Here is a 55534-nt window from a genome sequence, read left to right as displayed (position 1 = left end):
AGCAGCACCGTGATCCCGGTGATCTTGGTGCGCAGGGAGATCCCGTCCCACCAGTGGTTCATTCGCGTGTGCATGCTGCCCCAACGATAGACAGCGGCCGCCCGGTGAAACCGGACGACCGCCGTGAAGAGGTGATGGTGCTACGAGGCCTTGGACGCCTTCAGCATGTACCCGAAGCCGCGCTTGGTCTGGATGATCGGCTCGGCGGAGTACTGGTCGAGCTTGCGGCGCAGGTACGAGATGTAGCTCTCGACGATGCCCGCGTCACCGTTGAAGTCGTACTCCCACACGTGGTCGAGGATCTGCGCCTTCGACAGCACGCGGTTCGGGTTGAGCATCAGGTAGCGGAGCAGCTTGAACTCGGTGGGCGAGAGCTCGATCTGCGCGTCGCCGATCGTGACCTCGTGCGTGTCCTGGTCCATCGTGAGCTCGCCGGCGCGGATGATCGCGTCTTCCTCGTCGTTCATGGTGCGACGGAGGATGGCCTTGATGCGGGCGACGATCTCGTCGAGCGAGAACGGCTTGGTGACGTAGTCGTCGCCGCCGACGGTGAGGCCGGTGATCTTGTCCTCGGTGTCGTCCTTCGCCGTGAGGAACAGGATCGGCGACGTGTAGCCCGAGGAGCGCAGACGCTTGGTCACGCCGAAGCCGTTCATGTCGGGCAGCATCACGTCGAGGATGATGAGGTCCGGCTCTTCTTCCAGCACGGCGGAGATCGCCTGTGCTCCGTTGCCCACCGCACGCACGGCGAAGCCGGCGAAGCGCAACGAGGTCGTCAGGAGGTCGCGGATGTTCGGCTCGTCGTCGACGATCAGGATCTTGGGGCCATCGCTCATGGTCTTATCTTCTGACTGTTCCCTCGGGGATTCCTGAGAGCGGTTCGTACGTCAGCCCACGGGCGTCTGGACTTGGTCGGCATCCAGGATCGTGTACGAGTACCCCTGCTCCGCCAGGAACCGCTGCCGGTTCTGCGCGAAGTCCTGGTCGACCGTGTCCCGGGCCACGAGCGTGTAGAACGACGCGGGCAGGCCGTCCTTGTTCGGGCGGAGGAGCCGACCGAGCCGCTGTGCTTCTTCCTGCCGGGACCCGAACGAGCCGGAGACCTGGATGGCGACGGTCGCGTCGGGCAGGTCGATCGAGAAGTTCGCGACCTTCGAGACGACGAGCACGTCGACCTCGCCGGACCGGAACGCGTCGTACAACCGCTCCCGTTCGTCGACCGGGGTCGCCCCCGTGATCTCCGCGGCGTCGAGCGACGCAGCCAGTTCGTCGAGCTGGTCGATGTACTGCCCGATCACCAGGATCTGCTCACCACGGTGCTTCTCGATGAGTTCCCGCACCACCGGGGTCTTGGCCGGGGACGTCGCGGCGAGCCGGTAGCGCTCGTCGTCGCTCGACGCCGCGTACTCCAGGCGGTCCTGGTGCGGCAGGTCGATGCGGACCTCGTAGCAGGAGGCCGGCGAGATGTAGCCCTGCGCCTCGATCTCCTTCCACGGGGCGTCGTACCGCTTCGGCCCGATGAGTGAGAAGACGTCGCCCTCGCGGCCGTCCTCGCGAACGAGCGTCGCGGTGAGACCAAGGCGACGGCGGGCCTGCAGGTCGGCGGTCAGCTTGAACACCGGCGCCGGCAGCAGGTGCACCTCGTCGTACACGATGAGGCCCCAGTCGAGGGCGTCGAGGAGCGACAGGTGCGTGTACTCGCCCTTCCGGCGGGCGGTGAGGATCTGGTAGGTCGCGATCGTGACCGGCCGGATCTCCTTGACACTGCCCGAGTACTCGCCGATGTCCTCCGGCGTCAGGGTCGTGCGCTTGAGGAGCTCGGTGCGCCACTGCCGCGCCGAGACGGTGTTCGTCACGAGGATGAGCGTGGTCGCCTTGACGGTCGCCATCGCGCCCGCGCCGACGAGCGTCTTGCCCGCACCACAGGGCAGCACGACGACGCCGGAGCCCTGGGCGAAGAACGTGTCGACGGCCTGCTCCTGGTACGGCCGCATGTGCCACTCGGCCGTGTCCAGGTCGATCGGGTGGGGTTGGCCAGGGGTGTAGCCCGCCAGGTCCTCCGCCGGCCAGCCGAGCTTCACGAGCTCCTGCTTGATCTGTCCCCGCGCCCACGGCTGCAGCTCGACCTCGGTCGAGGACCGCATGTCACCGAGCAGCGGCTTGATGCGCTTCGACCGGATGACCTCGGCCAGCACCGACGGGTCCTCGGCGGTGAGGAGCAGGAGCGGCAGCCGCTCGAGTTCCTCGGCTGGGGAGTTCGCGATCACGGGTGCGTCGGGTCGTTCCTCGCGACGGATCACGAGCCGTCCGTAGCGCGAGACCGTGTCGCGGATGTCGACCGTGACGCTCTGCGGCACGGGGAACTTCGCGAAGCGTTCCAGGGTGTCGATCATCGCCTCGGCGTCGTGGCCCGCGGCGCGCGCGTTCCAGAGTCCGAGGCGGGTGATCCGGTAGGTGTGCACGTGCTCGGGAGCGCGTTCGAGCTCGGCGAAGGCCGCGAGCTCGTGGCGTGCGTCCTCGGCATCGGGGTGCGCGACCTCGAGGAGCACGGTGCGGTCGCTCTGCACGATCAGCGGTCCGTTCATGACCTGCCAGCCTAGCCGTCGGCACCTGCGTGCGGGTGACCGCGCGGCTCAGGCGTCGCTCTCGACCGACACGACGAGCGACAGCGGCAGGGTCCGCTCGACGTCGACGGCCGTGTCCCGCCCGCGGACGCGTCCGGCCGCGACCGAGGTCGGCACGATCGAGAACGGCCGCTCCGAGCCGTCCGGCATCCGGACGGTCACACGGATCGGCGTGCGTCCGCGCACGGCCAGGTCGATCTGCCGACCGAGCCACTCCTGCTCCGGCTCCGCGTCGCCGCGCTGCGTCGTCAGGCGGAGCCGTTCGACGAGTGCGTGCGCCGACTGTTCCGGCGAGCGTCCGGTGGGGCTGCGCCGGCCGGGAGGCCCGTGGTGCGCCTCGGGGCGGGCTGCGGTCGTCAGGACGGCCGGGTAGCGCTGGTCCTCGAGCGCGGTGTGCACGACGTGCGGCGGGTAGCGCGTGGTCAGCGTCGTCAGGTCGGGCCGCTCCCACGCGAGCTGTCGGAGCTCGGCGTCCACCCCGACGAGGTCGAGCTGGTCGGCGGTGCCGCGGACCTCGGTCCCGACGCCACCCGGCCCCCGGTCGACGACGATGCTGCCGTCGCGTCCGGCCACCTGGTCGATCAGGTAGGCGAGGGGCTGCGGGATCCCGGTGGCCGACAGCCGTCCGAGCAGGGACAGCAGGTCGTCGCGGGAGTGTCCGGCCCGGAACGCCGCGCGCAGGGTGTCCTCGGAGATGCGGTAGCGCGCCGCGAGGCCCGGTGCCTCGAGCACGGCGACGGTGCGCAGGGCGTCGTCGTCCACCGGCGCGAGCGGCCCCGGTGCGATGACGGTGAGGTCGTGCTGCAGGTAGACCCGCTCGACGGTGCCCGGCAGGTCGTCGGCGGCCTGCTCGTCGTCGCCGTCGAGGAGCGCCCGACCGGTGCTCGTCACTATGCCGTCGACCGCCAGGCCGAGCGACGCCGCGGTGCCGGCGACGTCGAGCAGCAGGGCGTCGAGCCAGCGGGACCCCGCCGGGTACGCCCAGCGCCCGAGCGGCACGAGGTCGCGCAGGTCCCCGTCGGCCAGGTCGAGCACCTGGTGCACGGCGGGCGGGAGCGTGTCCGACCACGCGGCCACCAGCGACACCCAGCGCTCCGGCCACCCGGCGAGCAACCACACGTGGCCGGCATCGGTGACGATCCAGCGTCCGGTGTCGGGATCGGCGAACCCGATGTCGTCGAGCAGCGCCAGGCGACCGGCGACGAGTTCGGCGTCGGTGCCGATGCGCTCCGCGAGGGTGCGGGCGAGCGGCATGCCGATCCCGCCCTTGACGAGTTCGCGGACCGCGCCGGCGTCGACCGCCCGCAGCAGTTCGGCGAGCACGGTCATCGTCGCGAACGCCTGCTCCGCGCCGGTGGTGCGCGCACGCTCGAGCGCCACGGCGTCGAGGGCGGGAGCAGCGGGGCGGACCTGCTCCGGGCCTCCAGGCTGCTCGTCGAGCGAGGTGAGGTCGGGGTGGGCGGCCACGCGAGCGGCGACCGCGTCGTCGACTGCGCCGTCCTCGTCGGCGAGGCCGAGCTCGATCGCGGGGCCGAGCGCGTCGACGGCGCCGCCGTCACGCAGTGCGAGGATCGTCGCGCGCGGCAGGTGCTCGACGGCGGCGTCCACGGCGTCGTCGCTGCGGAGCGCCTCGGCGAGGTCGAAGAAGTCGGTGATTCGCTGCGGGCCGGTCTCGGCGAGTGCAGCGGTGGGGAGTCGCCTCGCCGCGACGAGGCGCTCGAGCGCATCGTCCGGCATCGCCCGGAGTCGGGCGGCGAGGTCGGCGGTGGTCGTCATCGTCCGGTGCCAGCGTCCGGGGCGGACGTCAGCGAGCCGTCCGGTTCGCTCGTGCGCGACGTGTCCAGGTGATGCCGAGGAGCGTGAAGACCAGCACCATGGCGATCGGGAAGCCGAAGAGCGGGATCGCCATGACCACCGGCCACGGCATCGCACCCTGGGCAGCAGGTGCGGTGAGCCACATGATGATCATCGCGACGAAGCAGAGCAAGCCGAGGATGATGATCCCACCGATCATGAACGCCAGAGCGCGTTCGGTACGATTGAACGTCACCGGGGGTTCTGCGGAGTCCTGCGGGTTCCCGGTTGATCGGGTCGGCTTGGCCATCGACCCAGGATATCCGACGCACCACGGCCGTACCACGACCTCGAGGAGTCCACGCATGCCCACCGGCAAGGTCAAGTTCTACGACGACGACAAGGGCTTCGGCTTCATCACCGGAGACGACGGCGACCAGGTGTTCCTGCACGCGTCCTCGCTGCCCGACGGCGTCGTGACCGTCAAGGCCGGCACGCGGCTGGAGTACGGCGTCGTCCAGGGCAAGAAGGGGTCGCAGGCGTTGTCCGTGCGGCTGCTCGAGCCCCAGCCGTCGCTGTCGCGGATGACCCGTCGCTCCGCGGACGACATGGCCGTGATCGTCGAGGACCTGGTGAAGGAACTCGACCGGATCAGCGGAGACCTCCGCCACGGCCGCTACCCGAAGAACGGCGATCGCATCGCCGCCATCCTGCGGCACGTCGCAGACCAGTTGGAGGCGTGACCCCATGACCGAGTCCGAGACAGCAGGGGCCGAGACGGCTCCCGACGCAGCGTCCACCGACGCAGCGTCCATCGACTACACCGACCTGGCGCGCGAGGCGTTGCTCGAGGTCACCCCGGAGTCGACCGTCGGTGCACCCGTCGGCACCGTGGACGAAGGGGACGGCGTCGTGTCCGTCCTGTTCGCCAACCGGCTGCCCGGCTACCCCGGGTGGCGGTGGACCGTCAGCGTCGCCAAGGTCGGCGACGACGAACCGACCGTGCTCGAGGTCGAGCTGATGCCCGGGGACGGCTCGCTCGTCGCGCCCGAGTGGGTGCCGTGGTCCGAGCGACTGGCCGAGTACCGGGCCGCGCAGGAGCACGAGGGTGAGGACGGCGCCGAGGACGCGTCGGACGATGACTCCGACGACGAGGACTACGACGACGAGTCCGATGACGACGAAGACGACGACGAGTCGGACGACGAGGACTCGGACGAGGACGACGACTACGACGACTCGGATGACGACGAGGACGACGAGGACGACGACGAGTCGGACGACGACGATGACGATGACGACGAGTTCGACACCGACGAGGACGACCTCGACGAGTCGGACGACGACGACATCGAGGGTGTGGACGTCGATGCGCTCGCCGATGTGAGCGACAGCGACACTGACACCTCCGCCAGCTCGGCTGCCGAGGACGAGGCCCCGCAACCGCCCCGTCGCCGCCGTGCCCGCCGCGTGCAGCCGTTCGAGCCCGACGCCGATCTCGAGGTCGACCAGCTCGACGCCGGCGAGGCCGACCCGGGCTTCCACCGCGCCTGACCCGGACCGACGAACGGGCCCGGCATCACCGATCCGGTGGTGCCGGGCCCGTCCTCGTTCCGGCGGGTGTCCCCGAGGTCAGCGCAGGGCGTCGATCGTGAAGTCGATCGCGCGCACGAGCTTCGCGACGTCGTCCGGGTCGATGGCGGTGAACGTCGCGACGCGCAGCTGGTTGCGGCCGAGCTTCCGGTACGGCTCGGTGTCGACGATGCCGTTCGCGCGCAGGGTCGCGGCCACGGCCTTGGCGTCGATCGAGTCGTCGAGGTCGATCGTGGCGACGACCTGGGAGCGAGCGGCGGGGTCGGTGACGAACGGGGTCGCCCAGTCGCTGGCCTCGGCCCAGTCGTAGATGGTCGACGACGAGGTCTTCGTGCGGAGGTCCGCCCACGCCAGGCCACCGGACTCCTTCATCCACCGCACCTGCTCGTCGAGGAGCAGCAGCGTGGAGATCGCCGGGGTGTTCAGGGTCTGGTTCAGACGCGAGTTGTCGACGGCGTTCTTGAGCGACAGGAACTCCGGGATGTACCGGTCGGAGGCGGCGATCCGCTCGATCCGCTCGATCGCGGCGGGGGAGAGCAGCGCGAGCCACAGGCCGCCGTCCGAGGCGAAGTTCTTCTGCGGGGCGAAGTAGTAGACGTCGGTGGCGCTGACGTCGAACAGGGCGCCACCGGCGGCGCTGGTCGCGTCGACGACGGTGAGGGCGCCGGCGTCACCGGTCGCGCGGACCACCGGGGCCATGACACCCGTCGAGGTCTCGTTGTGCGGGTAGGCGTAGACGTCCACGCCCTCGACCGGTTCGAGTGCGGCGAGGGAGCCACCCGGTGCCTCGACGACGTGCGGAGCCTCGAGCCACGGGGTCGCTGCGGCCTTGGCGAACTTCGACCCGAACTCGCCGAAGGACAGGTTCTCGGCACGGCGCTCGATGAGGCCGAACGCGGCGGCGTCCCAGAACGCGGTCGAGCCGCCGTTGCCGAGGACGACCTCGTAGCCCTCGGGGATCTGGAACAGGTCGGCGAGGCCGGAGCGGACGCTGCCGACCAGGTCCTTCACGGGCTTCTGGCGGTGCGAGGTGCCGAGGATCGTGGCACCGCGCGTCACGAGGGACTCGAGCTGGGCGCCGCGGATCTTCGACGGACCGCAGCCGAAGCGACCGTCGGTGGGGAGGAGTTCGGCCGGGATGACGATGTCTGCCATGCACCGATCCTACCGACGACGATCCGCCTGCCCGAGCCCGTGTACCGGCCGGACGGGGAGGGTTCGACCCGCTCGTCCACCGCGTCGGATGACCCTTTCTCACGTGCACCCGGGCGCCGGTCGGTGTTCGTCGGTGCGAACAAGTAGTGTGGTCGGCGCTGGGCCCAGACATGAGAGGCGGACCGTGACCGATCTCGTCGACACCACGGAGATGTACCTTCGCACCATCCTCGACCTCGAGGAAGAGGCGATCGTGCCGCTGCGCGCGCGCATCTCCGAGCGCCTCGGACACTCGGGCCCGACGGTCTCGCAGACCATCGCCCGCATGGAGCGCGACGGCCTGGTCGTCGTCTCCGGTGACCGCCACCTGGAGCTCACCGACGAAGGCCGTTCCCGCGCCACCCACGTGATGCGCAAGCACCGCCTGGCCGAACGCCTGCTCGCCGACGTCATCGGACTCGACTGGGCCTTCGTGCACGATGAGGCCTGCCGGTGGGAGCACGTCATGAGCGAGCAGGTCGAGGTCCGCCTGCTCGAGATGCTCGGCAACCCGACCGAGTCGCCGTACGGCAACCCGATCCCCGGACTGGCCGAGATCGGTGGCCCCGCGGCCGCCGGGTTCCTCGACGGTGTCCAGAACATCGTCGCCGCGACCGAGGGCACCGACGCCGTCACGACCGGGGTGGTCCGACGCCTGGGCGAGCCCGTGCAGTTCGAACCGGAGCTCCTCCACCAGCTCCGCACCGCCGGCGTCATGCCCGGGCGCGTGGCGAGCGTGCAGCGTGCGGGCGCCTACGTCGCGGTCCGCGTCGAGGGCGAGGACTCGGGCATCGAGCTGCCCATCGAGGTCGCGCAGCACGTCTACATCGAGCGGGACTGACCGTTCCTGGTCCTCCCTGAGAGTCTTTACCGTTTCGTTACACACGGGGCGTTTGGTCTCGACACGGTAACGACGCCTCCGTACACTCGTCCGAGTCGCCGCGCTGCCCCTGAGCCGGAGACCCGTGGCAGGACGTCTCGAACCCGTCTCCTGCCTCGATCGGAAACGATGACGAACGGATGGGGTTGCACACTGCCGGACACCCACGGCGGCGTGATGACGAGACGTTGGAGACCCACCTCTTGACGCAGACCGGTACCGCCGCGGACGACCAGACGCCCGCGAACCCGACGAACACCGAGAACGCCACCACCGCCCCGCTCACCCGGCGGGCCGTGCGCGAGACCGAGGGCCGCCCGGTCCGCAAGGTCGTGCCGGTGCGCTCCGCCCCGTTGCCCGGTGGTCGTCGTGCCGCCCAGGCCGCGGCCGCAGCGAACACCGCCAAGGCCACCTCGTCGTCGCGCAAGCGCAAGTTCCTCGCGCCGGTCGTCCTCACCGTGGCCGCCGGCATGTTCGGCACGGTCGCGGTCGCCCCGGCCTTCGCAGCGACGACCTCGAGCAACTCGACCGCCGCCGCCGATGCCCAGCGTCAGGTCCGTGCCACGCAGAGCCAGGAACTGTCGGTCTCCGACGCCGTGGCGCTCGCCGACACGAGCCGTGACGGCTTCGGCGCGACGTCCACCGCGACGCTCGACGCCGAGAAGGCCGCGAAGCAGGCCGCCGCCGACCAGGCTGCCGCAGCGAAGGAAGCCGCCGAGCAGGCCGAGCAGACCCAGTCCGCCCGCGCCGCGACGGCGAAGCAGTACTCCTCGTACACCGGGCCGACCGCCGCCGAGTACGCGGCCAGCTCGTCCGCTGCCGACACCCCGTTCTCGCTGCCGGCCGTGGTCGCCACGGGCAAGCAGTACATCGGCACCCCGTACGTCTTCGGTGGCGCGGACCCGTCGGGCTTCGACTGCTCCGGCTTCATCATGTTCGTGTACGCCCAGTACGGCATCAACCTCGCGCACTCGGTGCCGCTGCAGGACCAGGCCGGCACGACGATCCCCGAGTCCGAGGCGCAGCCCGGCGACGTCGTCATCTTCAACAACGAGGCGCACGACGGCTTCTACATGGGGAACGGCATGATCATGGACGCCCCGAAGCCCGGCGGCACCGTGCAGATCCGTCCGATCTGGACCAGCGACTACCACATCGTCCGCTTCGGCATCTAGCGAACACTGCCCCCGGGGGAGTGTGAACTTCTCCAGAACCGGCCCGCACACCCTCGTGCCGGGCCGGTTTCTGGGTTAACCTGACGCTGCACCGGTCCGCACCGGCGCGAACAGGAGACCCTCATGTCGATGTTCCGCACGACCCGCACCATGGGTCGGCGCGCGCGCGTCGACATATGGTCGAGCACAGCCTGCGTGCACGAGCACGCCCCTGCATGACGAGAGCACTGCCCATCCGGGTGGTGCTCTTCGTGGTTCCAGGGGTGTGAACAGGTCGTCCTCACCCGTTCGCGTCGTCGGTCCGACGCACCCGCAGCGCCTGGAAGCCGTCCAGGCACGTCGGAAGGGAACCCATGCGCACTCTCGTCCTCAACGCCGGTTACGAGCCCCTCGCGGTGATCTCGTTCCGACGAGCCCTCGTGCTGGTCATGAACCAGAAGGCCGCCATCGTCGCCGCCGACGTCGAACACCCGGTCACCGGGTCGACGTCGAGCTACGACCGTCCGTCCGTCATCATCCTCACCCGCTACGTGCGCATCCCGCACTCCAGGCTCGTGCCGGTGTCCCGTCGCGGTGTGCTGCGTCGGGACGGCAACCACTGTGCCTACTGCGGCCGCCACGCCACCACCATCGACCACGTGCAGCCGCGGTCGCGCGGTGGGCAGGACTCGTGGGAGAACCTCGTCGCCTGCTGCCTGGCCTGCAACAACACCAAGGGCGACCGCACCCCGCAGGAGATGGGGTGGCGCCTCCGGTTCCCGCCGAAGGTGCCGCACGGGTCCTCGTGGGTCGTGCGCGGCATCGAGCGCCCGCAGGCGGAGTGGGACGAGTACCTCGTGGCCGCGTAGCGGCTGTCGGTACGCACCAGGAGACGGACTGGAGGCCCGTGGCGACGCCGCCACGGGCCTCCAGTCCGTCCGTCGCGCGTCCATGGCCCCCGGAGCGTTCCGGGCTCGCACTACGCTGACGTGAGGACCATTCACCAGACGCCCCGACGACCGAGACCCGCGAGGACAGCATGGCCGCAGGAACAGAGCGCTCGACCGACACGGCAGCGGGACGGAACCCGTGGCAGCGGTTCTGGAACCGTGGCGGGTGGTGGCGCGCGGTGCTGGCCGTCGTCCTCTACCTGGCGGTCTACGAGGGGCTCGGCTGGCTGAACGCCCACACCCTCGCCAGCGGCATCACCGCGGACGAGCTGTTCGCCTCACCCCGCGGAGTGGTCGTCGGCATCGCCCTGCCGATCATCGTGATGGGGCTGCTCACCCTGGTCTTCGTCCGCACGCTCGGATGGGGGCGCGAGGTCTTCGGTCGCCAGCCACTGCCCGGACGCGGGTGGATGTGGATCGCCGTCGTGCTGCTGCTCGTCCCGATCGTGATCCGGCTCGTCGCGACGAACTGGTCGTCGTACTCGGTCTCCGTGGTCTTCGCGGTGCTCTTCCTCGGTCTCTGCATCGGGTTCGCCGAGGAGCTCATCGCCCGTGGCGTCGCCGTGAACCTCCTCCGACGCGGGCACCACACCGAACGCACCGTCGCGCTGCTGTCGTCGCTGCTGTTCGGGTTGATGCACGCCTCGAACGCCATCGGAGGGACACCGCTCGTCACGGTGGCCGTCACGGTCGTGTACACGTTCGGCGCCGGCATGATGTTCTACCTGTCGATGCGGGTCACGGGCAGCATCGTCCCCGCGATGCTCCTGCACGCGGCGACCGACCCGACCACGATCCTGGCGACCGGTGGCATCGACACCACCGCTGCGGCCGCCGGTGACGCCGGGCTGATCGGCTTCGCGGGGATCTTCAACTTCGCCTACCCGGTGCTCGCACTCCTGGTGCTCTTCTTCATCAAGGGCCGTGTCAGCAGCCCCGAGACCGGGACCTCGACCGAGACCGACCAGCAGGGAGTGGCCGCATGACCGCCCCGGTCGATGGGCGTCGCGAGGTCCCGCGGCTGTTCTGGATCGCCCTCGTCGCCTGTGTGGTCTACGTCCTCATGGCCGCCGGGGTGGGGAACCTGCTCAGCGCCGTCGTCGACGGGGAGAACCACCCGATCGCGGACTGGCTCGCCGGCACCTGGATCCCGGTCGGCATCATGATCGTCGCCGGAGTGTTCTTCGCCCGACGTTCGGGTTGGTGGAGCGACATCTGGCGAGAACCGGCCGTCGCCGTCGGCCGCCCTCGGCGCTGGTGGTGGCTCGCCGCTCCGGTGCTGTCCCTCGTCTCGACAGTGATCCTGTACAGCCTCGTGCCGTGGTCCGAGGCGTCGGTCGGGATCATCGTCGTCGTGCTCATCGGGGCGCTCGGCGTCGGCGTCGGCGAGGAGCTGTTCTTCCGCGGGATCCTCGTCACCGCGCTCCGGGCACACCACTCCGAGTTCGTCGTCCTCATCGTCTCCTCGGTGATGTTCGGCCTCGCCCACGTGGTCGGCTTCGTGATCGCCGGACTCCCGCTCGGCCTGGTCCTGTTCCAGGTTGCGTTCCTCAGCATGGACGGAGCGCTCTTCTACGCGGCCCGCCGCGCCACCGGGAAGCTGTGGGTGCCGATGCTCCTGCACGGGCTCAACGACGCCGCGCTGTTCCTGCAGACCGCGGGCCGCAACCACGAGGGCGCCGAGCCCCCGGCAACCACCGGAGTCATCGAGATCATCCTGATCGCGCTCTCGGTCGCGATCGCGATCAGCGTGGCGCGTGAGACACTCCGCAGCCGCCGGGAACGCCACACCACCACCGGCGGCGGCGAGACCGACGGACCCGCGACACGAGGGATGAGTGGCTGATGCACAGCGAGATCTCCGGAACGACGATGCCCGTCCTGCACATCACCCTCGACGCCGGCGAGCAGGTCGTCGCCGAGGGCGGCGACATCGCCTGGCTCACCACGGGGTTCGAGATGGACACCTCGACCACGCACGCTGGCGGAGGCGGCTTCCTGAACGGGTTGAAGCGGGTGCTCGGCGGTGGACAGCTGTTCCTCACCCGGTACACGGCGCCACCAATCGGTGGGCAGCTCAGCATCGCCGCGCAACTGCCCGGCACGATCCGGGAGATCACTGTCGACCCGGACGACACCTACATGGTGCAGAACGGCTCGTACACCGCCAGCACCCTCGGCGTGGACGTGTCGGTGGGGCTGCAGAAGCGGCTCGGCGCCGGCATCTTCGGCGGTGCCGGTGTCGTGTTCCAGACGCTGAGCGGGACCGGGACCGCCTGGGTGCAGCTCGCCGGGGAACTCACCGAGGTCGAGCTCGCGGCGGGGGAGTCGCTGCTGATCCACCCGGGGCACCTGGCGATGTACCGCGCCGGGATGCCCGTCGAGTTCGCCACGGTGAAGGGCATCAAGAACAAGGTCTTCGGCGACTCGATGTTCCTCGCCGAGGTGCACGGGCCGGGCACGATGTGGCTGCAGTCGATGACTCCCGCGGCCCTCGCGGCGGCCATCCAGCCGTACCTGCCGAAGCCGCAGGGCAGCGACCGCGACTGACGGGCGTCGCCAGGCACGGGACCTCGACGAGGTCACGCTCGGTCTGCGGGCTTCCGTTCGTCGGTGGCGCTGACTAGCGTCGCCGGCATGGGCGAGACACCGCACATCGACGACGCGACCATCGACGACCTACGCGCTCGGCTGCGTGCCACGCGCTGGCCGGACGCGCCCGCGGGGGTCGGCTGGTCGCTCGGCGTGGACCTCGACGTCCTTCGCCCGCTCGTCGAGTACTGGGCCGACGGGTTCGACTTCGACGCACACCGCGCCGAGCTCGCCGCGCTGCCCTCGCGCCGTGTCGTCGTGGACGGCATCGGCATCCACATGCTGCACGCCCGTGCCGAGCGGTCCGACGCACTGCCGGTCCTGCTCGCACACGGCTGGCCGGACTCGGGGTGGCGGTACCGCAAGGTGCTGCCGATGCTCGTCGACGCCGGGTACGACGTCGTCGTGCCGGACATGCCCGGGTACGGATTCTCGGATGCACCGCCGCAGGTGCTCGACGCCCGGCAGGTGGCCGGCATGTGGGCGACGCTGATGACGGACCTGGGGTACGAGCGGTTCGCGGTGTCCGGCGGCGACATCGGCACGCACGTCGCCCGCTACCTGGCGCTCGACCACCCAGACCGGGTCGTCGCCGTGCACCGCATCGACGGCGGGCTCGCCTGGCCGGGCCTCGATGCGTCGACGCTGTCCGCCGCCGAGCGGGAGTTCGTCGCCGCGACCGATCGGTGGCGCACCGCCGAGGGTGCCTACGCGATGCTGCACCGCACGAAGCCGCAGACCGCCGCCGTCGGGCTGAACGACTCGCCCGCGGGGCTGGCCGCCTGGATCCTCGAGAAGCTCCGGGCATGGAGCGACTGCGGCGGGGACCCGTGGTCGGTCTACACGCGCGACGAGGTGCTGGCGCTGCTCACCGAGTACTGGGCCACGGGCACGATCGGCTCGGCGATGCGGATGTACCACGCGAACGCGGCGATCCCGGCGGAGCAGCTGGAACGACGGGTCGAGGTGCCGTCCGGGTTCTCGATCTTCCCGGGCGACATCGTGCGGGCGCCGCGCGAGTGGCTCGAGCGCACCACGAACCTGGTGTTCCACCACGAACTCGACCGCGGCGGGCACTTCGCGCCGTTCGAGCAGCCCGACCTGTTCGTCGACGAACTGCACGCGTTCCTGCAGGACTTCCGCCGCTAGAGTGGACGGGCCAGCCTCTGTAGCTCAATGGAAGAGCAGTTCCGTCCTAAGGAAATGGTTGGGGGTTCGAGTCCCTCCAGGGGCACCAGCAGGTCGAAGGGGTTCGAGTCCCTTCCGCGCGTTGGTATCGCTCAGTGCCTCGGTGTCGCGAGGTTGACGGCGTTCACGAGGAACGAGGTCCTGGTCGCGATCGAGTACTTCACGGCAGCGCTCACCCCGGTCGGATCGTTCGTGAACGCGTCGAGGTCGGACTCCGCGATCCCGGTGAGCGACGCGATGTTCGCGACCGTCAGCCCCGAGGCCTGCGTGAGAGCCTCGAGGATGCCGCGGACGCGGTCGTCGTCGGGCACGCTCGGAGCTGCGGCCAGCATGGCTGCGAGGACGGCGAGCCGCTGCGATTCGTCGGGAGTCAGTCCGGTCCCGAGGGCGGTCAGGCCCTGGTGCTCGGTCCCTGGGCCGTACAGGTACGCGGAGAGAGTCGACTCCGAGATCCCGGTCGTCTGTGCGATCACTTCGAGCGTGGCGGAACGGCGCTCGATCAAAGCGCGGAGCTCCGCCCGGACGTCGAGGGCATCGGCAGTCATCTCGTTCCCTTCCTGGTGTGACGGCGGGTCAGGTTGCAGGGCAGTTCTCCACAACCGTCGCCCCGGACGGTAGCCGAGCCCGCTGGCCCCGTACGATTGACCCCGTGTCCAAGGTCCTGAGCAGTCTCCCCGTCGGCGAACGAGTCGGCATCGCGTTCTCAGGGGGTCTCGACACCTCCTGCGCCGTTGCCTGGATGCGCGAGAAGGGAGCGATCCCCTGCACGTACACGGCCGACATCGGCCAGTACGACGAGCCGGACATCGACGCCGTCCCGAGCCGCGCCCACGAGTACGGCGCCGAGATCGCCCGACTGGTCGACGCGAAGAGCGCCCTGGTCGAAGAAGGCCTGGTCGCCCTGCAGACCGGTGCGTTCCACATCCGCTCCGGTGGCAAGACGTACTTCAACACGACGCCGCTCGGCCGCGCGGTGACGGGCACGATGCTCGTCCGCGCGATGAAGGAAGACGGCGTCGACATCTGGGGCGACGGCTCCACCTACAAGGGCAACGACATCGAGCGGTTCTACCGCTACGGCCTGATGGCCAACCCGCGTCTGCGCGTCTACAAGCCGTGGCTCGACTCCGAGTTCGTCGAGGAGCTCGGCGGCCGCAAGGAGATGAGCGAGTGGCTCGTCGCCCGCGGGTTCCCGTACCGCGACTCCACCGAGAAGGCGTACTCGACGGACGCGAACATCTGGGGCGCGACGCACGAGGCGAAGAGCCTCGAAGAGCTGTCGAGCGGCCTGGACATCGTCGAACCGATCATGGGTGTCGCCGCCTGGCGTGACGACGTCGAGGTCGCGACCGAGATCGTCAGCGTCCGGTTCGAGGCCGGTCGCCCCGTCGCGATCAACGGCGTCGAGTACCCCGACGCGGTCGCCCTGGTCTACGAGGCGAACGTGATCGGTGGCCGCCACGGCCTGGGTGCGTCCGACCAGATCGAGAACCGCATCATCGAGGCGAAGAGCCGTGGCATCTACGAGGCTCCGGGCATGGCGCTGCTGCACATCGCCTACGAGCGCCTGCTCAACGCGATCCACAACGAGGACACGGTCGCCTCGTACCACAACGAGGGTCGCCGTCTCGGTCGCCTGATGTACGAGGGTCGCTGGCTGGACCCGCAGTCCCTCATGCTCCGTGAGTCGCTGCAGCGCTGGGTCGCCTCCGCCGTCACCGGCGAGGTCACGCTGCGCCTGCGTCGCGGTGACGACTACACGATCCTCGACACCACGGGCCCGGCGCTGTCGTACCACCCGGACAAGCTGTCGATGGAGCGCGTCGGCGACGCCGCCTTCGGCCCGGACGACCGCATCGGCCAGCTCACCATGCGCAACCTCGACATCGCGGACTCCCGTTCGCGGCTCGAGCAGTACGCCGCCGCCGGCCTCATCGGTGGCGCGACGGCCGAGCTCGTCGGCGAGCTCGAGGCGGGCGAGGCCGAGGAGATCCTCGGAGGCGCGATCGTCGCCTCCGACGCCGAGGACGCGATGGGTCGTCGCACGGACCTCGCCTCCGAGGGCGCGGCCTTCGACTCCGGCACCGACTGATCGAGCGGACCCGCGCCCTGGGCGCGACCCCCTGATGACGGGAGGCCCGGTGCCAGCTGGCACCGGGCCTCCCGTCCGTCGTCGCGACGTCTCAAGCCGCGGCGCTTCCGAGCAGCAGCTCGAGCTGCTCGACGACCAGGTCGGGCCGGGTGATGAAGGGATGGTGCCCGGTGGGGACGTCGACGCTCCGCGTCGCACGTGCCGCGTGCGCTCGCTGGAGGCCGACGGTGGTGCTCCGGTCCTCGGTGCAGACCAGGTAGGTGGAGTCGACGCCCTGCCAGCCCGCGGCGGTCGTCGGCGTGACGAACGCGGCAGTGGACTGTGCGGTGACGCGGTCCCACGCAGCCCGCTGCACCTCGGGGACGGCGTCCTGCAGGAACCGCGCGCCGAACAACGAGGCGTCGTACCCGACCAGTGCCAGGGCTCCGTCCCCGGCATCACCGATCGCCACCGGGTCGGGCTCGTCCGACATGATCCCGGCCTGGGCCGATCCGACGTCGGGCAGATAGGACGACGCGTGGACCAGGTGCTCGACGGCACCGTGCTGGCCGGCGTCGGCGACGACCGTGCCGCCGTACGAGTGCCCGACGACGATCGCGCCGTCGCTGCGGTCGAGCGCGGCCCGGAGCGCTGCCGCGTCCTCGGCGAGACCGCCTTCGGGGCGGCCGGACGGGCCCTCGCCGCAGGACGGCAGCGCCACCGATCGACTGCGGACACCGGTTCGTTCGAACAGCAGGTCGGCGGTGGGCTGCCACCACCAGTCGCCGTCGCGCACGAGCGCGCCGTGGACGAAGAGGATCTCCATGCGCCGACGCTACAGCGCACCCGCCGCGCCGGTCCGTCGCGTCCGTCAGCCGCGAAGCGCATCCGCCTCGACGGCGATCCGGCCCGACCGTATCGTTGCGGTACCGGGTCAGTCATCAGGGACTCGTCGTCACGATGCTCCTCACGATCTGTGAGGTCTGGCACAGCGGGTCGACCCGGGCGGATCCGAGATGCGCATCATCTCGACGAAGGGCTGGTCGCCATGACCGCCACCATCCAGAACGCGTGGCACCGCCACGGGCTCCGTTCGCCCGAGGACCTCGCCGCCCTCGTCGCCGAACGCCTCGAAGGAACCGGCCACCAGCTCGTCAGCGTCAGCGAAGCGCGCTACGAGCCCACCTACGCGGACTTCCTCGGCGAGCAGCTCTGACCCCCAGCGGGCTGCCGCTCGGCCGTCGGTAGAGTCTGCGCATGCGCACAGCCCGAACCACGGCGGCGGCACTGGCGATCGTCGCGGCGGGACTGCTGACGCTCGTCGGTGTCCAGCCCGCGTCGGCCCACTCGGCCCTGACCAGCAGTACCCCGGCGGACGGGGCGGTCGTCACCGAACCGCTCGAGTCCGTCGACCTGACCTTCTCGGAAGCGCCGCTCGCCGGCCTCGATGCCGGACTCCGGATCCAGGTGACGGATGCCTCCGGTGCCGACGTCGCGAAGGGTGACGTGACGGTCTCCGGGACGACAATGCGCCGCGCGGTCGACCTCGACCAGGGCAGCTACACGGTGCTCTGGCGGTACGTGTCGCCGGACGGCCACCCGATCGAGGGAACGCTCGCGTTCGAGTACCGGGCCGCAGCGCCGACGTCGACCCCGAGCGCGAGTGTCACCCCGACGCCGAGCACCGCTCCGACGCCGAGTGCCACCGCGACGGCCACCGGAGCCTCGGACGGTGCTCCGTCCTCGTCGCCGGGCATCGCGCCGGGCGTGTGGATCGGCCTCGGCGCCGGAGCCGTCCTGGTGGCCGGCGCGGTCGTCGTGCTGCTGCTGCGGCGCGGCCGTAGCGCGTAGCACCCAGCGCGCGCGGCGCACGTCACGCGACCACGCGACGGACGGGAGGCCCGGTGCCGGACCGGCAGCGGGCCTCCCGTCCGCACGTGGTGCGTGACGCCGGGGGCGACGCGCCTCACGCCACGGGGGCGGCCTCCAGTGCGGCGTCGGCGCGTGCCGCGCTGCCCTCGGCCAGGCCTCGCGCGATGCGACCCCGGGTCGCCAGCCAGAGGACGACGGCGGCGACGAACACGATGCCCTCGGTGACGGTGAGTGCCCAGATGATCCCGGCCAGCCCGAACCACACGTTGCCGGCGATCACGATCGGGATGAACAGCACGCCCTGCGCCATCGACAGCACCATCGCGGGCATGACCATCCCGGTCGCCTGGAACAGCGACGTGAGCAGCCCCGTGAACCCGTTGACGACGGCGGCGACGAGCTGTGCCGTCAGGATCGTCATGCCGATCGCGAGTACCGAGTGGTCACCGGAGAAGATCGTGAAGACCTGCTCGCGGAACACGAACACGGTGCCGGAGAAGACGAGCACGATGCCGCCGACGGTCAGGGCCGCGGCGCGCAGGCCGGAGCGGAGTCGATCGGCGTCGCCCGCGCCGAACGCGTAGGCGAGCAGCGGCAGCACGCCGATGGTCACGCCCATCACCAGGAACTCCGGCACCTGGGCGATGCGGACCGCGACGCCCATCGCTGCCAGCGGGTCGTCACCGTAGGCGGCGGCGAGGTTGTTGAGGACGAGTGTCGTGACGATGAGGAACGCGGACTGCAGCAGTTCGCCGACGCCGATGCCGAACACGGGCTTCAGGATGTCCGCACGCAGGGTGAACCACTTCGGTGCGAAGCTGACGTTCTCGCTGTTCCGCTGCAGCCAGGTCACCCAGTAGGCGATCGAGACCACGTTGGCCAAGCCCACCGCGAGTGCGGCGCCGCCGACACCCCAGTGCAGCCCCAGGATGAACAGGACGTCGAACACCAGGTTGCCGACCGTGGACAGGACCAGGCCGATCATCGCCTGCCGCGCGGCACCCTCGGAGCGGACGATCTGCTCGAGCGCGAAGGACGCGGCGAGGACGGGGACGAACGCGAGCATCACGGCGACGTACTCGCTCGTGGCGGGGACCGCTGCCGCGTCGGCACCGAGGACGGCGACGAGCGGGCGGAGCAGCAGGAGTCCGACGACGCCGAGCACGGCGCCGGTCACCACGGCTCCCCACAGGGCGAACGAGGCGACGTGCTTGATGTCCCGCGCCTTGTCGGGATCGTGTTCCGATGCTCCGAGCAACCGGGACATCAAGGCGCTGCCGCCGACGCCGAACACCCCGCCCACGGCCATCACGAGGCCGAGCAGCGGCGTGCCGAAGGTGATCGCGGCGAGCAGGGACGTGTCGTGCTGGGCGCCGATGAAGCCCGCGTTGATGACGTTGTACAGGGCGCTGACGACCATCGCGGCGGCCATCGGCACGCACAGGTGCACCAGGGCTCGGGCGATCGGGGCAGCAGAGAGGTACCAGCGGTTCGTCGCCGCAGCGGTGGTGGAGGACATGACGGTTCCCTTCCGGGCATGACGGTGGGCGCGCCGACGGACGCCGGCACGGCAGGGGGGAGCACGCGACCGATGGGGTCGCGGGGTCGCGGGACCGCGGGATCGCGGGGTCGCGGGATCGCGAGGGCGCGCCGGCGGATCCGGCCGGGAGGCGCGTGGTGCGTGGAGCGGGTCGGTGCGGTGGCGCGGGTGGTGCGCTGGTGCGGTGGTGCGGCTAGCGGGTCGGCGGCGCGAGTTCCGCGGTCACCTTCTGCAGCAGCCGCCGCAGGGTGGCGCGTTCGTCCGCGTCGAGCGGTGCGAGCAGGGAGTCGTCGAGGGCGACCATCGCGTCGGTGAACCCGGCGATGAGGTCGATGCCCGCCTGGGTGGCGTGCACCGTCTTCGTCCGCCCGTTCGTGGCGTCCGGTCGTCGTTCGATCAGGCCACGCCGCTCGAGTCCCTGCAGGAGACTCGAGACGCTGGCCGCGCTGGTCCGGGTGGCCTCGGCGATGTCCCGCTGGATGGCGCCGGGGTGTTCCTGCAGGTACCCGAGCACGAAGGACTGCTCGTGGGTGAGGTCGCGCTCACGGACCCACTCCTCGGCGCCCTTGCGCTGTGCCCATCCGATCCACCGCATGAGCTGGAGCGGTGTCGTGAAGTCCGGTGCCTGCATGATCAGGACTCTAACTGTTAGGCATCGAACTGTCAACGAACCCAGCCTGACCCGTGACCCCACAACGGGGGTGTCGAGTCCTGCCCGGACCCTGATACCTTCCACAGCAAGCGGCCTCACCAGCCGCCTCCGGCCCGTTCGACGGGCCCCACATCCCCTGGCTCACCACCGGGGGCGGATCAGCGGCGGAGACCCCGTCGGAGGAGGGGGCATCGTGCCACACCACGGACCACCCACCGCGATCCCGGCGCGACGAGTTCGTCGCGCCTGACCAGGACGGGCGCCGGCGGGTACCGGCGTCCGCCTCACCGGGTCCGCGACGCGTTCGGGTCGTCGCGGATCCCCGGGGCGGTGGTGATCGGGTCACCGCCGCCCCGGGACCTCCCGGTTGATCCGATGGACGTCTTCGGGAACCTGCCGGTCCACGGAGCCGGATCGGCGTGATACTGGGGTGGTGCGTGAACTCCAAGCCGCCATCGCAGCGGACCTCAACGTCCAGCCGACCATCGACCCGGAGCAGGAGGTCGCCCGTCGTGTCGGGTTCCTGCGCGACTACCTGCTGACGACCGGGGCGAAGGGGTACCTCCTCGCCATCAGCGGCGGACAGGACTCCACCCTGGCCGGCCGCCTGACCCAGCTCGCGGTCGAGTCGCTCCGCGCCGAGGGGCACCCGGCCGAGTTCACGACCGTCCGCATGCCCTACCGGGTGCAGGCCGACGAGGACGACGCCCAGCTCGCCCTGCAGTTCATCGCGGCCGAACCTGGCGTCACCGTGAACATCGAGCACGGGGTCGACGGGGTCATGGAGGACACCGCGGCCTCGGGTATCGAGCTGAGCGACTTCGTGAAGGGCAACGTCAAGGCGCGCATGCGGATGGTCGCCCAGTACGCGATCGCCGGGCAGCGCGGCCTGCTGGTGGTCGGCACGGACCACGCGGCCGAGGCCGTCACGGGCTTCTTCACCAAGTACGGCGACGGCGGCGTCGACCTCACCCCGCTCACCGGGCTGTCGAAGAGCCAGGGGCGGCAGCTGCTCGAGCACCTCGGCGCACCCGCTCGCCTGTACGAGAAGGCGCCCACCGCCGACCTGCTCGACGAGCTGCCCGGGCAGACCGACGAGGCGAACCTCGGACTCACCTACGCCGAGATCGACGCCTACCTGCAGGGACACGACGTGCCGGTCGAGGTCGCCGAGGCGATCGAGTCGCGCTACCGCGCGACGGAGCACAAGCGCCAGGTGCCGGCGACGCCCTTCGACGAGTGGTGGCGTGCGGGCGCGTAGGCGCTGACGCAACCCCGGACGGGAGGCGCGGTGCAGGTGATCCTGCACCGCGCCTCCCGTCTGTTGTCCCCAACCCTCCCCAGCGCGGCCCCGCTGTCCGCGTGCGCTCCTAGGATGGGAGCCAACGGAACAACAGATGCGGAATCCAGGCTGGCGCCTGGTCCTCAAGGGGGAGTCATGGAAGTCCTGTTCGCGCTCGGAGCCGTCCCGCTGATCGTCGTGGGGATCATCGTCCTCGCCGTGATCGCGCTGATCTACGCCAAGGTCGTGTACCGCAACGCCGGTGCCGACGAAGCGCTCATCATCACGGGCAAGCGCTCCCGCAAGGTCAAGAACGCCGACGGCACCGAGACCGTCGAGTCCGGCATCAAGGTCGTGCTCGGCGCCGGCGTGCTCGTCCGCCCCTTCTTCGAGAAGGTCGCGAAGCTGTCGCTCAGCTCGCGTGCGATCGACATCAACGTCAACGCGCAGGACTCCCGCGGTGTCACCATCGACGTCGAGGCCGTCGCGCTCGTCAAGGTCGGCGAGACCGACGCCTCGATCCGGGCGGCCGCACAGCGGTTCCTCGGGCAGGAGAAGAAGATCGACGACTTCGCGCGCGAGGTCCTGTCCGGTTCGCTCCGCGCCTCGATCGGTGCGACCGACGTGTCGACCATCATCCGCAAGCGCGATCAGCTCACCGTCGCTGTGCTCGACGTCGCCAAGGACGCCCTGCACAGCCAGGGGCTCGACGTCGACTCGTTCGAGATCAAGGGCATCTCGGACCGCAACGAGTACATCAGCGACCTTGGCCGTGCCGAGCGTGCACGCGTGCGACTCGAGGCCGAGAACGCCGAGGCCCAGGCCGACCGTGAAGCGCGAGAAGCCCGCGCGACCGCCGACCAGGCGATCGCCGAGGCCGAGAACACCCTGGCCATCCGCCGTGCCGCGCTGCAGCTCGACGCCGACCGTGCGTCCGCCGAAGCCGCTGCCGCCGGCCCGCTCGCCCAGGCGCGCGCGTCCCAGGGTGTCGTCGAGCAGGAGCAGATCACCGCGCAGAAGCGTGCCGAGCTGCGCCGTGCCGAGCTCGAGTCCGAGGTCTCCGCCGTCGCCGAGGCCCAGGCGCGCAAGACCCGCGTCGAGGCCGAAGCCGCCGCCGGGGCCCAGGTCGAGACCGCACGCGCCCAGGCCGAGGCCCGTCGGATCTCCGCGGAGGCCGTCGCGGCCGAGGCGAAGGCCGAGGCGGACGCCCGCAAGCTCGCCGCCGACGCCTCACGCGCCGAGGGTGAAGCCGCCGCCGACGCGATCCGTGCGAAGGGTCAGGCCGAGGCCGATGCGACCAAGGCGCAGGCCGACGCGCTCGCGCAGCACTCCGAGGCCGTCCTGCGGGTCAAGGCGATCGAGACGCTGCCGAGCATCGCCCGCGAGCTCGCCGCGCCGATGAGCAACATCGACACGCTCACCGTGGTGTCCTCCGAGGGCGCCGGTGCCCTGTCGAAGAGCGTCGTCAGTCAGTTCAGCGAGGTCGATGCGTTGCTCGGCGCAACCGCCGGGTTCACCCTGAGCGACATCGTGAAGAGCACCACGACGGGTCAGGCGGCTGCCCGTGCTGTCGTGCGCGAGCAGTCGGTGCCGCAGGTCGAGCCGGCCGAGTAGTCGAGCGGGTGCCTGTAGCGGGCGCGACGGGGGATCAGCCCTCGTCGTGCCCGTTCTCGTTCTGCGGGTCGCGCTGCTGAGCGCCGGCGTCCTCACGCTCGTCGGCGAGCCGCTGCTGCCAGACGACACTGCGGGCCGCGCCCTCGAGCACGTCGTCGACGCTGCGACCGCTCTGGGCGGCGAGGGCACCGCTGAGTCCGGCGGTGAGCGTGCCGCCGGCCGAGGCGAGTCGCTCGACGACCTCCTCCTGCCGCGGGGTCAGGGGCTCGTCGACCAGTTCGTCGATCGTGTCGCGGATGTTCTGCTCGCTCGCGTCCAGTGCCGCCTCGTCGCCGGACTGCAGGGCTGCTGCCTCTCCGACGACGACGAGACCGAGGCGCGCGGCGTCGTCTTCGGGACGCGGGGTGCGGGGCTCGTCAGTCATGCGGTGGACCGTACGCTCCGGTGCGCTGCGCTCCCTGGACAGACGCGTCCCCCGCTCGGGCGGAGGCGCTGTCAGGCGGCCCAGCGGCGGAGCAGCCACTCGGCGGCCGCCACGCCCTCGCGCCGTTGGAAGTCGCGGATGGCGGGCATGTTCGGCGGTGCCGGGGGCAGGGCGTGCTCGAAGAACAGCCCGGCGAGCCCGGCCAGCACGGCGTCGATCGTGGCGGCGGGCACCCCGGCGAAGACCGGGTGCGTGGCGAGGTGGTGTTCGACGGCGTCGTCCTCGCCGCGGACGAGCGTGTCGAGCAGGTAGGTCAGCGGGTCGAGCCAGTGCGCGCCCACGCTCGCCCAGGGCCAGTCCACCACCCAGACGAGCCCGGTGTCGTCGACGAGCAGGTTGTCCGCTCGGCAGTCGGCGTGCACGAGGTGTTCGCCGTCGACGAGGGCAGCTGCCCCCGATGCCGCGTGGGCGATCGCGGGGCCGGCGTCGAGGACGTGCGGCGGGACGACCTCGGCGACGCGGACGGCGTTCGAGTCGTCCGCCAGCATCCGGTCCCAGGCGCCGAACTCACCGCGCAGGTCCTCGGTGATGCGGGGGAGCGTCGCCAGCCCATCGGTCGCGAGCGGCAGTGTGTGGAGTGCGTCGAGCACGGCGGTCGTGTCCGATCCGTCGAGGTGTCTGCCCGGGTGGTGCCCTGCGACGTCCTCGAGCACGAGCGCGACCCAGTCGTCGCCGTCGACCGTGGCGTGCAGCGCGTCGAGCAGCCGCGGTGCCTGCACGGTGGTCGGCAGCTGGGCCATGACCTCGGCCTCGCGGCGGTGCAGGTCGAGGGCGGCCTCGTTGCGCGAGCGCGACACCGTCTTCACGAAGGCTCGTTCCCCCGCCGCGGTCGTCACCCGGTCGGCGCTTCCGGGCGACCACCCGCTCGCCTGGGACTCGGCGGTCACGACCGGACCGCCCAGCACCCCCTCCACCTGCTGCCGCAGCGTCGTCGGTACGTCGGTCCAGGTGGTTCGCCCCATGCGCAGACGCTACCTGAGAACCCGTACACGAACGTGCATGCTCGGCAACTTTGCGTTGGCGGCAAAGGTGCTTGCGGTGTAAAGTTGCAGAGCCTGCAAGGTTGACCCTCGTTTCGGGGTCCCGACGAGGCCGACGACCACCACGCCACATCCCCTGTGAGGAACCCCGCATGTCCACTGCCACCGCACCCGTCGAGGTGTCGCGCGGACGACAGGACTCCCCGGCGAGCACGCCGGGCAAGCCGATCATGTCGCACCGCCAGATCCTGCTCGTCATCTACGGCCTGATGGCCGGCATGTTCCTGTCGTCGCTCGACCAGACCATCGTCGGCACCGCGATCCGCACGATCGGTGACGACCTGCACGGCCTCGACCAGCAGGCCTGGGTCACGACGGCCTACCTGATCGCGTCGACCATCACCACGCCGATCTACGGCAAGCTCTCCGACGTCTTCGGCCGTCGCCCGCTCTACATCTTCGGCATCGCGGTCTTCATCCTCGGCTCGCTGCTCTCGACCCTGTCGACGTCGATGACCATGCTCGCCGCTTTCCGCGCGTTCCAGGGCATCGGTGCCGGTGCGCTGATGTCGCTCCCGCTCGCGATCATGGGCGACATCCTCGCGCCCCGTGAGCGCGCGAAGTACCAGGGCTACTTCCTGGCGGTCTTCGGCATCTCGTCCGTGATCGGCCCGCTCATCGGCGGCCTGTTCGCGGGTGCGAGCTCGATCGTCGGCATCACCGGCTGGCGCTGGGTGTTCCTGATCAACGTGCCGATCGGCGTCGCCGCGCTCCTCATGGTGATCGCGTTCCTGCACCTGCCGAAGTTCGGCGAGGCCAAGGCCAAGCCACGCATCGACTGGTGGGGCGCGACCTCGGTCATCGTCACGCTCGCGCCGCTGCTCCTCGTCGCGGAGCAGGGCCGCACGTGGGGCTGGGGTTCGGCCAACGCGATCGCCTGCTACGTCATCGGTGCGCTCGGCCTCGTCGTCTTCCTGGTGATCGAGACCCGCATGCAGGACGACGCGATCATCCCGCTCAAGCTCTTCCGCTCGAGCACGTTCTCGATGGCGACCATCCTGGGCTTCCTGGTCGGCTTCGCGATGTTCGGCGCGATGCTCACCATCCCGCTGTACCTGCAGATCGTCACCGGCCTGACGCCGACCGAGTCCGGCTTCGCGACGCTGCCGATGATCGGCGGCTTGATGATCGCCTCGATCGCTTCGGGGCAGATCGTGGCCCGCACCGGCCGCTACCGGATCTTCCCGGTGATCGGCACGGCCCTGGTGTCGCTCGGCTACGTCGTCCTGACGTTCATGACGATCGACAAGCCGCTGTGGTTCCTGATGATCGGCATGTTCCTGATCGGCCTCGGGCTCGGCCAGCTCATGCAGAGCATCACCCTGGCCTCCCAGAACTCGGTGCAGCCGCGTGACATGGGTGTGGCGACGTCGTCCGCCACGTTCTTCCGCCAGATCGGTGGCACGCTCGGCACCGCCGTCCTGCTGTCCGTCCTGTTCTCGCTCATGCCGGCGAACATCCTGCACGCCACGGCGGACGAGTCGAACCTCAAGCCCGCCCTCAGTGCGGCGCTCGACCCGGAGGTCGCCAGCGCGAAGGCGAACCAGGGCGTCATGGACCAGATCTGGAACCCGATCGTCACCCCGCTCCAGAAGCAGGTGCAGTCCGGCCTCGACACCGCCACCGACCAGGTGACCCAGGCCACCGCCGGGGCTCCCGACGCCGTGCAGCAGCAGGCGCTCACCGCCGCCGCCGACAAGGCGCACGCCAGCGTGCAGGACGGCCGGCTCGTCGTCGACTGGTCGGACTCGGCGCAGCGCACCTACTGGGTGGACCAGCTCGCACCGGAACTGTCGAAGCAGATCGACAAGGGCGCGAACGACTCGAGCGACTCGAACGCCGAGACGAGCGACACGTCGTACCTCAACGGTGCGGACGCTGCCCTGACCCGGCCGTTCATGTCCGGGTTCAACGCCTCGGCCGTGACCGTCTACTGGGTCGGCTTCGCGGTGATCCTGCTCGCCTTCGTCCTGAGCTTCTTCTTCAAGGCGCCGCCGCTCCGCAAGAGCTCGGCCCTGCAGGAGCAGGCGGACGACGCCGGCACCGCCGACGACCTCGAAGCGCAGGCCGTGCGGGCCGCGGACACGATGGGCTCGCCCACCGCCCCGGTCACCGGTTCGATCCCCGTCCAGGGTGGTCGGGCGCAGGTCTGAGTCACGCCGGGCCTCCTCGTCCGAGGACGCGGGGGCCCGGCGTCGCACCAACCCGAGAACAAGACGGAGCGCAGCACGTGCACCAGCTCACCACCACCGAGGCCACCGCCCTGACCGACTGCGGCCTGCGGGAGCGCAAGAAGCAGCAGACCCGGGCCGCCATCCACCGGTCGGCGCTCGCCCTGGTCACCGACCACGGACTCGCCGGGGTGACCGTCGAGCAGATCTGCGCGGACGCCGGGGTCTCCCCGCGGACGTTCTTCAACTACTTCCCGTCGAAGGCCGAAGCAGCCCTCGGATTGCCGGCCACGACGGTCCCGGACACGGCACGCGCAGCGTTCCTCGGTTCCACGGGGCCGCTCGTGTCGGACCTCTGCGACCTCGTCGCGCACACGGTCACCCTGCCGCAGGACCGCCGGCGCATGAAGGAGCTCGTCCGAGCCCGCCCCGAGATGGTCCCGGCAATGATGCAGTGGATGGCGCACGCGCGGCAGACCGTGCTGGCGGTCGCCGCCGAGCGCGTCGACGAGGACACCGCGCGGACCGCGACCACCCTCGTGATGGCCGCCGTGATCGAGTCCGCCCACCGATCGGCGGACGGCTCCCGCGACGAACTGGCTGCGCGGCTGCGCGCGGTCGTCGGCGAGATGGGGCGGCTCGCCACCGCCTGACCAGCGCGACCATCGCGTCGCCCCCGGCGCAGGGGCGACCACGGCCTGGAGGCGCGGTGCGGGTCGGACCCGCACCGCGCCTCCAGGCCGTTTCGCGTCCACACCGTCGCGCGGTCGCAGCCCGCAGCGCGCAGTCGGCCCGCACACGCAAAGTCACCCCGAACCACGTGGAAACGCGGTTCGGGGTGACTGTGGTTGTTCGCCGGTCAGACCGGCAGCGTCGTGCCTAGCGGCGCGAGCCGCGGCCCGCGACGCGGGTGTAGATGAACAGCACGATGATCGCGCCGATGATCGAACCGATGATGCCGGCCGGCTGGAAGAAGCCGTCCATCGGGTCGTGCTGGAAGATCAGGAACCCGAGGAACCCGCCGACGAACGATCCGACGATGCCCAGGACGATCGTCATGAGGATGCCGATGTTCTGCTTGCCGGGGATGATGAGCCGGGCGAGAGCGCCGGCGATGAGTCCGATGATGATCAAGCTGATGATGAGACCGAGCACGGTGTCCTCCTCGTGGGTGCGGTTGCCGCGGCATGGTTGCCGGAGTCAGGGCCGACATCCGACGAAACTCCGGGGTTCCTGGGAGGACTGTCGGGTTCGCCGATCAGACGATGCCGGAGGCCTCGAGCTCGGCTCGCAGCTCGGCGTCCGACGGCTCGACGAAGTGCTTGCCGTTCGGCAGGACCACGACGGGGATGTTCTTCCGGCCGCTGATGGCCTCGGCACGGTCGGCAGCGGACAGGTCCTGCTCCACGTCGACGTACTCGTAGTCCACGCCGAGGGTGTCGAGCAGCGCCTTGGACCGACGGCAGTCGCGGCACCAGTCGGCACCGAACATGGTCACGCGGTCGGGGGCAGTCGTCGCATCGCTCATGTGCAGAGAGTACGTCGGAGCGCCCCCGGGCATTCCCGGAGCGCCGCCGGACCCGTGCCCCGCTCGCCCTACGATTGGCACATGCCGCCAGCACCCGACCCCGCGACGCTGGCCTGGGCCTCGGCGGCCGTTCGGCGCTTCGCCGCGGCGACCAACCTGCTCGTCGCCGCCCGCCGGTTCCGCATCGTCGGCGGTGACCCCCGGGATGCCGCGGCACTGCGGCACCTGCTGACCGCACTCGGTGCGCGCGAGGTCGAGCAGTCGGACCAGTCGCACCAACAGCACCAGCCGTCCGACCTCGTCGACCAGCTCTGGTGCCTCGGCACGCCCGACGAATCGACCCCCGCGGTCGAGCAGGCCGCCGCCCGCCCGCGCGGCACCACCCTGGTCGTCATCGACGCCGGCCGGTACCTGCCCGCCGTCGACGAGGACGCCTTCGGCCCCGTCGCACCCGCCCGCCCCGGCGTGCTCGCCGTCCCGATGCTGTCCGACGACGTCTTCCTGGTGTCCACCGGCCGCGACCCCGAGGACGACCCCGCGGCGGACGCCCGCCTGCGCTGGGCACGACGGTCGATGCCGGTCGCCCGGTCGGTCGCCGCGGAACTCCGCGACGGCGGGCTCCTGCGCGGCACACGCATCGGTGTCGCGATGTTCCTCGAGCCAAAGACGGCGGTGCTGAGCCTGCTGCTCCGTGACGCCGGTGCCGAGGTCGTCGTCTACGCCCACGCCGACGAGACCGACGACGCCGTCGCCGACGCACTGCGGTCCGCCGGCCTGACGGTGTTCGCGAGCAGCACGGCGACGCTGTCCGAACAGAAGCAGCTGGCCCTCGCGATGCTCGACACCGCGCCGCACATCCTGCTCGACGACGGCTCGCACGTCATCCGGCTCGCCCACCAGGAACGCCCCGACCTGCTGCCGACGATGCTCGGCGCCGCCGAGGAGACCACGAGCGGCCTCCGACCCCTTCGTGTCCTTGCGGCGCGCGGCGAGCTCGGCATCCCCGTGATCGCGGTGAACGACGCCCGCGCCAAGACGTTCTTCGACAACCGGTACGGCACCGGGCAGTCGACGGTGTTCGCGGTGCTCGACCTGGTCGACGGGCTCGCGTCCGGCACGCACCGGGTGATGCCGGGAGGCGCGGCGGTCGTCGCCGGGTTCGGGCACGTCGGCGAGGGGGCCGCCCTGGTGCTCACCGCCCTCGGGTTCCGGGTGACGGTCGCCGAGACCGACCCGGTCCGCGCCCTGCAGGCGCGGTTCGCCGGGTACGCCGTGGCCCCGCTCGTCGAGGCGGTGCGCGCCGCCGACCTCGTGATGAGCGCCACCGGGGTGCCGGACACCATCGACCTCGAGGTGCTCCGTGCCTGCGCGGACGGCGCGGTCCTCGCCGTCGCCGGTGGGGTCGACCAGGAGATCGCCATCGACGACGCGCTCGCCGCCGGGGCCCGGTGCCAGGACGTGGGGCCGAAGGCCGAGCGGTTCGTGTTCCCGGGTACCGACGGCGGGCCGATCGTGCTCGACGACGGCGGCTGCATCAACATCACCGCGGCCGAGGGCAACCCGGTCGAGATCATGGACCTGTCGTTCGCCGTGCAGCTCGGCGCCGTCCGGATGCTCCTGGAACGCGGCGACGAGCTGGAGCGTGCCGTCGTGCCGATCGACCCCGCGGTCGACGACGTGACCGCCCGCGCGGCGCTCGCCGCCTTCGGGAGCCGACGTCTGCCTCCCGGCCTCCCCGCTGAACACCCGGCGGATCGCGAGCCGGACGTCCGGACCCGCCGTTTCGGAGACCCGGCATGAGCGCTCGTCCACGCCCGGTCACCGTGCACTCGGCACGCGTCGTCGTCCCGATGACGGCGCCGCCGATCGCCGACGGCGCGGTGGCCGTGCAGGACGGCCGCATCCTGCACGTCGGCGACCGGTCGTGGGTCATCGACCAGCTCACCGGGTCCGGCGCGACGTTCACCGAGCGGCAGTGGCGCGGCGCGCTCCTGCCCGGACTCGTGAACGCGCACTCGCACCTCCAGTACACCGGCATGTCCGGTGTCGGCCGACGCCAGTACAACGGGTTCGAGGACTGGGCCGCGGCGTTCAACGTCGACTACGCCGAACCGCACGACTGGCGGGCCGAAGCCGCGGACGGTGCACGCGCGTCGATCCTGGCCGGCGTCACGAGCATCGCGGACATCGTCACCGACATCGAGGCCTCGACCGCGCTGCAGGACGCCGGGCTCGGCGGCATCGCGTACTGGGAGGTGATGGACTGGGAGAACGACGCCTGGCAGACGCACGGTCGCGACCAGGTGCTCGACGAACTCGACCGCATCCCCACGACACCCGGTGCCGGCCTGTCGCCGCACGCGCCGTACTCGCTCGAGGTCGCTCCGCTGCTCGAGCTCCCCGACATCGTGCGGCAGCGCGGCCTGCGGCTGCACCTGCACCTCGGTGAGGCGGCGTTCGAAGGGGAGCGCACCGCCCTCGGTCCGGTCCCCGGGCTCGACGGGGTCGACGGCGTCGGCCACGGGAACGACTGGCACCTGGCGAACGTGCCGTCGTTCCGGGCGCTGCGAGCCCTGGGCTTCGGTGCCAGCGCGACCGCGTTCGTCGACCGCCTCGGCGTGCTCGGGCCGGACTGCCACATCGCCCACGGCGTGTACATGACCGCCGCCGACCGGGCGCTCCTGCGTGCCCGTGGCACCGCGGTGGCGCTGTGCCCCCGCTCCAACGCCGTCATCGGCCTCGACCCGCCGCCCGTCGCCGACTACCTGCGCGAGGGCAGCCCGATCGCGATCGGCACCGACTCCCTGTCGTCGTCGCCGTCCCTCGACCTGATGGCCGACGTCACCGCGCTGCACCGCATCGCCCGCGCCCAGGGCTACGGGCACCGTGACCTGCACGAGCGACTGCTCGCAGCGGCGACCCTCGGTGGTGCGCACGCGATGGGGCTCGCCGTCGGACCGGACCGCATCGGGCACCTCGCCGTCGGGGCGCGCGCCGACCTGGCGGTCTTCGACGTCGACGCCCGCACGGTGCCGGACGCGCTCGCCGAGCTCGTCGAGGACGGCGCCGGGCGGGCGGCCGCCACCGTGATCCGCGGGGTCGTGCGCGCCGTGGCGGGCGGGGTCACCGAGCCGGCTTCCCCGCACACGGACACCCCCGCACCGCACCAGGAGGAACGATGACCGAGTCCGCACCCCACCCCGGCATGGCCGCACGCCGAACCGTCACCGGTGAGCTCATCGAGTGGCTCGACGTGCCGAAGCGCGCGATCGCCCTCGGCATGGAACCGCACCCCGAGGGTGGCTGGTACGTCCGCACCTGGACCTCGCCGGCGACGGTCACCACCCCCGCGGGGGAGCGTCCCGCCGCCACCCTGATCCACTTCCTGCTGCCCCCGGGCGAGGCCTCCGCCTGGCACCGGGTCACGAGCGACGAGATCTGGATGTGGCACGGGCCGGACACCGTCGACCTGCAGCTCGGCGGCGACGGCGACGCCCCCGAGCCCGGCGCGACGATCACCCTCGGCCCGGACGCCGGACGCGACCGGGTGAACGACGCGCAGGCCTTCGTGCGCGGTGGCGTGTGGCAGCGGACGATCCCGGGCGACGGCGAGGTGCTGCTGAGCTGCCTGGTGTCGCCGGGCTTCTCGTTCGACGACTTCACGATGGCCGACGACGGGGACCCTGCCGCCGAGTAGCACCGCGACACCGTTTCGCGTTGGTATCCCACCGCGAAGTACACTTCGACCTGCCCCCACCCCCCTCGCACGAAGGCCCGACCGTGACCCGTCACCTCCGCTTCACCCTCGCCGTCGCCACCGCCGCGGTCGCCGCCCTCGCCCTGTCGGCCTGCTCCGCCGGGGGCAGCAGCAACGCCGACGGCACCGTGACCGACGGCAAGCTCACGATCGCCACCGGCGACCCGGCGTACTCGCCCTGGATCGAGGACAACAAGCCCGAGTCCGGCAAGGGCTTCGAGTCCGCCGTGGCGTACGCCGTCGCGAAGGAGATGGGCTACGGCAAGTCCGACGTCGTCTGGAAGCGCAGCACCTTCGACAGCGCCATCGCACCGGGCCCGAAGGACTGGGACCTCAACGTCCAGCAGTTCTCGATCGACGCGAAGCGCAAGAAGGCCGTCGACATGTCGAGCGCCTACTACACGACGACGCAGGCGGTCGTGACGACGTCCGGGTCGAAGGCCGCCGGCGACACCACGATCGCCGCGCTCAAGCAGGACGCCATCGGCGTCGCGACCGGTTCGACGAGCATCGCGAGCGTCAAGGACGTCCTCGGGGTCACGCCGCAGGTGTTCAACTCCAACGACGACGCCGTGCTCGCGCTCAAGTCCGGGCAGATCGACGCGATCGTCACCGACCTGCCGACGGCGTTCTACATGGCCTCGGCGCAGCTCGACGACGGCACCGTGTCCGCGCAGTTCCCGTCCGACGGCAAGGGCGACGAGTTCGGTTTCGTCCTGCCGAAGGACTCGGAGCTCACGAGCAAGGTCGACAAGGCCCTGAAGACCCTCGACGACGACGGCACCCTGCAGGACCTGCAGACCGAGTGGCTCTCGTCGGAGACCGGTACGCCGGTCCTGAAGTAACCGGATGACCCTGCCAGCAGGGGCCGGCACCCCGGTCGCCGCACCCGCGCCGAGCCAGGTCGAGCTCGAGCGTCGGCTCTACCGTCGCCAGCGTGGCCGTCGCTCCGTCGTGGTGTCGGTCGTCTCCACCCTGGTCGTGCTCGCCGTCGTGTACTTCGGTGTCGTGAACACCCCCGGGTGGGCGGCGGTGCAGCAGTCGTTCTTCGACCCGGAGACCGCGGTCGACACGTTCCCGGACATCCTGCTGGGCCTCTGGTTGAACGTCCGGATCCTGTTCTTCAGCGCCATCGGCGTCGCCGTCTTCGGCACGCTGCTCGCGGTCGTCCGCGGCCTGCGCAACCCGGTGTTCTTCCCGCTGCGGATGCTCGCGACCGGCTACACGGACCTGTTCCGTGGCCTGCCGCTCATCATCGTGCTCTACCTGGTCGGCTACGGCATCCCCGGGCTCGGGGTGTTCCCGCGGCTCCCCGCCGAGGTCTGGGGCACGATCGCGATCACCCTGACCTACTCGTCGTACATCGCCGAGGTGCTCCGCGCCGGCATGGAGGCCGTGCACCCCTCCCAGCGCCTGGCCGCCCGGTCGCTCGGACTCTCGCACGCCAAGACCCTGCGGCTCGTGGTGCTGCCCCAGGCGATCCGCAAGGTCACGCCAGCGCTGATGAACGACTTCGTGTCGATGCAGAAGGACGTCGGCCTGGTGTCGATCCTCGGGGCCGTCGACGCGGTCCGCTCCGCCCAGATCGCGCAGGCCGAGACCTACAACTTCACGCCGTACTTCGTCGCCGGGCTGCTGTTCGTCGTGATCAGCCTGCCGCTGATCCGCGTCACGGACGCGATCGCGCGTCGCCAGCAGCGGCGCGAGCAGATCGGAGGGACCGTATGAGCGAGGCCGGCCTGGAGGCCCGTGGTGCGTCCGGTACGGACCGCGCGGTCCTCGAACTGCGCGGGTTGCGCAAGGCCTTCGGTGAGCACGAGGTCCTGCGCGGGATCGACCTGACGGTCCACCGCCACCAGGTCATCTGCGTCATCGGGGCCTCGGGCTCCGGCAAGTCGACGCTGCTCAAGACGGTCAACCTGCTCGAGGGCATCGACGACGGTGAGATCCTGCTGCAGGGCACGGACATCGCCGACCCGCGCATCGCCGTCGACGCCGTGCGGGCGCGCATCGGCGTGGTGTTCCAGCAGTTCAACCTGTTCCCGCACATGAGCGTGCTCGACAACGTCACGCTCGCCTCCCGCCAGGTGCACGGCATCGGACGGGCCCAGGCCGAGGACACCGCGCGCCGCCTGCTCGACCGGATCGGGCTCGCCTCGTTCGCCGATGCCTACCCGGACCGCCTGTCCGGCGGGCAGCAGCAGCGCGTCGCCATCGTCCGGGCGATCGCGTCGGACCCGGAACTCCTGCTGCTCGACGAGGTCACGAGCGCCCTCGACCCGCAGCTCGTCGGTGAGGTGCTCGACCTGGTCACGGAGCTGAAGCGACAGGGTTCGACGATCCTGATGACGACGCACGAGATGCACTTCGCGCGGAACGTCGCCGACCGGATCGTGTTCCTGCACCGCGGCGAGGTCGTCGAGCAGGGTTCCCCCGCCGACGTCCTCGACCACCCGCAGCACCCGGCGCTCGTCGAGTTCCTCGCCCGCGTGCACGCCTAGGGCGTCAGCAGCACCTTGCCGATGACCTCGCCGTCGCGCACGCGGCGGTGGGCTTCCTCGACCTCGGCCATGGGCAGCACCGAGTCGATGACCGGGCGCACCCGGCCGTCGGCGACCAGCGGCCAGACGTTGTAGCGGACCGCCTCGACGATGGCGGCCTTCTCGGCGAGCGGCCGTGCGCGCAGGGTCGTGCCGCTGATCGTCGCGCGCTTCCGCATGAGCACCCCGAAGTCGAGCTCGGCGGTGCGGCCGCTGCCCGAGGCGATGACCGCGACGTGCCCGTTCGGGGCGAGGGCCTGCAGGTTCCGCTCCAGGTAGGACGGCCCGACGACGTCCAGCACGACGTCGACGCCGACACCGTCGGTGAACGCCATGACGCGTTCCACGAAGTCCTCCGTGCGGTGGTCGATGGCCAGGTCGGCGCCGAGGTCACGGGACGCGGCGACCTTGCGGTCGCCGCCGCTCGTCGCGATCACCGTCGCACCGAGGGCCTTCGCCCACAGCACCGCGTGCGACCCCATGCCGCCCGTACCCCCGTGCACCAGGAGCGTCTGCCCGGGGCGGAGTCCGGCGAGCATGCCGATGTTGGAATAGACCGTGCACGCGGCTTCGGGCAGTCCGGCCGCCTCGACCAGGTCGACGCCCTCGGGGACCGGCAGCACCTGGGTGACCGGCGCGACCACGAGTGCCGCGTACCCGCCGCCGGAGAGCAACGCGCACACCCGGTCGCCCACCGCCACGGTCGTGACGCCCGCGCCGACGGCCCGCACCGTGCCGGAGACCTCGAGCCCGAGGATCTCAGACGCCCCGGGCGGTGGCGGGTAGTTCCCGGCGCGCTGCTGCAGGTCGGCGTTGTTGACGCCGGCCGCGGCGACCTCGATCAGGACCTCGTCCGTGCCGGGTTCGGGGTCGGGCAGGTCGGTGACGGACATGGAAGTGTCGTCGAACGTGATGGCTCGCATGCCCTCGACGGTACGCGCCACCCGCCTCCGGCTGGCTGCCGGTCGCCCACGACCACCGCCGGTGTCCCTGTGGAGGTTCCCTGTACGCTCGACGACGGATCTGCACCTCATCCGGGGGAGTGCGGACAGATCGAGGGGGACTCTCCACCATGCCCAAGAAGCTCATCGCGCTGGCCACCGCCGGCCTCGCACTCACGCTGCTCGCCGGTTGCTCGGGCGGCGACTCGGGCTCGTCCAGCGCACCGTCGGCCTCGAAGACCGCCGCCGCAGCACCCGCCCAGACCAAGGAGGAAGCCTGCTCCCTGCTCGAGAACGAACTCGCGTCGTTCCTCAAGGAGCAGGGTTCCAGCTCTGCCCCGGCCGACCCGAAGGCCCGTGCGGCGCTCGTCGACGAGTTCGTCCAGCGCATCGACTCGGCGCTGACGAAGGTCTCGAACGACCAGGTCCACGACACGTTCGAGGACTTCTCCGGCGCGGCGAAGGGCTACAGCTCCGCCATCCGCTCCGGTGCGGCCGAGGACTCCGCCGAGGTCAAGAAGGCCCAGACCGAGGTGCAGACCACCCTCGACCAGGTCTCGGCGGTCTGCCCCGCCAAGAGCTGAGCGGGCGCACGCCCAGCCACACACAGCACGACGCCCCGCCGCTCCTCGACCAGGAGCGGCGGGGCGTCGTGCTTCCCCCGTCGGGGGGAACGGGCGTCAGACGGCCGCGGGCTGCGAGGCGTCGAGGCGTGCGACGTCCTCCGGCCGCAGCCGCACGGTCGGCGCCGTGATCGAGTTCAGGATGGACTGCGGCCGCGACGCACCGGGGATCGGCACGACGACGTCGCTCTTCTGCAGCTCCCACGCCAGGGCGATGACCTGCGGGGTGACCCCGCGGTCGCGGGCGATGTACGCGAAGTCCTCGAACGCGGTCCCGAGGTCCGCCGCGCTCCCGATGCCACCGAGGGGGCTCCACGGCAGGAACGCGATGCCGAGCTCGTCGCACAGTTCGAGCTCCGGCTCACTCGACCGGAACTTGGGTGAGTACTGGTTCTGCACCGACGCCAGGCGTCCGCCGAGCACCTCGTTCGCGGTGCGGATCTGGTCCGGGTCGGCGTTCGAGATGCCCGCCATCCGGATGACGCCCTCGTCGAGCAGCTCGGCGAGCGCCCCGATCGAGTCGGCGTACGGCACCGCCGGGTCGGGCCGGTGGAACTGGTACAGGCCGATCTGCTCGACGCCGAGCCGCTTCGCCGAGGCCTTCGCGGCTTCCTTCAGGTACTCCGGGTGCCCGTTCTGCGCCCAGTTGCCGGCCTCGGGGCGCAGGTGTCCGCCCTTCGTCGCGATGAGCACGTCCGAGGTGTCGTCGTGGAACTCCCGGACGGCCCGCGCGATGAGCTCCTCGTTGTGCCCCACCTCGTCGTGGCCGCCCAGGTGGTAGGCGTCGGCGGTGTCGATGAGCGTGACACCGTTCTCGAGCGCTGCGTGGATCGTGGCGATGGACTGACGCTCGTCCGGCCGGCCCTCGATCGACATGGGCATCCCGCCCAGACCGATGGCACTGACGGACACGTCTCCGATGACTCGTTGCTTCATCGGCCCAGCATGCGCCCGGCCCCGATGCCGACGCCCAGTTCCCGCACGACGAGACGCCCGCACCGACGAGCTCCCGGTCACCGACGAGCCCACGCCGGCGCGTGTTCCGGCAGCGGACCGAACGCGATGCCGCGGGCGTAGAAGCCCCGGACCGGCGGGACCCAGCGCGCGAGCAGCACCGGGAGCAGCGGCGGACCGTCCTGCAGGTGGCCGGCGAAGGCCCGCTCGAACACGACCCGGTGCAGCACGGCCTGGGCGGCCTGCACCAGGGCTGCGGGCGGGGTCCGGCGACGCTGGACGGCCGCGAGCGCCCGGTCGAGGCCGCCACCGCGGAGTCCCCGTCGGAGCGCCGGCACCAGGAACGTCGCGGTCGCCACCGCGTCCTGTACAGCGAGGTTGATGCCGACCCCGCCGGCGGGCGACATCGCGTGTGCGGCGTCCCCGATGCAGAGCAGCCCCGGGCGCCACCACCGGCGCAGGCGGTCCATCCGGACGTCGAGCACGTGCACGTCGTCCATCGAGCCGATCGCGTCGACCCGGTCGGCGAAGTCCGGTCGGAGCCGCGCCACCCGGGCCCGGAAGGCCGCCACCCCCGCGGTGCGCAGGGCCGTGTCCGAGCCCTTCGGCGCGAAGTAGGCGACCTGGTGGTAGTCCGGCCGCGGGAAGCTCAGCAGCACGTCCCGGTCCGAGAACGCGGGGGTGAGGGCGCTCGCCGCGTCCCCGGGGCGCCGGGGCAACCGGAACCACCAGGTGTCGAACGGCACCCGGAACGCCCGTGGCACGAGCCCGGAGGCGCGACGCAGCACCGAGTTCCGCCCGTCGCAGGCGATCACGACGTCGGCACGGAGTTCCTCGGGTTCGCCGGTGCCGTCCCTCGGCCGCAGGTGGACCCCGGTCACGACCCCGTTCTCCTCGATGAGTCCGGTCGCCGCGAGGCCCATCGAGATGCGGAACGACGGTTCACGACGGGCGGCGGTCACGAGCAGGTCGAGCAGGTCCCACTGCGGCACCATTGCCACGTGGTCGTACGGAGGGGCGAGACGCGAGAAGTCACCGAGCAGCAGCCGCGAGCCGTCCGGCATCGGCAGCGAGAAGTCGTCGAGGCGTGACTGCGGCAACGCCCGGAACGGTGCACCGAGTCCGAGTTCGTCGAGCAGCCGGATGGTCGAGGCGTGCACCGTGTCGCCCCGGAAGTCGCGGTTGAAGTCGCCGTGCCGCTCGAGCACGCGCACGTCGACGCCGGCGCGGGCGAGCAGCAGCCCGAGGACGACCCCTGCGGGGCCGCCACCGACCACCGCGACCGTCGTCCGCGACACCGTCACCATGCCCGGGACGCTACCCCGGTCCGGACCGGAGGCGCGTGGCGGCCCCGACCCGCGCCTCCAGGCCGGAACGCACACGCGTTCGCAGGCCCGACACGCGGCGGACGACCGGGTCCGGCCGGAAGGGTGGTGTCGGTGCGCGCCGGTCAGGCGCTGGCGGACACCGACGACGATCCGGACCCGCTGTCGATGGCGTTCACGAAGACGACCCCGCCCCAGGCGATGACGACGATCGCGAGCACGAAGCCGATCGCCGCGATCCACCACGACGGCTTCCGTCGGATCCACGCGCCGATCGACAGCACGATCGTGGCGACCCCGATGACGAAGGCGCCACCGACCGCGATGGCCGCGCCACCGAAGTACCCACCGGGTGTGCACCCGGCCGAGGCGTCGCACTCTGCCGTGGCCGAGGCGATCGCGACGATGCCGACGACCGCCGTGATCGCGGTCATGACGGCACCGAACACCAGGAGCAGCACCGTCGAGATCCGGTCGGCGAGCTTCGCCGGCGGGAACAGCGTGGTGCCACCGCGCTCCCACGCCGCGCGCTGCGCGTCCGTGGGGGCGGAGGAAGACTGCGGCGGAGGGCCGGGGACGTTGGACCAGGTCATGCGTGCAGTCCTACCGCGCCTCGACCCCGAACGCCTGTGCGAGCCGCTGGATCTTCTGCGCCCGACCGAGCCGCGGCAGGTCGGAACCGTCGCGGATGACCCGGCCGCGGGCCTCGAAGTCGTCGAGGAAGTCCTGCGCCCAGGCGACGTCCGTCGGCGTGGGGGAGATGACCTCGTTGATGACGGGGAGCTGCTCGGTGTCCAGGCAGAGCTTGCCGGTGAGGCCGAGCGACACGGCCACCTGCGACTGCTCGCGGAGGATCGGGTGCGACGACCCGACCGTGGGGCCGTCGATCGGACCCGGCAGGTCGCCGACGCGTGAGGCGACGACCAGCTTCGACCGCGGGTACGCCATCGCGAGCGTGTCGGCGCTGGTCCCGGTGTCGCGGCGGTAGTCGCCGGAACCGAAGGCCAGGCGGAACGCGCCCTGCGCCTTGGCGATCGACACCGACTCCTCGATGCCCAGGGCCGACTCGACGAGGGCGATCACCGGTGTCTGGCCGCCGAGCCGGTGCCAGGTGTCGGTGACCTGGGCGGGGGACTCGGTCTTGGCGAGCATGACGCCCTGCAGCCCGGGCAGGCCGCGGAGCTCCTCGACGTCGTCCGCCCAGAAGTCCGTCGTGACGTCGTTGATGCGCACCCAGGCCTCGCCGCCGCCGGCGAGCCAGGCGGCGACGCCCTGCCGGGCCGAGGGCTTCGCGGCGGGGTCGACGGCGTCCTCGATGTCCAGGATGATCTGGTCGGCGCGGGAGCGCTGGGACGTGTCGAACCGGTCGGTGGCGGTGCCGGACACCAGCAGCCACGACCGTGAGATCTCGGCGGGGACCGATCGACGCCGGTTCGGCGTGGGGGCGGACGGAGTGGTGCGGTCGTCGATGGCCATGCCCCGTTGGTACCACACCGGACGGGGCCGCCGTCGGATCGGACGCGCCGCAGGTCGGGTCCGACGCCGGTCAGGTCCTTGCGGAAACCCCGAAACCTCGGTTCATTGCCAGAGAGGCCGTCCGGTTCCGCCTACAGTGTCGGATGTGTGGCGAGCGGACAGGGTGACCGACGGTGAGGACGACGTGAACGACGACGTCCCCGTCGAGGGTGCCCGCGCGCGCCCCGACGACGATCGAGACGAGCAGCAGGACGTGGACCAGGAACGGACCGACGACGAGCCGGACCGCATGCTCCGCCCGGAGCTGCAGATGACGAGCCCGCAGGCGATCAGCCTCGGCGACCCGCGGTTGCAGGCCGGCAACGCGGCGGAACCGACGTGGGACGGCTGGCGGACCCAGCTGACCGGCGTCGGCGGCACGAGCCCGCTCACGCACTTCAGTGACCACCCGCGCGCCCGCATCGAGCTCTCGACCACCCACCCGGGCGGTCTCGCGCAGTTCATCACCGGCAAGACGACCCTGCTGTCCAGCCTGATCCGCGACGAGGTGGCGCTCCGTGCCGCCCGCGTGGCCGCCGGACACGTCGAGGCGAAGGGCACCGAGCTCGCCACCGTGCGCGGCATCGACGCCGTGAAGCTCGGCATCGGCATGGCCGACTGGAAGCACGGCGACGAGCAGTTCCGCGGCCCGGTGCTCCTGCGCCCCCTGGCGATCCGCCGGCACGGACGCGACTTCGAGGTGCGCCTGCTCGGCGAACCGGTGCTCAACCCGGGCCTCGCCGACGCGCTGCACGAGCAGTTCGGGGTCATCCTCGACGCGCAGTCCTTCGTGGCCCTCGCGCAGCAGGACGGCTCCTTCACCCCGAACCCCGTCATCGACCGCCTGCGGGGCCTGACCGCGCACATCCCCGGCTTCTCGGTGCACGCCCGACTCGTGGTGTCCACCTTCGCCGAGGTCGCGACCGGCATGGTCGAGGACACCGGCGACCTGTCGCACCCCGTGCTCGACGCCCTCGCCGGCAACCCGAGCGCGAAGTGGCAGGTCGAGCAGTCCTACCACCCGGTCGAGCAGACCCCGTCGGACGAGCGCAGCCCGGAGACCGACACGCTCCTGCTCGACGCCGACGACGAGCAGGAGAACGTGATCGCGCAGATCACGGCCGGCAACTCCATCGTCGTGAAGACCCTTCCCGGCACCGGTGGCACCCAGACCATCGTGAACGCCCTGGGCGGCCTGGTCGCCGCGAACAAGCGCGTGCTCGTCGTGAGCCCGCGCCGCGCGACCCTGCGGGGCATCGCCGCCCGCTTCGGTGAGGTCCAGCTGCCCGGGGTCGCGGTCACGCCGTCGACCCTGCGCCGCGACGTCGTCCGTGCCATCGCCCGGAACGAGAAGGCCGCGCGTCCGAACCTCCGCGAGGTCGACGACGCATTGGTCCGTCTGCGCAAGGTGCTGAAGGACTACCGCGGGTCGCTCACCCGCAAGGACCCCGACTTCGGCGTCTCGGTGCTCGACTGCCTGGTGGAGCTGTCGCGCCTGTCGCTGCTGCCCGTCGCCCCCTCGACCACCGCGCGCCTGTCGAAGCAGTCCGTCGCCTCGATGGTCGACGGCCGGTCGCGCGTCGCCGAGACGATGGTCAGCGCCGCGAACCTCGGTGAGTTCCGCTACGGCCCCGACGACTCGCCCTGGTACGGCGCGAAGTTCGGTTCGAGCGACGGTGCCCAGCGTGCGCACCGCATCGCGAAGGACCTCGACGCCGACGGCCTGCCGACCCTGCTCCGCCGCGCCCACGACCTGGTGAGCTCGACGCACATGCGCCAGTTCACGACGATCAACGAGCTCGGCATCTACCTGCGCCTGCTCACCGAGATCCGTGACACGCTCGACCGCTTCCTGCCGGTGGTCTTCGACCGCTCGGTGTCCGAGCTCGTGGCCGCCACGGCCCCCCGCGGCGAGGGCGCCCCGATGTCGTCGACGAACCGTCGTCGGCTCAAGAAGCTCGCCCGCGAGTACGTCCGTCCGGGCGTGCACGTGTCCGACCTGCACGAGGCCCTGACCCGCGTCCAGCAGCAGCGGGTGCTCTGGCAGCGCTACGTCGCCGCCGGCGTGAACCCCGAGGTGCCCACGGGCATCGCCGACGTCCAGGTGCTGTTCTCGAACGTCGCCGAGGACCTCGCGCGCCTCGACGAGCCGCTGGGCCGCACCGAGCGCGACCGCCAGCTCGCGAACACCCCGGTCGACCAGCTCGTCCCGACCATCGCCGAGCTCGCCGCCGAGTCCGACGTCCTGCACAACCTGCAGGAGCGCACCGAGCTCATGCAGACCCTGCGCGACCTGCAGCTCGAGCCGCTCATCACCGACCTGGCGAACCGGCACGTGCCGGACGTGCAGGTGCCGGCCGAGCTCGAACTCGCCTGGTGGCAGTCCGCCCTCGAGACCATGCTCGAGTCCGACCGGGCCCTGCTCGGCGCGAACACCGACATGCTCGACCGGGTCGAGGCCGACTTCCGCCTGGTGGACGACGCCCACGCGGCCGGGGTCTCCCAGGGCCTGGCGTGGCAGCTCGCCGAGAACTGGAAGGTCGGTCTCGTCGACTGGCCCGAAGAAGCGACGGCGCTCAAGACCCAGCTCCGCGACGGCGCGATCACCTCGCGCCTGCTGCAGGACTCCGCACCGCACCTGTCCCGGTCGATCGCACCCGTCTGGCTCGCCAGCCCGTACGAGGTGCCGCAGATCGCCGACACGATGCCCTTCGACACCGTGATCCTGGTCGACGCCGGCGCCGTGACGATCGCCGAGACCGTCGGTGCCGTCCGTCGTGCCCGGCAGACCGTCGTGTTCGGTGACCCCGTCACCCAGACGCCGTCGCCGTTCCGCATCGCGGTCGACCCCGAGCACCGGGCGCTGCAGGTCGACGAGGGCACGCTCGACGCGTTCCACGCCGACTCCGCCCTGGCGAAGCTGTCCACCCTGCTGCCGACCCTGTCGCTGTCGCGGTCGTACCGCGCCGGCGGCGAGGACCTCGCCGAGCTCGTGAACCGTCGGTTCTACGGCGGCAAGATCGAGTCCCTGCCGTGGGCCGGCTCGTTCCTCGGCCACGGGTCGATCGCGCTCGACTACGTCAGCGACGGCAAGGCCGTCCCGGACCCCGAGTCCGGTGCCGTCGAGAGCGTCGACGCCGAGGTGGACCGCGTGGTCCGGCTCGTCATCGACCACGCCCGCACCCGCCCGACCGAGTCGCTCATGGTCATCACCGCGTCGGCGAAGCACGCCGTGCGCGTCGAGCAGGCCGTACTGACCGCCGCCCAGGGCCATAAGGACCTGACCGAGTTCGTCATCGGCGACCGTGCCGAGCCGTTCATCGTGGCGACGCTCGAGCAGTCGGTGGCGCAGAGCCGCGACCGCGTCGTGTTCTCCATCGGCTACGGCCGCACCCCGCACGGCCGTGTGCTGCGTGACTTCGGTCCGCTCGGCAAGCCCGGCGGCGAGCGGCTGCTGGCGGTCGCCATGACCCGCGCGCGTCGCTCGATGGTCATCGTCACCTGCTTCCAGCCGTCGGACATCGAGGCCGAGCGCATGGGCCACGGCACCGTCGCCCTCGCCGAGATCCTGGCCGAGGTGCGTGCCCGCACCACCGCCGAGTACGTGCCGGACGACTCCGACCCGCTGCTCGTCGACCTGGCCCGGCGCCTCGAGATGCGTGGCATCCCGGTCGCGCTCGGACACCGCGGCAAGCTCGGCCTCGTCGCCGCGCACGGCGGCGTGTGCGTCACGATCGAGACCGATGCGTCGCTGGTCAAGGGATCGCTGCGCGAGTCCCTGCGCCTGCGTCCCGAGGTGCTCCGCCGACTCGGCTGGCACTACGTGCGCGTGCACGCGTTCCAGCTGTTCTCCGACCCGGACCGCGTCGCCGACACCGTCGCCGCCGTGCTCGGGGTCGACCGCGGCGCCACGCAGGAGATCTCCATCCCCCCGATCCCCGCCCGCCGATGAGCCGCCGGGCCTCGCGGCCCGCCGGTCCGGTGACGCCGGAGACGGACCAGCTGGTGGGCACGTGGACGCGGGTCGACGACGTGTCGTCAGCCGTGCCTCCCGTCCGCCCCGCCGCCGACGGAGGCGAGACGGACGATCCGTCGGGAGGCCCGGTGCGGCGCCGCAGACGCGTCACCACCCAGCCGGTGGCGGGCTACGACCCCGCCCCGCCGCCGGAACCGGCGCGGCACCGCGACGGTGAGAACGACGACCAGCTCCGACGCGACGTCCCCCCGCACTGGTAACCGGTAGCCTGGCCCGTGATGACTGACACCGCGCGACAGCGCCCCGACTGGCAGACCTGGCCGAACCTGATCACGCTGTTCCGCCTCGTGCTGATCCCGGTGTTCATCGGCCTCGTCGTCGCCGGCCACCCGGGGTGGGCGCTCGTCGCCCTCGTCGTGATCGGCGTGAGTGACTGGGCGGATGGCTTCATCGCCCGCAAGTTCGACCAGGGGTCCAAGCTCGGCAAGGCGATCGACCCCGTCGCCGACCGCCTGGCCATCATCGCGATCGTGCTGTCCCTGGTGCTCGTCGGCCTGCTGCCCTGGTGGGTGGTGGCGGTCGTGGTGCTCGTCGACCTGGTGCTCGTCGTCCTGTCGAGCGTGCTGTTCCACGGCAACCCGGACCTCGACGTCACGTGGACGGGCAAGATCCGCTCGGCCCTGCTGTTCGTCGGGCTGCCGGTGCTGCTGTTCTCCGCGGTGCACACCGTCGACGAGAACGCGCCGTGGGTCCGGGTCGTGGCCCTGGTGTTCGTGTACCTCGGCACCGCGGGCCACGTGCTCGCCGGCGCCCAGTACGCCGTCGCGATGTTCGCGAAGCGCCGCGCGGTCCCCGCCGCCTGACGCGGGCGCCCTCTCCGCAAAACACCGGTGTTCGCGCTGCGCACCGCGGTTTGCGGGTGTGCAGCGCGCGAACACCGGTGTCTTGCGACGGCGCGCCGGGGCTAGAGCTTCGTCGAGCCGCCGATGCCGGGCCCCTCGGGAGCGTTCGACGGGGCGATGTGCGCGCCCGCGCTCGTGGCACCGCCGGTCTGCGGGCGGAGCAGGTCGCGGATCTCGAGCAGCACCTCGACGTCGGTCGGGGGCACGTCCTGCGGGGTCTGCTCCTCGTCGTTCTTGACGCGCTCGAACGCCGCCTTCTTCAGGTGGTTGACCGGCACGACGAGCGCGAAGTAGACGACCGCGGCGACGATGACGAAGTTCAGGACGGCGCCGATGATCGCGCCGAACTTCAGTTCTGCGTCACCGCCGGAGAACGTGGGGATCGCCACGACCAGCGCCTTGTCGAGGCTCGAGGCGTTGAACACCGCGCCGATGAGCGGGTTGATCAGGGCGCTGACGATCGTGCTGACGATCGCGGTGAACGCCGCACCGATGACGACTGCGACGGCCAGGTCGATGACGTTGCCGCGGAGCAGGAACTCCTTGAAGCCCTTCATGCGAGGGTCTCCTTCCGGGTCGAGGACGGCCGCCGAGTGGCGACGCGCCCCAACCTATCCGGAGAGCGCAGACCGCGTCAGGACGCGGCGGGCTTCGAGCCGCTGGGCTTCGACTCGGCCTTCTTCGCCGGCTCGGACTTCTTCGGCTCGGACTTCGCGGGGGTGCTCGACGAACCCTCGGACTTCGGGGCCGGACGCGAGTCCGTGCGGTAGAAACCACCACCGTTGAAGGTCACGCCGACGGGGGAGAACACCTTCCGCAGGACGCCGCCGCAGACCGGGCACTCCGTCAGGGTGGCGTCGGAGAAGGACTGCTTGATGTCGAACGCGTTGTCGCACTCGGTGCAACGGTACGAGTAGGTGGGCACGTCAGCTCCGGAACGTGATGATGCGCGACGGCGTGATGATGCCGTCAACGGGTTCGTCGTGGGGTTCGCGCGGGACCTCGTCGAGGTACTCCGCGTCGAAGATCACAGCATAGACGGGCGGGCGGTTCGCCATGGACCCGAGGGTCTTGTCGTAGTAGCCGCGGCCCCAGCCCATGCGGACGCCGTCGTGCCCGACCGCCGCCGCCGGGGCGAGGATCGCGTCGACGTCGTTGATCGCGAGCGGGGAGAGGACCTCGCCGACCACCTCGGGCAGGCCGAGCAGGCTCTCGGTCTCGCTCTCGCCGTCGCCGACGGCCCAGTCGAGCAGCCCGTCCTCGCGGGTGACCGGCAGCAGCACGCGGATGCCCTGCCCGAACGCCCAGTTCAGGAACGGCCGCACGTTCGGCTCGTCCGGTGCGGACAGGTACAGGGCGAGGGACGTCACCTGGCGTTCCTCGACGAAGCGCTGCAGGGTCGCGGTCAGGGTCTGGGTGTCCGCGTCGCGTTCGGTCGTGGTCCGGGTGCGCCGCCGCTGCCGGAGTTCGGCTCGCAGGGCGCGCTTCTCGTTCCCGAGATCGGCGATCATGGGCAGGAGTCTACCGAGGGGGTGCGGTTGCGGCTTCCCGCCGGGAACCCGCTGGGTCCCGTGTCCCCCGGAGCGACGACATGCCCTCGAAAGGGGGATCGGATACGGTCTGACCATGGGCTTCCAGATTTCGAAGGCGGTGATCCCGGCCGCAGGGCTGGGTACCCGCTTCCTCCCCGCGACCAAGGCGATGCCGAAGGAGATGCTCCCCGTCGTCGACAAGCCGGCCATCCAGTACGTGGTGGAAGAGGCTGTCGGTGCCGGGCTGACCGACGTGCTGATGATCACCGGGCGCAACAAGAACGCGCTCGAGAACCACTTCGACCACGTGTCGGAGCTCGAGGAGACCCTCCGCAAGAAGGGCGACCACGAGAAGCTGCAGAAGGTGAACCAGTCGACGGACCTCGCCGACATGCACTACGTGCGGCAGGGCGACCCGCTCGGCCTCGGCCACGCCGTGCTCCGCGCGAAGATGCACGTCGGCCGCGAGCCGTTCGCCGTGCTCCTCGGAGACGACATCATCGACGCCCGTGACCCGCTGCTCCAGCGCATGATCGAGGTCCAGGGCGAGAAGAACGCCACCATCGTGGCCCTGCTCGAGGTCCCCGAGTCGCAGACCCACCTGTACGGCATCGCCACGGTCGAGCCGACCGACACCGACGACGTGGTGAAGATCACCGGGCTCGTCGAGAAGCCCCCGCAGGGCGAGGCGCCCTCGAACCTGGCCATCATCGGCCGCTACGTCATCCGTCCCGAGGTCTTCGACGTCCTCGAGAAGCAGGAGCCGGGCAAGGGCGGCGAGATCCAGCTGACCGATGCGCTCATGAAGATGGCGAGCGCCGAAGAGTGGACCGGCGGCGTGTACGGCGTCGTGTTCCGTGGACGCCGGTACGACACCGGTGACAAACTCGACTACATCAAGGCGATCGTGCAGCTCGCCTCGGACCGCGATGACCTCGGCCCCGACCTCAAGTCGTGGCTGAAGGAGTTCAACGCGGGCGAATAGTCGGCCATCCCGCTCGGGTCCGTGACATGACGGACCCGGGCGGGACACCCCGTCCCGCACAGCGGCGGGACCCCGGAGGAACCCAGCGATGACGACGATCCCGACCCTGTCCCACGGGCGGGTCACCATCCGGCCCCTCCGGCTCCGCGACACCCGCGACCTCGACGCGGCACTCGCGACGAACCGCTCGTGGCTCCGCACCTGGGAGGCCACGAACCCCTCCGGACACGTCTCCACCGACGTCCGGGGCAGCATCCGCGCGCTCCAGGCCAACGCCCGCGCGGGGCTCGGACTCCCGTTCGCGATGGAGCTCGACGGTCGCTTCGTCGGTCAGCTCAACGTCTCCGGCATCTCCTACGGCTCGCTCGCGAGTGCCTCCATCGGCTACTGGGTCGTGGAGGACGCCGCCGGCCACAACGTGACGCCGATCTCGGTCGCCCTCGCCGTCGACCACTGCTTCCGGTCGCTCGGCGTGCACCGGATCGAGATCTGCATCCGGCCGGAGAACGCCCCGAGCCTGCGCGTCGTCGAGAAGCTCGGCTTCCGGTACGAGGGACTCCGTCGCCGCTACATCCACATCAACGGGGACTGGCGCGACCACTTCTGCTTCGCGCTGGTGGCGGAAGAGGTCCGCGGCGGCGTCCTCGAGCGCTGGGTCCAGGGGCAGGTGCCTCCCGGTGCGGGGACCGTTCCGCTTGCCGCACGCGACGAGGCTGCCATGCCGCTGGACACGACGCCCCGCATCTGACGGGCCGCCTGTCACGGGCCTGGAGGCGCGGCTCGCCCGCGCAGATTCGCCCCCGACACGCGCAACACGCGTCCGGCAATGACGCGGCGCGGGAACCGCCGCCCCTACCGTGTTCGCATGGCAGGAATCGGCTCGTGGGGTGGCGGCATCGTCCTGCTCGTCGCGGCCGTCCTCTGGCTCGTCTACCTGATGCCGTCGTGGGCCGCCCGCCGCCAGTACCTGGCCACCGAGCGGAACGCCATCCGGCTGCAGCAGACCCTCCGGATCCTCGCGCAGACCGCCGAGCTGCCGGACGAGGTCCGCATCGAGATGAACGCGAAGTCCCTCGCCCAGGCGCAGCGCGTCGCCCGGTCCGAAGAGGCCAAGCGCACCGCCATCGTCCGAGCCCACGAAGCCGCGCGGCAGCGTGAGATCACCCGCCGCCTGGCCGAGCAGGCCCCGGTGCTCGAGCGGGCGTCCGCCGTGCCAGCCCTGACCGCGATGCGCATGCGCCGTTCCCGGCTCGGGGCGACCCTGTTCGGCACGGTCGGCATCGTCGTGGCCCTCGTGGTCTTCGTCGTGGCACCGTCGCTCTGGCTCGTCGGTGTCGCAGGCCTCGTCGCCGCCGGTGGGTCCGCAGCGGTCCTGGCCCAGCTGCACCAGGTGGCGACGGCGCGGAAGCAGCGTCTCGCGGCCGGCGAGACGGGCGCGACCCGCGCCTCCCGGCCGTCCACCGCCTGGACGGACCCGGCCCCGCCCCTGTCGACCGAGCAGCCCGCTGCGCCCGCTGCGGACCGTTCGTGGACCCCGAACCACGTGCCGAAGCCGCTCTACGTGGAGCGGCCGAGCGCACCGGCTGCATCGCCCGAGTCGTCGGCGGAACTCGCTGCCCGGCTGAAGGAGCGCGTCGCCGCGGCCAAGGCGGAGGCCGAGGCCGAAGCGGCGGCGATCCGGGCGGGGGAGTCCGACCCGTCGCTGGCGCGGGTCTCGCGGATGCGACCCGAGCTCGAGGAAGCTGCGGCATCGCTGTCCGCGCACGACCAGGGGCGTCTGGCCGAGCGGCTCGGGCTGCGGGCGCCCGCTGCTCCTGCTGCCTCCGCTGCTGCTGCTCCCGCTGCCGACGAACCCGCCGCTCCCGCCGGTCCGCCGAGCAAGTGGGCCGGCATGGGGGTCCTCGACGACGACGCCTACCAGCAGGCCGACCTCGACGCGATCATGCGACGCCGCCGCGCGGTCTGACCCGCGGCACGCCCGACGGGCCGCCTGCGATTTCGGCTGGGCCGACCGAGGGTGCTAATGTGATCGAGCACTTGGGGCTATGGCGCAGTTGGTAGCGCGTCTCGTTCGCAATGAGAAGGTCAGGGGTTCGAATCCCCTTAGCTCCACCAGGTAGCACCACGAACGGCCCGGAACCCACAGGTTCCGGGCCGTTCTGCCGTCGTCGGGCTGTCAGCCGGTCCTCCTCCACAGCAGGTGCGCCACGGAGCGTTCGACACAGTCCACGAACAGGGGTGGTGTGTTGTCCGACGCACCGCCCTAGACTCCCTGTGCGCCGGTGGGGCGCGGCTGGCCCGCAGGGCCCGACCAGGGGGAGAGCATGTTCCGTATCAGTCGTCTCGTCGCGACCATCGCGACCACGGTGGTCGTCGCCGCCGGCATCGCCGTCGCCGGCCCGTCCTCGGGTGCGTCCGCAGCGGTCACCCCGCTCGGGGTCGACATCTCCTGGCCGCAGTGCGACCGCCAGGTCCCGACCGACCAGGCGTTCGGCATCGTCGGCGTCAACGGTTCCCTCGGCAACACCACGAACCCGTGCCTCGCCGAACAGCTCGCCTGGTCGGCGAAGTCCGTCGGGGGATCGGCCCAGCCGAAGACGCAGCTGTACGTGCTGTTCGCCAACCCGGGCCTCAAGGCGTCGGTCTGGCCCACGTCGAACAGCTACCAGGGCACGGTGCCCACCAACCCGTTCGGCAAGTGCGTGACCAAGGGCGGCAAGAAGCAGGTCACCCTGGCGTGCTCGTTCATGTACGGCTACGCCCGCGGGTACGACGACGTCAAGAGCCGTGGCGTCGCGAACCCGTCCGCGTACCGCTGGTGGCTCGACGTCGAGACGGGGCTGTCGTACCAGCGGGACACCGCCCAGAACCGCGCCGCGATGCAGGGCATGATCGTCGGGCTCAAGGCCGGCGGTGTGCGGACGATCGGCATCTACTCGAACGGTTCGCAGTGGAAGACCATCGCGGGCACGGTGAAGTCGAGCAGCCCGCTGCGCGGCCGGTCGAACTGGATCGCGATCGGCAAGGGCACGATCACCAAGGCTCGGAAGACCTGTGCCGGGACACCGTTGTCCGGCGGCAAGATCGCGATGGTCCAGGTCGAGGTTCCCTACGGCTCCCGGACCATCGACCGCGACGTCTCCTGCACCTGATCGCGCTGACGTGGCGCTGCGACGTCGTGACGCCCTGACGCCCTGACGAACAGGAGGCCCGGTGCCAGCAGGCACCGAGCCTCCCGTCCGTCGGCGGGTCGCGCCTGACCCGTCCCCGTCGTCGACGCGTCAGCCTGCGATGCTCTCCGTCAGCACGCCGGACTGCGCGAAGGTGGTGTGGATGGCGTTCGCGGCCTGCTCGAAGGCACGGTTGCCGCGCGAGATGCCGAGTGCTCCGCCCTTGATCGCGGACTTGCCCGAGCCGCGCAGCAGCCGGGCGACGGTGCGGCCGTCCGGGGCGATCATGATCTGCACGTCCAGGCGGGTGTGGAACGTGCGGTCGTTCGCCATGCCGCCGATGAGCAGCGTCAGGCCGAGGCTGCCGCGGGTCGCACGGAGTGCACCCTGCTCGGCGTCGTCGACGGTGTAGCCCTCGCGGGACAGGGCCTCGCGCACCTGTGCACGGGCGGTCTCGGGGTCGGTCGCGACGAAGAAGTCGTGGCTCTCGGGCATGTGTGTGTTCCTTCCGAACGGGTCCGCTGGGGCACGGAGGACGCTCGCCCCCGAAGACGATCATGCCGTGTCGGAACGACGGAGGTGTCGCTTACGCTGGTCGTGTCATGACTGCCTCGATGAACCGCCGCGCACTCCTGTCCCTCGCCGGCGTCGCCGGGATCGGGCTCGCCGTCGCGGCGTGCTCCTCCGGCAGCGACAAGGGTGGCGACTCGGGCAACGGTTCGGGCGGCGGGCGCGGGAGCTCGGGCGGCGGAGACGCCTCGTCCGCACCGACCGCGAAGCCCGTCGCGAAGTCCCTCACTCCGGCGCAGGTCCCGCTCGCCGGTGGCGTCACGGTCACTGTGACGGGGACCGGACTCGCCGCCGTCAAGGGCGTCACCGTCGGCGGTGTCGCGGCGCGTGACGTGCAGGCCACCGCGTCGAAGGTGACCTTCACGGCCCCGCACCAGGCGATGTACACGGCCGGCGACGCCGACGTCGCACTCTTCACGTCCGCGATCGAGCCGACCCCGTCGGCGAACCAGTCATCCGACGGCAACGGCAGCGCCGCGAACGACGGGCAGAGCGGTGCCACCCAGGACACCGCGACCGCATCGCCGACGCCGACCGCCGCCGCGACGCCCGCTGCGGGCAGCGCGGTCGCCTCGACCACCCTCGCCTACGCCGCACTGACCGACGTCGACCGGCAGCTCGCCTACGCGATGCGGTACTGGAAGGACTACAACCTCACCGAGTACGGCACGATGAACCCCATCGGCGGCGACTGCGCGAACTACGTCAGCCAGACGCTCATCGCCCGTGGGTGGGAGCAGCGGTCCGACTGGTACAACCGGGCCGCCGGTGCCGAGCACAGCGCGACGTGGACCTACTGCCCGACGATGGACCCCTGGCTCGCGGACAACGCGGGCGAGTTCGGGCTCACCCGGCGTTCGTCGGACGAGCGCGACAAGGTCAAGGTCGGCGACATCGTGTTCTTCGACTGGAACGCCAACGGCTCACCGGACCACACCACCATCGTGTCCGAGGTCTTCACCGAGCCCGACGGCACCATCCGCATCAAGTCGGCGAGCCACAACCAGGACGGCCCCTACCGCGACCTCGACGAGATGATCACGGTGCAGCACCCCGGCGGATCGGCCTGGTTCCACACGTTCGACGCGTAGCGTCCTCCGGGCCGGCTCACGGGTACCCGAGGAACCACAGCAGCACGATCGCGACCGGCTGCAGGCACACCCCGACGACCAGCCACGTCACCGCCCGCCGCCGCGTCCCCACGAACACGTCCGACCCGAGCAACGGCGCCATCGGCATGAGCAACCGCGGCAACGACTGCTGCGGCAGGAACACCGCCACCAGGTACAGCCCGTAGGACGCCGTGAACGCGAGCACGTCGGTGCCCAGGGCCCGGGTGCTCCTGCGCGAGAAGAACCACACCGCGCCGGCGAGGACCACCACGACGAGTCCGATGCCGAGCGGCCCGAGCCACGTCGACGCCATCGTGAACCACGGCGTCAGCGGCGCGAAGTGCTGGCGACCGACGAACCCCACCCACCACGACAGCTCGGTGTCCAGGTACGCGTTCGGCCGCCCCGTCACGGCCGTCGCGATGACGGGCCACGCCAGTCCGGCAGCCGCGACGACCAGGCCGGTCACCACGATCGCGATCCGGTCGCGCCACGGGAACGCGTCCTGCTGCCGGCGCCAGGCCACCCACCGCAGGACCAGGTGCACGGCCAGTGCCAGCGCCAGCGCGAGGACCCCGGGCTTCGTGAACGCCGCCACGACACCGAGCGGGGCGATCAGCCAGTACCGTCGCCGGACCAGGGCGAGCAGGGCGCCGAACAGCAGCACGAGCAGCAGGCTCTCCGCGTAGGCGACCTGCAGCAGGAACCCCGTCGGCGCGAACGCGAACAGCGCGGTCGCCATGCGGGCCCGGTGCGAGCACCCGACGGCGAGCACCAGCCGGTACAGCAGCAGGCAGGCGCCCGCTCCGGCGATCGACGCCACCACGACCCCGGCGACCCAGAACGACGCTCCGGTCAGCGTCATCACGACCCGCACCACCGCGGGGAACACCGGCAGGAACGCCCACGCGTTCGGCAGGACGTGCCCGGAGCCATCGGTCGGCAGCGTCGCGGGGTACCAGTGCTCGGCGATGATCCGGTAGAACGAGGCGTCCCACGAGCCCGAGAACGTGAAGAACGAGGGATCCTGCCGGTACGAGGCGAACGGCCAGCCGTTCGCCATCGCCAGCAGGTACACGGTCGCCAGCAGCACGGTGCTGACCACCCGCGAGCCCGCCCAGATCAGCAGCGGTGCGGTCCAGGCGCTGCGCCGTCCGGTCAGCAGGCTGCGGAACCCCCGCCTGGAGGCCCGGCTCGCTTCCGCCACGTTCGTCACCCGCCCGATCCTCCCAGACCGCGGGCCGCGCCCCGCATCGCGGGCCGTCCCGCGTCCGCCGCGAGGCAACCTGTGTGCTTCGTGAGCAGTAATGGTCGGGTCCGTCTGCCGGACCCGACCATTACTGCTCACGAAGCGCGGGCCTCCCGGCTAGCGCCCCGTGACCGCGCGACGGATCTGCTCGATCGGCACCTTCGGCGACCGGTCGGCGTTGAGCAGGCCGTTCGTCTCCTGCATGGTGTCGGTGAGCTGCGTGTAGCAGGACCCGGCGAGGAACGAGCTCGCGCGGATCGCGTCGTACAGCGCGGTGATGCGGGCGATCCAGTCGTCGCCGTCACTGGCGGACGTGTAGCCCCAGCCGTCGTCGCGCTGGACGCCCGGCTGGTAGTTCACACCCCCGAACTCGGTGAGCATGACCGGCTGGCCGAGGTCCTCGGCGCCGCCGACCAGGATGCGGCGATCCGCCGGACCGATGCCACCCAGGAGTCGGGCCCGTGCGGTCTCGTCCGCGTAGGTGGCCGCGAGTCGGGGTCCGTCGCCCTCGTAGTCGTGGATCGTGACGATGTCGGAGTTCGTGTGCTCCCACCCGTCGTTCGAGATCACCGGACGCGTCCGGTCCAACGCCCGCGTGACGTCGGCGAGGGCCCGGGCGTAGGCCTGCTGGGCCGGGTCGGTGGCGATGTGCTGCACGCCCCAGCTCTCGTTGGCGGGCACCCACGTGACGATCGACGGGTGCGAGGCGTCACGCTCGACGGCGTCCATCCACTCGCGCATCAGACGCTGCACGGCGCGGGGGGAGAACGCGTAGGCGCCGGGAGCCTCACCCCACACCATGAGTCCGAGTCGGTCGGCCCAGTACAGGAACCGCGGGTCCTCGATCTTCTGGTGGTTGCGGGCCGCGTTGAAGCCGAGCTCCTTGATGAGTTCGACCTCGCGGCGGAGTGCCTGGCGGGACGGGGCGGCGATGTGCGACTCGGGCCAGTAGCCCTGGTTCAGGACGCTGCGGACGTCGTGGCGTCGGCCGTTGAGCAGGAACGCGCCGCCGTCGACCCCGACCGTCCGGATCCCGAAGTAGCTGGCGACGGCGTCCAGCGCGCCCGTCCCCGCAGTCGTGGCGTTGCCGGCGCTCGGCAGCAGCATGACCGTGGCGTCGATCAGCCGGGGCGTGCCCGGCGTCCAGTGCAGCTCGTCCTCGGCCTGCCCGTTCGTCTGCCGCGCGATCGGCACGACCACGTCGAACTCGTCGCCGGTCTCGCCGACGGTGGTCTCGATCGTGGCGAGGTGCTCGTCGCGGTCGTCCCAGCGGGCCTCGACGTGCAGGCGCTCCCCGCCGGTGCGGTGACCGTCGAGCCGGACCGTCAGGCGCATGGTCGCGTGGTCGACGTTCGTCCAGCGCAGGGACGCGATCGAGGCGGTCGGCACGGCCTCGAGCCAGACGGTCTGCCAGATCCCGGTGGTCCGGCGGTACCAGATCGCGTGCGGGTCCTCGTGCCAGTCCTGCTTGCCGCGCGGCTGGGTCAGGTCGTGCGGGTCGTCCTCGGCGCGGACCACCAGCGTGTGCACGGCGTCGGGGTCGGCGGCCAGTGCTTCGGTGACGTCGAAGGAGAACGGGGTGTGGCCGCCCTCGTGTCCGCCGATGAACTGCCCGTCGATCCAGACGCGGGCACGGTGGTCGACGGCGCCGAAGTGCAGGACGAGTCGAGGGGCGCCGTCGCCGAACCCGGCGGCGTCCAGCTCGGAGCGGGTGATCGCACGGGAGTACCAGACCACGGGGTGGAAGCCGGGCTCGTCGATGCCCGAGGCCGGGGACTCGGGCGGGAACGGGACGACGATGTCCCGTGCGTCGGTGAAGCCCGTGTGCCAGGCGGGATCGTCGCCGTCGTTCCGGAACGACCACGTGCCGTCGAGGTCGGCCCACGCGGTACGGAGCATCTGCGGCCGGGGGTACGTGCCGTCCTGCCGCGAAGCGAGGGGGAGGCCGGGGGCGGAAGCGGAGTCAGGTGCGGCCACGGTGCCGTCGAGCGTGCTCATGCGTCCATGCTCCCGTGCCGGTACATCGTTGTAAAGAGGGAGCCGGGATTGCGCGGAACAGGTTCGGCGGGCTCTCGTCGAGCGGTCGCTCAGTCGATCGCGGCGTCGCGGGTGAGCACCATGACGTCCATCCGACCCTGCTGGACGACCACGCCGTGCTGG

Annotated in this window: 56 protein-coding genes and 2 tRNA genes (2 of these 58 cut by a window edge); 32 read left to right on the top strand and 26 right to left on the bottom strand. The window is 71.2% G+C overall.

Annotated features, from left to right (window positions below; all coding sequences use genetic code 11):
• From FFG40_RS00860 to FFG40_RS00840, 5 genes are all read right to left on the bottom strand, one after another.
• Window positions 1-74, bottom strand: the 5' end (the start) of a protein-coding gene (locus FFG40_RS00860) for a cell wall metabolism sensor histidine kinase WalK (protein WP_138801951.1). The gene continues 1621 nt to the left of window position 1, outside the view; the window shows 74 of its 1695 coding nt (coding positions 1-74); it begins with the start codon at window positions 72-74; the stop codon falls past the left edge of the window.
• A 66-nt stretch (window positions 75-140) separates the two neighbouring features.
• On the bottom strand, window positions 141-836 hold the full coding sequence (locus FFG40_RS00855) for a response regulator transcription factor (RefSeq protein WP_017888045.1): 696 nt from the start codon (window positions 834-836) through the stop codon (window positions 141-143).
• A 51-nt stretch (window positions 837-887) separates the two neighbouring features.
• On the bottom strand, window positions 888-2585 hold the full coding sequence (locus FFG40_RS00850; RefSeq protein WP_017888044.1) for a DNA repair helicase XPB: 1698 nt from the start codon (window positions 2583-2585) through the stop codon (window positions 888-890).
• Between the two features lie 48 nt (window positions 2586-2633).
• Window positions 2634-4400, bottom strand: a complete 1767-nt coding sequence (locus FFG40_RS00845) for a helicase-associated domain-containing protein (RefSeq protein ID WP_138801950.1) — start codon at window positions 4398-4400, stop codon at window positions 2634-2636.
• Between the two features lie 28 nt (window positions 4401-4428).
• A complete protein-coding gene (locus FFG40_RS00840; protein WP_071244038.1) occupies window positions 4429-4728 on the bottom strand; it encodes a hypothetical protein in 300 nt (99 codons plus the stop codon).
• Window positions 4729-4783: 55 nt separating this feature from the next.
• Between FFG40_RS00840 and FFG40_RS00835 the strand changes: the two genes are divergently transcribed.
• Entirely contained in the window at window positions 4784-5161 is a 378-nt protein-coding gene (locus FFG40_RS00835; protein ID WP_017888041.1) for a cold-shock protein, read from the top strand.
• Between the two features lie 4 nt (window positions 5162-5165).
• Entirely contained in the window at window positions 5166-5972 is an 807-nt protein-coding gene (locus tag FFG40_RS00830; RefSeq protein WP_138801949.1) for a DUF3027 domain-containing protein, read from the top strand.
• A gap of 78 nt (window positions 5973-6050) precedes the next feature.
• On the opposite strand, the gene serC is transcribed toward FFG40_RS00830, so the two are convergent.
• A complete protein-coding gene (gene serC / locus FFG40_RS00825; RefSeq protein WP_138801948.1) occupies window positions 6051-7166 on the bottom strand; it encodes a phosphoserine transaminase in 1116 nt (371 codons plus the stop codon).
• 184 nt (window positions 7167-7350) lie between these two features.
• Here serC and FFG40_RS00820 point away from each other — a divergent pair, with 184 nt between their 5' ends.
• The 8 genes from FFG40_RS00820 (at window position 7351) to FFG40_RS00785 (ending at window position 14018) form a co-directional block, all read left to right on the top strand.
• On the top strand, window positions 7351-8046 hold the full coding sequence (locus FFG40_RS00820) for a metal-dependent transcriptional regulator (RefSeq protein WP_071244044.1): 696 nt from the start codon (window positions 7351-7353) through the stop codon (window positions 8044-8046).
• Window positions 8047-8273: 227 nt separating this feature from the next.
• Window positions 8274-9260: a C40 family peptidase gene (locus FFG40_RS17350; RefSeq protein WP_185974056.1), complete on the top strand. Its 987-nt coding sequence runs from the start codon at window positions 8274-8276 to the stop codon at window positions 9258-9260.
• A 353-nt stretch (window positions 9261-9613) separates the two neighbouring features.
• Complete coding sequence (locus FFG40_RS00810; protein WP_027466591.1) at window positions 9614-10108, top strand: HNH endonuclease; 495 nt, start codon at window positions 9614-9616, stop codon at window positions 10106-10108.
• Between the two features lie 170 nt (window positions 10109-10278).
• Window positions 10279-11175: a CPBP family intramembrane glutamic endopeptidase gene (locus tag FFG40_RS00805; protein ID WP_138801946.1), complete on the top strand. Its 897-nt coding sequence runs from the start codon at window positions 10279-10281 to the stop codon at window positions 11173-11175.
• On the top strand, window positions 11172-12035 hold the full coding sequence (locus FFG40_RS00800) for a CPBP family intramembrane glutamic endopeptidase (RefSeq protein ID WP_138801945.1): 864 nt from the start codon (window positions 11172-11174) through the stop codon (window positions 12033-12035). The genes FFG40_RS00805 and FFG40_RS00800 overlap by 4 nt, the downstream gene beginning before the upstream one ends.
• The gene (locus FFG40_RS00795; RefSeq protein ID WP_138801944.1) at window positions 12035-12739 is read left to right on the top strand and encodes an AIM24 family protein; all 705 of its coding nucleotides are present in this window, start codon (window positions 12035-12037) and stop codon (window positions 12737-12739) included. The genes FFG40_RS00800 and FFG40_RS00795 overlap by 1 nt, the downstream gene beginning before the upstream one ends.
• 87 nt (window positions 12740-12826) lie before the next feature.
• Window positions 12827-13930: an epoxide hydrolase family protein gene (locus tag FFG40_RS00790; RefSeq protein ID WP_138801943.1), complete on the top strand. Its 1104-nt coding sequence runs from the start codon at window positions 12827-12829 to the stop codon at window positions 13928-13930.
• Between the two features lie 13 nt (window positions 13931-13943).
• Window positions 13944-14018 (top strand) — tRNA-Arg (locus FFG40_RS00785).
• A gap of 43 nt (window positions 14019-14061) precedes the next feature.
• Here FFG40_RS00785 and FFG40_RS00780 read toward each other — a convergent pair.
• Window positions 14062-14514 carry an HTH domain-containing protein gene (locus tag FFG40_RS00780; protein WP_138801942.1) on the bottom strand — a complete coding sequence of 151 codons (453 nt, stop codon included), beginning with the start codon at window positions 14512-14514 and terminating at the stop codon, window positions 14062-14064.
• 104 nt (window positions 14515-14618) lie between these two features.
• Between FFG40_RS00780 and argG the strand changes: the two genes are divergently transcribed.
• Window positions 14619-16061, top strand: coding sequence for an argininosuccinate synthase (gene argG / locus FFG40_RS00775; protein ID WP_138801941.1), 1443 nt, complete (start codon window positions 14619-14621; stop codon window positions 16059-16061).
• Window positions 16062-16152: 91 nt separating this feature from the next.
• Here argG and FFG40_RS00770 read toward each other — a convergent pair whose 3' ends face one another.
• Window positions 16153-16866 (bottom strand): alpha/beta hydrolase, encoded by a 714-nt coding sequence (locus FFG40_RS00770; RefSeq protein WP_138801940.1) that lies wholly within the window; start codon window positions 16864-16866, stop codon window positions 16153-16155.
• 222 nt (window positions 16867-17088) lie between these two features.
• Between FFG40_RS00770 and FFG40_RS16945 the strand changes: the two genes are divergently transcribed.
• Together FFG40_RS16945 and FFG40_RS00765 are read left to right on the top strand one after the other, a co-directional pair.
• Entirely contained in the window at window positions 17089-17256 is a 168-nt protein-coding gene (locus FFG40_RS16945; protein WP_155896891.1) for a hypothetical protein, read from the top strand.
• Between the two features lie 41 nt (window positions 17257-17297).
• Window positions 17298-17891, top strand: a complete 594-nt coding sequence (locus FFG40_RS00765) for a copper resistance CopC family protein (protein WP_138801939.1) — start codon at window positions 17298-17300, stop codon at window positions 17889-17891.
• A gap of 115 nt (window positions 17892-18006) precedes the next feature.
• Here FFG40_RS00765 and FFG40_RS00760 read toward each other — a convergent pair whose 3' ends face one another.
• Window positions 18007-19431, bottom strand: coding sequence for an MATE family efflux transporter (locus FFG40_RS00760; RefSeq protein WP_138801938.1), 1425 nt, complete (start codon window positions 19429-19431; stop codon window positions 18007-18009).
• A gap of 214 nt (window positions 19432-19645) precedes the next feature.
• A complete protein-coding gene (locus FFG40_RS00755; protein WP_027466582.1) occupies window positions 19646-20083 on the bottom strand; it encodes a MarR family winged helix-turn-helix transcriptional regulator in 438 nt (145 codons plus the stop codon).
• Window positions 20084-20537: 454 nt separating this feature from the next.
• Here FFG40_RS00755 and nadE point away from each other — a divergent pair, with 454 nt between their 5' ends.
• The gene (gene nadE, locus FFG40_RS00750) at window positions 20538-21365 is read left to right on the top strand and encodes an ammonia-dependent NAD(+) synthetase (RefSeq protein WP_138801937.1); all 828 of its coding nucleotides are present in this window, start codon (window positions 20538-20540) and stop codon (window positions 21363-21365) included.
• 177 nt (window positions 21366-21542) lie between these two features.
• Window positions 21543-23000 carry an SPFH domain-containing protein gene (locus tag FFG40_RS00745; RefSeq protein WP_185974055.1) on the top strand — a complete coding sequence of 486 codons (1458 nt, stop codon included), beginning with the start codon at window positions 21543-21545 and terminating at the stop codon, window positions 22998-23000.
• Window positions 23001-23034: 34 nt separating this feature from the next.
• On the opposite strand, the gene FFG40_RS00740 is transcribed toward FFG40_RS00745, so the two are convergent.
• Both FFG40_RS00740 and FFG40_RS00735 read right to left on the bottom strand, forming a co-directional pair.
• The gene (locus FFG40_RS00740) at window positions 23035-23424 is read right to left on the bottom strand and encodes a hypothetical protein (RefSeq protein ID WP_138801935.1); all 390 of its coding nucleotides are present in this window, start codon (window positions 23422-23424) and stop codon (window positions 23035-23037) included.
• 71 nt (window positions 23425-23495) lie between these two features.
• Window positions 23496-24446 carry a phosphotransferase family protein gene (locus FFG40_RS00735; RefSeq protein ID WP_138801934.1) on the bottom strand — a complete coding sequence of 317 codons (951 nt, stop codon included), beginning with the start codon at window positions 24444-24446 and terminating at the stop codon, window positions 23496-23498.
• Window positions 24447-24616: 170 nt separating this feature from the next.
• Here FFG40_RS00735 and FFG40_RS00730 point away from each other — a divergent pair, with 170 nt between their 5' ends.
• Together FFG40_RS00730 and FFG40_RS00725 are read left to right on the top strand one after the other, a co-directional pair.
• Entirely contained in the window at window positions 24617-26677 is a 2061-nt protein-coding gene (locus FFG40_RS00730) for an MDR family MFS transporter (RefSeq protein WP_138801933.1), read from the top strand.
• Window positions 26678-26754: 77 nt separating this feature from the next.
• A complete protein-coding gene (locus FFG40_RS00725) occupies window positions 26755-27348 on the top strand; it encodes a TetR/AcrR family transcriptional regulator (protein ID WP_138801932.1) in 594 nt (197 codons plus the stop codon).
• Between the two features lie 226 nt (window positions 27349-27574).
• Here the strand turns inward: FFG40_RS00725 and FFG40_RS00720 are convergent, their stop codons facing one another.
• Window positions 27575-27850: a GlsB/YeaQ/YmgE family stress response membrane protein gene (locus FFG40_RS00720; protein ID WP_027466577.1), complete on the bottom strand. Its 276-nt coding sequence runs from the start codon at window positions 27848-27850 to the stop codon at window positions 27575-27577.
• A gap of 103 nt (window positions 27851-27953) precedes the next feature.
• A complete protein-coding gene (locus FFG40_RS00715; RefSeq protein ID WP_111091297.1) occupies window positions 27954-28223 on the bottom strand; it encodes a glutaredoxin family protein in 270 nt (89 codons plus the stop codon).
• An 81-nt stretch (window positions 28224-28304) separates the two neighbouring features.
• Here FFG40_RS00715 and FFG40_RS00710 point away from each other — a divergent pair, with 81 nt between their 5' ends.
• The 6 genes from FFG40_RS00710 to FFG40_RS00685 all read left to right on the top strand — a co-directional run bounded on the left by FFG40_RS00710 (window position 28305) and on the right by FFG40_RS00685 (window position 34481).
• Window positions 28305-30023, top strand: coding sequence for an adenosylhomocysteinase (locus FFG40_RS00710; protein ID WP_138801931.1), 1719 nt, complete (start codon window positions 28305-28307; stop codon window positions 30021-30023).
• On the top strand, window positions 30020-31405 hold the full coding sequence (locus FFG40_RS00705) for an amidohydrolase family protein (protein WP_138801930.1): 1386 nt from the start codon (window positions 30020-30022) through the stop codon (window positions 31403-31405). The genes FFG40_RS00710 and FFG40_RS00705 overlap by 4 nt, the downstream gene beginning before the upstream one ends.
• A complete protein-coding gene (locus FFG40_RS00700; RefSeq protein ID WP_258371348.1) occupies window positions 31402-31920 on the top strand; it encodes a cupin domain-containing protein in 519 nt (172 codons plus the stop codon). Before FFG40_RS00705 ends, FFG40_RS00700 begins: the two co-directional genes overlap by 4 nt.
• Window positions 31921-32003: 83 nt before the next feature.
• The gene (locus FFG40_RS00695; protein ID WP_138801929.1) at window positions 32004-32825 is read left to right on the top strand and encodes an ABC transporter substrate-binding protein; all 822 of its coding nucleotides are present in this window, start codon (window positions 32004-32006) and stop codon (window positions 32823-32825) included.
• A 4-nt stretch (window positions 32826-32829) separates the two neighbouring features.
• The gene (locus FFG40_RS00690) at window positions 32830-33708 is read left to right on the top strand and encodes an amino acid ABC transporter permease (protein WP_110862374.1); all 879 of its coding nucleotides are present in this window, start codon (window positions 32830-32832) and stop codon (window positions 33706-33708) included.
• Window positions 33705-34481 carry an amino acid ABC transporter ATP-binding protein gene (locus FFG40_RS00685; protein WP_138801928.1) on the top strand — a complete coding sequence of 259 codons (777 nt, stop codon included), beginning with the start codon at window positions 33705-33707 and terminating at the stop codon, window positions 34479-34481. Before FFG40_RS00690 ends, FFG40_RS00685 begins: the two co-directional genes overlap by 4 nt.
• Here FFG40_RS00685 and FFG40_RS00680 read toward each other — a convergent pair.
• A complete protein-coding gene (locus FFG40_RS00680; protein WP_138801927.1) occupies window positions 34478-35443 on the bottom strand; it encodes an NAD(P)H-quinone oxidoreductase in 966 nt (321 codons plus the stop codon). The genes FFG40_RS00685 and FFG40_RS00680 overlap by 4 nt on opposite strands.
• A gap of 149 nt (window positions 35444-35592) precedes the next feature.
• On the opposite strand from FFG40_RS00680, the gene FFG40_RS00675 reads away from it, so the two are divergent.
• Window positions 35593-36045, top strand: coding sequence for a hypothetical protein (locus tag FFG40_RS00675; protein ID WP_138801926.1), 453 nt, complete (start codon window positions 35593-35595; stop codon window positions 36043-36045).
• 96 nt (window positions 36046-36141) lie between these two features.
• Here the strand turns inward: FFG40_RS00675 and FFG40_RS00670 are convergent, their stop codons facing one another.
• The 4 genes from FFG40_RS00670 to FFG40_RS00655 form a co-directional block, all read right to left on the bottom strand.
• Window positions 36142-37020, bottom strand: coding sequence for an aldo/keto reductase (locus tag FFG40_RS00670; protein ID WP_071244093.1), 879 nt, complete (start codon window positions 37018-37020; stop codon window positions 36142-36144).
• Window positions 37021-37097: 77 nt separating this feature from the next.
• The gene (locus FFG40_RS00665) at window positions 37098-38345 is read right to left on the bottom strand and encodes an FAD-dependent oxidoreductase (RefSeq protein WP_138801925.1); all 1248 of its coding nucleotides are present in this window, start codon (window positions 38343-38345) and stop codon (window positions 37098-37100) included.
• Between the two features lie 143 nt (window positions 38346-38488).
• Window positions 38489-38956 carry a DUF6264 family protein gene (locus tag FFG40_RS00660; RefSeq protein WP_138801924.1) on the bottom strand — a complete coding sequence of 156 codons (468 nt, stop codon included), beginning with the start codon at window positions 38954-38956 and terminating at the stop codon, window positions 38489-38491.
• Window positions 38957-38966: 10 nt separating this feature from the next.
• A complete protein-coding gene (locus FFG40_RS00655; RefSeq protein ID WP_138801923.1) occupies window positions 38967-39839 on the bottom strand; it encodes a CoA ester lyase in 873 nt (290 codons plus the stop codon).
• A 163-nt stretch (window positions 39840-40002) separates the two neighbouring features.
• On the opposite strand from FFG40_RS00655, the gene FFG40_RS00650 reads away from it, so the two are divergent.
• Window positions 40003-43830, top strand: coding sequence for an AAA family ATPase (locus tag FFG40_RS00650; protein WP_138801922.1), 3828 nt, complete (start codon window positions 40003-40005; stop codon window positions 43828-43830).
• Window positions 43831-44132: 302 nt separating this feature from the next.
• On the top strand, window positions 44133-44717 hold the full coding sequence (locus FFG40_RS00645) for a CDP-alcohol phosphatidyltransferase family protein (RefSeq protein WP_051596961.1): 585 nt from the start codon (window positions 44133-44135) through the stop codon (window positions 44715-44717).
• Between the two features lie 101 nt (window positions 44718-44818).
• Here FFG40_RS00645 and mscL read toward each other — a convergent pair whose 3' ends face one another.
• The 3 genes from mscL to FFG40_RS00630 all read right to left on the bottom strand — a co-directional run bounded on the left by mscL (window position 44819) and on the right by FFG40_RS00630 (window position 46267).
• Window positions 44819-45313, bottom strand: coding sequence for a large conductance mechanosensitive channel protein MscL (gene mscL, locus FFG40_RS00640; protein WP_027466563.1), 495 nt, complete (start codon window positions 45311-45313; stop codon window positions 44819-44821).
• Window positions 45314-45390: 77 nt separating this feature from the next.
• The gene (locus tag FFG40_RS00635) at window positions 45391-45681 is read right to left on the bottom strand and encodes an FmdB family zinc ribbon protein (RefSeq protein WP_027466562.1); all 291 of its coding nucleotides are present in this window, start codon (window positions 45679-45681) and stop codon (window positions 45391-45393) included.
• Window position 45682: 1 nt separating this feature from the next.
• Window positions 45683-46267 (bottom strand): 5-formyltetrahydrofolate cyclo-ligase, encoded by a 585-nt coding sequence (locus FFG40_RS00630; RefSeq protein ID WP_071244110.1) that lies wholly within the window; start codon window positions 46265-46267, stop codon window positions 45683-45685.
• A 115-nt stretch (window positions 46268-46382) separates the two neighbouring features.
• On the opposite strand from FFG40_RS00630, the gene galU reads away from it, so the two are divergent.
• The 5 genes from galU (at window position 46383) to FFG40_RS00605 (ending at window position 50425) form a co-directional block, all read left to right on the top strand.
• A complete protein-coding gene (gene galU / locus FFG40_RS00625; protein WP_027466560.1) occupies window positions 46383-47273 on the top strand; it encodes a UTP--glucose-1-phosphate uridylyltransferase GalU in 891 nt (296 codons plus the stop codon).
• An 88-nt stretch (window positions 47274-47361) separates the two neighbouring features.
• Window positions 47362-48021, top strand: coding sequence for a GNAT family N-acetyltransferase (locus tag FFG40_RS00620; protein WP_138801921.1), 660 nt, complete (start codon window positions 47362-47364; stop codon window positions 48019-48021).
• Window positions 48022-48138: 117 nt separating this feature from the next.
• A complete protein-coding gene (locus FFG40_RS00615) occupies window positions 48139-49239 on the top strand; it encodes a hypothetical protein (protein ID WP_138801920.1) in 1101 nt (366 codons plus the stop codon).
• A gap of 73 nt (window positions 49240-49312) precedes the next feature.
• Window positions 49313-49388 (top strand) — tRNA-Ala (locus FFG40_RS00610).
• Window positions 49389-49597: 209 nt separating this feature from the next.
• Window positions 49598-50425 carry a hypothetical protein gene (locus FFG40_RS00605; RefSeq protein WP_138801919.1) on the top strand — a complete coding sequence of 276 codons (828 nt, stop codon included), beginning with the start codon at window positions 49598-49600 and terminating at the stop codon, window positions 50423-50425.
• Window positions 50426-50554: 129 nt separating this feature from the next.
• Here the strand turns inward: FFG40_RS00605 and FFG40_RS00600 are convergent, their stop codons facing one another.
• Complete coding sequence (locus FFG40_RS00600) at window positions 50555-50938, bottom strand: hypothetical protein (protein WP_071405149.1); 384 nt, start codon at window positions 50936-50938, stop codon at window positions 50555-50557.
• A 107-nt stretch (window positions 50939-51045) separates the two neighbouring features.
• Between FFG40_RS00600 and FFG40_RS00595 the strand changes: the two genes are divergently transcribed.
• A complete protein-coding gene (locus FFG40_RS00595; RefSeq protein ID WP_185974054.1) occupies window positions 51046-52104 on the top strand; it encodes an amidase domain-containing protein in 1059 nt (352 codons plus the stop codon).
• A gap of 16 nt (window positions 52105-52120) precedes the next feature.
• On the opposite strand, the gene FFG40_RS00590 is transcribed toward FFG40_RS00595, so the two are convergent.
• From FFG40_RS00590 to FFG40_RS00580, 3 genes are all read right to left on the bottom strand, one after another.
• Window positions 52121-53341, bottom strand: a complete 1221-nt coding sequence (locus tag FFG40_RS00590) for a hypothetical protein (protein ID WP_185974053.1) — start codon at window positions 53339-53341, stop codon at window positions 52121-52123.
• A 150-nt stretch (window positions 53342-53491) separates the two neighbouring features.
• On the bottom strand, window positions 53492-55372 hold the full coding sequence (locus FFG40_RS00585; RefSeq protein ID WP_138801918.1) for a glycoside hydrolase family 2 protein: 1881 nt from the start codon (window positions 55370-55372) through the stop codon (window positions 53492-53494).
• A gap of 89 nt (window positions 55373-55461) precedes the next feature.
• Window positions 55462-55534: the final stretch of a MaoC/PaaZ C-terminal domain-containing protein gene (locus FFG40_RS00580; RefSeq protein WP_138801917.1), read on the bottom strand. It continues 383 nt past the right edge of the window; only the last 73 of its 456 coding nucleotides appear in the window; the start codon falls outside the window, past its right edge; its stop codon occupies window positions 55462-55464.

It is taken from the genome of Curtobacterium sp. KBS0715, assembly GCF_005938005.2.
Taxonomy (GTDB): domain Bacteria; phylum Actinomycetota; class Actinomycetes; order Actinomycetales; family Microbacteriaceae; genus Curtobacterium; species Curtobacterium flaccumfaciens.
The sequence above is the reverse complement of the archived record's forward strand: the minus strand, read 5'-3'. Positions and strand labels throughout refer to the sequence as shown.

What these genes read in the sequence shown, in the direction of transcription:
- FFG40_RS00855 (WP_017888045.1), bottom strand. Translation starts at nt 836, where the DNA reads ATGAGCGATGGCCCCAAGATCCTGATCGTCGACGACGAGCCGAACATC.
- FFG40_RS00850 (WP_017888044.1), bottom strand. Translation starts at nt 2,585, where the DNA reads ATGAACGGACCGCTGATCGTGCAGAGCGACCGCACCGTGCTCCTCGAG.
- FFG40_RS00845 (WP_138801950.1), bottom strand. Translation starts at nt 4,400, where the DNA reads ATGACGACCACCGCCGACCTCGCCGCCCGACTCCGGGCGATGCCGGAC.
- FFG40_RS00840 (WP_071244038.1), bottom strand. Translation starts at nt 4,728, where the DNA reads ATGGCCAAGCCGACCCGATCAACCGGGAACCCGCAGGACTCCGCAGAA.
- FFG40_RS00835 (WP_017888041.1), top strand. Translation starts at nt 4,784, where the DNA reads ATGCCCACCGGCAAGGTCAAGTTCTACGACGACGACAAGGGCTTCGGC.
- FFG40_RS00830 (WP_138801949.1), top strand. Translation starts at nt 5,166, where the DNA reads ATGACCGAGTCCGAGACAGCAGGGGCCGAGACGGCTCCCGACGCAGCG.
- serC (WP_138801948.1), bottom strand. Translation starts at nt 7,166, where the DNA reads ATGGCAGACATCGTCATCCCGGCCGAACTCCTCCCCACCGACGGTCGC.
- FFG40_RS00810 (WP_027466591.1), top strand. Translation starts at nt 9,614, where the DNA reads ATGCGCACTCTCGTCCTCAACGCCGGTTACGAGCCCCTCGCGGTGATC.
- FFG40_RS00805 (WP_138801946.1), top strand. Translation starts at nt 10,279, where the DNA reads ATGGCCGCAGGAACAGAGCGCTCGACCGACACGGCAGCGGGACGGAAC.
- FFG40_RS00800 (WP_138801945.1), top strand. Translation starts at nt 11,172, where the DNA reads ATGACCGCCCCGGTCGATGGGCGTCGCGAGGTCCCGCGGCTGTTCTGG.
- FFG40_RS00795 (WP_138801944.1), top strand. Translation starts at nt 12,035, where the DNA reads ATGCACAGCGAGATCTCCGGAACGACGATGCCCGTCCTGCACATCACC.
- FFG40_RS00790 (WP_138801943.1), top strand. Translation starts at nt 12,827, where the DNA reads ATGGGCGAGACACCGCACATCGACGACGCGACCATCGACGACCTACGC.
- FFG40_RS00780 (WP_138801942.1), bottom strand. Translation starts at nt 14,514, where the DNA reads ATGACTGCCGATGCCCTCGACGTCCGGGCGGAGCTCCGCGCTTTGATC.
- FFG40_RS00770 (WP_138801940.1), bottom strand. Translation starts at nt 16,866, where the DNA reads ATGGAGATCCTCTTCGTCCACGGCGCGCTCGTGCGCGACGGCGACTGG.
- FFG40_RS16945 (WP_155896891.1), top strand. Translation starts at nt 17,089, where the DNA reads ATGACCGCCACCATCCAGAACGCGTGGCACCGCCACGGGCTCCGTTCG.
- FFG40_RS00765 (WP_138801939.1), top strand. Translation starts at nt 17,298, where the DNA reads ATGCGCACAGCCCGAACCACGGCGGCGGCACTGGCGATCGTCGCGGCG.
- FFG40_RS00760 (WP_138801938.1), bottom strand. Translation starts at nt 19,431, where the DNA reads ATGTCCTCCACCACCGCTGCGGCGACGAACCGCTGGTACCTCTCTGCT.
- FFG40_RS00755 (WP_027466582.1), bottom strand. Translation starts at nt 20,083, where the DNA reads ATGCAGGCACCGGACTTCACGACACCGCTCCAGCTCATGCGGTGGATC.
- FFG40_RS00745 (WP_185974055.1), top strand. Translation starts at nt 21,543, where the DNA reads ATGGAAGTCCTGTTCGCGCTCGGAGCCGTCCCGCTGATCGTCGTGGGG.
- FFG40_RS00740 (WP_138801935.1), bottom strand. Translation starts at nt 23,424, where the DNA reads ATGACTGACGAGCCCCGCACCCCGCGTCCCGAAGACGACGCCGCGCGC.
- FFG40_RS00735 (WP_138801934.1), bottom strand. Translation starts at nt 24,446, where the DNA reads ATGGGGCGAACCACCTGGACCGACGTACCGACGACGCTGCGGCAGCAG.
- FFG40_RS00730 (WP_138801933.1), top strand. Translation starts at nt 24,617, where the DNA reads ATGTCCACTGCCACCGCACCCGTCGAGGTGTCGCGCGGACGACAGGAC.
- FFG40_RS00715 (WP_111091297.1), bottom strand. Translation starts at nt 28,223, where the DNA reads ATGAGCGATGCGACGACTGCCCCCGACCGCGTGACCATGTTCGGTGCC.
- FFG40_RS00710 (WP_138801931.1), top strand. Translation starts at nt 28,305, where the DNA reads ATGCCGCCAGCACCCGACCCCGCGACGCTGGCCTGGGCCTCGGCGGCC.
- FFG40_RS00705 (WP_138801930.1), top strand. Translation starts at nt 30,020, where the DNA reads ATGAGCGCTCGTCCACGCCCGGTCACCGTGCACTCGGCACGCGTCGTC.
- FFG40_RS00700 (WP_258371348.1), top strand. Translation starts at nt 31,402, where the DNA reads ATGACCGAGTCCGCACCCCACCCCGGCATGGCCGCACGCCGAACCGTC.
- FFG40_RS00690 (WP_110862374.1), top strand. Translation starts at nt 32,830, where the DNA reads ATGACCCTGCCAGCAGGGGCCGGCACCCCGGTCGCCGCACCCGCGCCG.
- FFG40_RS00685 (WP_138801928.1), top strand. Translation starts at nt 33,705, where the DNA reads ATGAGCGAGGCCGGCCTGGAGGCCCGTGGTGCGTCCGGTACGGACCGC.
- FFG40_RS00680 (WP_138801927.1), bottom strand. Translation starts at nt 35,443, where the DNA reads ATGCGAGCCATCACGTTCGACGACACTTCCATGTCCGTCACCGACCTG.
- FFG40_RS00675 (WP_138801926.1), top strand. Translation starts at nt 35,593, where the DNA reads ATGCCCAAGAAGCTCATCGCGCTGGCCACCGCCGGCCTCGCACTCACG.
- FFG40_RS00670 (WP_071244093.1), bottom strand. Translation starts at nt 37,020, where the DNA reads ATGAAGCAACGAGTCATCGGAGACGTGTCCGTCAGTGCCATCGGTCTG.
- FFG40_RS00665 (WP_138801925.1), bottom strand. Translation starts at nt 38,345, where the DNA reads ATGGTGACGGTGTCGCGGACGACGGTCGCGGTGGTCGGTGGCGGCCCC.
- FFG40_RS00660 (WP_138801924.1), bottom strand. Translation starts at nt 38,956, where the DNA reads ATGACCTGGTCCAACGTCCCCGGCCCTCCGCCGCAGTCTTCCTCCGCC.
- FFG40_RS00655 (WP_138801923.1), bottom strand. Translation starts at nt 39,839, where the DNA reads ATGGCCATCGACGACCGCACCACTCCGTCCGCCCCCACGCCGAACCGG.
- FFG40_RS00645 (WP_051596961.1), top strand. Translation starts at nt 44,133, where the DNA reads ATGACTGACACCGCGCGACAGCGCCCCGACTGGCAGACCTGGCCGAAC.
- mscL (WP_027466563.1), bottom strand. Translation starts at nt 45,313, where the DNA reads ATGAAGGGCTTCAAGGAGTTCCTGCTCCGCGGCAACGTCATCGACCTG.
- FFG40_RS00630 (WP_071244110.1), bottom strand. Translation starts at nt 46,267, where the DNA reads ATGATCGCCGATCTCGGGAACGAGAAGCGCGCCCTGCGAGCCGAACTC.
- galU (WP_027466560.1), top strand. Translation starts at nt 46,383, where the DNA reads ATGGGCTTCCAGATTTCGAAGGCGGTGATCCCGGCCGCAGGGCTGGGT.
- FFG40_RS00620 (WP_138801921.1), top strand. Translation starts at nt 47,362, where the DNA reads ATGACGACGATCCCGACCCTGTCCCACGGGCGGGTCACCATCCGGCCC.
- FFG40_RS00615 (WP_138801920.1), top strand. Translation starts at nt 48,139, where the DNA reads ATGGCAGGAATCGGCTCGTGGGGTGGCGGCATCGTCCTGCTCGTCGCG.
- FFG40_RS00605 (WP_138801919.1), top strand. Translation starts at nt 49,598, where the DNA reads ATGTTCCGTATCAGTCGTCTCGTCGCGACCATCGCGACCACGGTGGTC.
- FFG40_RS00600 (WP_071405149.1), bottom strand. Translation starts at nt 50,938, where the DNA reads ATGCCCGAGAGCCACGACTTCTTCGTCGCGACCGACCCCGAGACCGCC.
- FFG40_RS00595 (WP_185974054.1), top strand. Translation starts at nt 51,046, where the DNA reads ATGACTGCCTCGATGAACCGCCGCGCACTCCTGTCCCTCGCCGGCGTC.
- FFG40_RS00585 (WP_138801918.1), bottom strand. Translation starts at nt 55,372, where the DNA reads ATGAGCACGCTCGACGGCACCGTGGCCGCACCTGACTCCGCTTCCGCC.